Origin of the sequence: Modestobacter caceresii (assembly GCF_000761485.1) — a bacterium.
GTDB classification, from domain to species: Bacteria; Actinomycetota; Actinomycetes; order Mycobacteriales; family Geodermatophilaceae; genus Modestobacter; species Modestobacter caceresii.
On the sequence record NZ_JPMX01000021.1, the window covers coordinates 1 to 56,687 of the forward strand.

55 protein-coding genes (1 of these 55 running past the window's edge) are annotated in these 56,687 nt (G+C 74.3%); 28 read left to right on the forward strand and 27 right to left on the reverse strand.

The genetic code is table 11. The features are described from left to right. From IN07_RS06210 to IN07_RS06235, 6 genes are all read right to left on the reverse strand, one after another. A partial coding sequence (locus IN07_RS06210; protein WP_052090927.1) for a SigE family RNA polymerase sigma factor occupies window positions 1–454 on the reverse strand: 454 nt, incomplete at its 3' end. A gap of 101 nt (window positions 455–555) precedes the next feature. Further along, the gene (locus IN07_RS06215) at window positions 556–1,113 is read right to left on the reverse strand and encodes a hypothetical protein (RefSeq protein WP_052090929.1); all 558 of its coding nucleotides are present in this window, start codon (window positions 1,111–1,113) and stop codon (window positions 556–558) included. Between the two features lie 17 nt (window positions 1,114–1,130). Next, on the reverse strand, window positions 1,131–2,099 hold the full coding sequence (locus IN07_RS06220; protein ID WP_036334425.1) for an NAD-dependent epimerase/dehydratase family protein: 969 nt from the start codon (window positions 2,097–2,099) through the stop codon (window positions 1,131–1,133). Beyond that, window positions 2,096–4,666: an alpha/beta fold hydrolase gene (locus IN07_RS06225; protein ID WP_036334426.1), complete on the reverse strand. Its 2,571-nt coding sequence runs from the start codon at window positions 4,664–4,666 to the stop codon at window positions 2,096–2,098. The genes IN07_RS06220 and IN07_RS06225 overlap by 4 nt, the downstream gene beginning before the upstream one ends. Beyond that, window positions 4,663–5,688, reverse strand: a complete 1,026-nt coding sequence (locus tag IN07_RS06230) for a 3-oxoacyl-ACP synthase III (protein ID WP_036334427.1) — start codon at window positions 5,686–5,688, stop codon at window positions 4,663–4,665. Before IN07_RS06230 ends, IN07_RS06225 begins: the two co-directional genes overlap by 4 nt. A gap of 140 nt (window positions 5,689–5,828) precedes the next feature. Continuing rightward, window positions 5,829–7,274: a cytochrome P450 gene (locus IN07_RS06235; protein WP_231558024.1), complete on the reverse strand. Its 1,446-nt coding sequence runs from the start codon at window positions 7,272–7,274 to the stop codon at window positions 5,829–5,831. 95 nt (window positions 7,275–7,369) lie between these two features. On the opposite strand from IN07_RS06235, the gene IN07_RS06240 reads away from it, so the two are divergent. From IN07_RS06240 to IN07_RS26215, 5 genes are all read left to right on the forward strand, one after another. Then, entirely contained in the window at window positions 7,370–7,879 is a 510-nt protein-coding gene (locus tag IN07_RS06240; protein WP_036334428.1) for a 2Fe-2S iron-sulfur cluster-binding protein, read from the forward strand. Beyond that, entirely contained in the window at window positions 7,876–8,895 is a 1,020-nt protein-coding gene (locus tag IN07_RS06245) for an FAD binding domain-containing protein (RefSeq protein ID WP_036334429.1), read from the forward strand. Before IN07_RS06240 ends, IN07_RS06245 begins: the two co-directional genes overlap by 4 nt. After that, complete coding sequence (locus IN07_RS06250) at window positions 8,892–10,979, forward strand: xanthine dehydrogenase family protein molybdopterin-binding subunit (protein WP_036334431.1); 2,088 nt, start codon at window positions 8,892–8,894, stop codon at window positions 10,977–10,979. Before IN07_RS06245 ends, IN07_RS06250 begins: the two co-directional genes overlap by 4 nt. A 188-nt stretch (window positions 10,980–11,167) precedes the next feature. Further along, a complete protein-coding gene (locus IN07_RS23830) occupies window positions 11,168–11,536 on the forward strand; it encodes a hypothetical protein (RefSeq protein WP_052090931.1) in 369 nt (122 codons plus the stop codon). Window positions 11,537–11,851: 315 nt separating this feature from the next. Further along, on the forward strand, window positions 11,852–12,691 hold the full coding sequence (locus IN07_RS26215; RefSeq protein ID WP_156119057.1) for a LysM peptidoglycan-binding domain-containing protein: 840 nt from the start codon (window positions 11,852–11,854) through the stop codon (window positions 12,689–12,691). 13 nt (window positions 12,692–12,704) lie between these two features. On the opposite strand, the gene IN07_RS06265 is transcribed toward IN07_RS26215, so the two are convergent. From IN07_RS06265 to IN07_RS06300, 8 genes are read right to left on the reverse strand one after another with little or no spacing between them, the layout of a single operon-like run. Then, on the reverse strand, window positions 12,705–14,141 hold the full coding sequence (locus IN07_RS06265; RefSeq protein ID WP_052090932.1) for an NADH-quinone oxidoreductase subunit N: 1,437 nt from the start codon (window positions 14,139–14,141) through the stop codon (window positions 12,705–12,707). Further along, a complete protein-coding gene (locus IN07_RS06270) occupies window positions 14,141–15,628 on the reverse strand; it encodes a complex I subunit 4 family protein (RefSeq protein WP_036334434.1) in 1,488 nt (495 codons plus the stop codon). The genes IN07_RS06265 and IN07_RS06270 overlap by 1 nt, the downstream gene beginning before the upstream one ends. A 4-nt stretch (window positions 15,629–15,632) precedes the next feature. Further along, complete coding sequence (locus tag IN07_RS06275) at window positions 15,633–17,555, reverse strand: proton-conducting transporter transmembrane domain-containing protein (RefSeq protein WP_036334436.1); 1,923 nt, start codon at window positions 17,553–17,555, stop codon at window positions 15,633–15,635. Then, window positions 17,552–17,854, reverse strand: coding sequence for an NADH-quinone oxidoreductase subunit NuoK (gene nuoK, locus IN07_RS06280; RefSeq protein ID WP_036334437.1), 303 nt, complete (start codon window positions 17,852–17,854; stop codon window positions 17,552–17,554). Before nuoK ends, IN07_RS06275 begins: the two co-directional genes overlap by 4 nt. Next, entirely contained in the window at window positions 17,851–18,390 is a 540-nt protein-coding gene (locus IN07_RS06285; RefSeq protein ID WP_036334539.1) for an NADH-quinone oxidoreductase subunit J, read from the reverse strand. The genes nuoK and IN07_RS06285 overlap by 4 nt, the downstream gene beginning before the upstream one ends. 11 nt (window positions 18,391–18,401) lie before the next feature. Further along, the gene (locus tag IN07_RS06290) at window positions 18,402–19,334 is read right to left on the reverse strand and encodes an NADH-quinone oxidoreductase subunit H (RefSeq protein ID WP_036334438.1); all 933 of its coding nucleotides are present in this window, start codon (window positions 19,332–19,334) and stop codon (window positions 18,402–18,404) included. Continuing rightward, the gene (locus IN07_RS06295; protein ID WP_052090934.1) at window positions 19,331–20,446 is read right to left on the reverse strand and encodes a hypothetical protein; all 1,116 of its coding nucleotides are present in this window, start codon (window positions 20,444–20,446) and stop codon (window positions 19,331–19,333) included. Before IN07_RS06295 ends, IN07_RS06290 begins: the two co-directional genes overlap by 4 nt. Then, the gene (locus tag IN07_RS06300; protein ID WP_231558025.1) at window positions 20,437–20,787 is read right to left on the reverse strand and encodes an NADH-quinone oxidoreductase subunit A; all 351 of its coding nucleotides are present in this window, start codon (window positions 20,785–20,787) and stop codon (window positions 20,437–20,439) included. The genes IN07_RS06295 and IN07_RS06300 overlap by 10 nt, the downstream gene beginning before the upstream one ends. Before the next feature lie 181 nt (window positions 20,788–20,968). On the opposite strand from IN07_RS06300, the gene IN07_RS06305 reads away from it, so the two are divergent. Next, a complete protein-coding gene (locus tag IN07_RS06305) occupies window positions 20,969–21,250 on the forward strand; it encodes an ArsR/SmtB family transcription factor (RefSeq protein ID WP_156119058.1) in 282 nt (93 codons plus the stop codon). Between the two features lie 6 nt (window positions 21,251–21,256). Here the strand turns inward: IN07_RS06305 and IN07_RS06310 are convergent, their stop codons facing one another. Further along, window positions 21,257–22,006 (reverse strand): SDR family oxidoreductase, encoded by a 750-nt coding sequence (locus tag IN07_RS06310; RefSeq protein WP_036334440.1) that lies wholly within the window; start codon window positions 22,004–22,006, stop codon window positions 21,257–21,259. Between the two features lie 27 nt (window positions 22,007–22,033). After that, a complete protein-coding gene (locus IN07_RS06315) occupies window positions 22,034–23,233 on the reverse strand; it encodes a PucR family transcriptional regulator (RefSeq protein ID WP_036334442.1) in 1,200 nt (399 codons plus the stop codon). A gap of 89 nt (window positions 23,234–23,322) precedes the next feature. On the opposite strand from IN07_RS06315, the gene IN07_RS06320 reads away from it, so the two are divergent. Then, complete coding sequence (locus IN07_RS06320) at window positions 23,323–24,429, forward strand: ferredoxin reductase (RefSeq protein ID WP_036334443.1); 1,107 nt, start codon at window positions 23,323–23,325, stop codon at window positions 24,427–24,429. Between the two features lie 36 nt (window positions 24,430–24,465). Next, entirely contained in the window at window positions 24,466–25,659 is a 1,194-nt protein-coding gene (locus IN07_RS06325; protein ID WP_036334444.1) for a fatty acid desaturase family protein, read from the forward strand. A 72-nt stretch (window positions 25,660–25,731) separates the two neighbouring features. On the opposite strand, the gene IN07_RS06330 is transcribed toward IN07_RS06325, so the two are convergent. From IN07_RS06330 to IN07_RS06345, 4 genes are all read right to left on the reverse strand, one after another. Then, window positions 25,732–26,136, reverse strand: a complete 405-nt coding sequence (locus IN07_RS06330) for a universal stress protein (RefSeq protein ID WP_036334445.1) — start codon at window positions 26,134–26,136, stop codon at window positions 25,732–25,734. Then, a complete protein-coding gene (locus IN07_RS06335; RefSeq protein WP_036334446.1) occupies window positions 26,133–27,662 on the reverse strand; it encodes a tripartite tricarboxylate transporter permease in 1,530 nt (509 codons plus the stop codon). The genes IN07_RS06330 and IN07_RS06335 overlap by 4 nt, the downstream gene beginning before the upstream one ends. Window positions 27,663–27,672: 10 nt before the next feature. Beyond that, complete coding sequence (locus IN07_RS26220; protein ID WP_036334448.1) at window positions 27,673–28,224, reverse strand: tripartite tricarboxylate transporter TctB family protein; 552 nt, start codon at window positions 28,222–28,224, stop codon at window positions 27,673–27,675. Between the two features lie 150 nt (window positions 28,225–28,374). Then, on the reverse strand, window positions 28,375–29,385 hold the full coding sequence (locus IN07_RS06345) for a Bug family tripartite tricarboxylate transporter substrate binding protein (RefSeq protein ID WP_036334449.1): 1,011 nt from the start codon (window positions 29,383–29,385) through the stop codon (window positions 28,375–28,377). Window positions 29,386–29,527: 142 nt separating this feature from the next. Between IN07_RS06345 and IN07_RS06350 the strand changes: the two genes are divergently transcribed. From IN07_RS06350 to IN07_RS06395, 10 genes are all read left to right on the forward strand, one after another. Then, on the forward strand, window positions 29,528–30,421 hold the full coding sequence (locus IN07_RS06350; RefSeq protein WP_036334451.1) for a LysR family transcriptional regulator: 894 nt from the start codon (window positions 29,528–29,530) through the stop codon (window positions 30,419–30,421). A 134-nt stretch (window positions 30,422–30,555) separates the two neighbouring features. Beyond that, on the forward strand, window positions 30,556–31,470 hold the full coding sequence (kdgD, locus tag IN07_RS06355; RefSeq protein ID WP_036334452.1) for a 5-dehydro-4-deoxyglucarate dehydratase: 915 nt from the start codon (window positions 30,556–30,558) through the stop codon (window positions 31,468–31,470). A 47-nt stretch (window positions 31,471–31,517) separates the two neighbouring features. Beyond that, window positions 31,518–32,849, forward strand: coding sequence for an enolase C-terminal domain-like protein (locus IN07_RS06360; protein ID WP_036334453.1), 1,332 nt, complete (start codon window positions 31,518–31,520; stop codon window positions 32,847–32,849). A 20-nt stretch (window positions 32,850–32,869) separates the two neighbouring features. Next, entirely contained in the window at window positions 32,870–34,042 is a 1,173-nt protein-coding gene (locus IN07_RS06365) for an L-talarate/galactarate dehydratase (RefSeq protein WP_036334455.1), read from the forward strand. Window positions 34,043–34,071: 29 nt separating this feature from the next. Beyond that, window positions 34,072–35,586, forward strand: coding sequence for an aldehyde dehydrogenase (NADP(+)) (locus IN07_RS06370; protein ID WP_036334457.1), 1,515 nt, complete (start codon window positions 34,072–34,074; stop codon window positions 35,584–35,586). After that, entirely contained in the window at window positions 35,583–36,446 is an 864-nt protein-coding gene (locus tag IN07_RS06375) for an ATP-grasp domain-containing protein (RefSeq protein ID WP_036334458.1), read from the forward strand. The genes IN07_RS06370 and IN07_RS06375 overlap by 4 nt, the downstream gene beginning before the upstream one ends. Before the next feature lie 25 nt (window positions 36,447–36,471). Continuing rightward, entirely contained in the window at window positions 36,472–37,401 is a 930-nt protein-coding gene (locus IN07_RS06380) for an AEC family transporter (protein WP_036334459.1), read from the forward strand. Window positions 37,402–37,412: 11 nt separating this feature from the next. Continuing rightward, on the forward strand, window positions 37,413–38,918 hold the full coding sequence (mqo, locus tag IN07_RS06385) for a malate dehydrogenase (quinone) (RefSeq protein ID WP_036334461.1): 1,506 nt from the start codon (window positions 37,413–37,415) through the stop codon (window positions 38,916–38,918). Then, window positions 38,915–40,348, forward strand: coding sequence for an FAD-binding oxidoreductase (locus IN07_RS06390; protein ID WP_036334462.1), 1,434 nt, complete (start codon window positions 38,915–38,917; stop codon window positions 40,346–40,348). Before mqo ends, IN07_RS06390 begins: the two co-directional genes overlap by 4 nt. Before the next feature lie 12 nt (window positions 40,349–40,360). Further along, window positions 40,361–40,999: a hypothetical protein gene (locus IN07_RS06395; protein WP_036334464.1), complete on the forward strand. Its 639-nt coding sequence runs from the start codon at window positions 40,361–40,363 to the stop codon at window positions 40,997–40,999. Here IN07_RS06395 and IN07_RS06400 read toward each other — a convergent pair. Beyond that, entirely contained in the window at window positions 40,989–41,258 is a 270-nt protein-coding gene (locus tag IN07_RS06400; protein ID WP_036334544.1) for a YciI-like protein, read from the reverse strand. The two genes, IN07_RS06395 and IN07_RS06400, sit on opposite strands and share 11 nt — an antisense overlap. A 93-nt stretch (window positions 41,259–41,351) precedes the next feature. On the opposite strand from IN07_RS06400, the gene IN07_RS06405 reads away from it, so the two are divergent. The 5 genes from IN07_RS06405 (at window position 41,352) to IN07_RS06425 (ending at window position 47,174) form a co-directional block, all read left to right on the forward strand. Continuing rightward, complete coding sequence (locus IN07_RS06405) at window positions 41,352–42,491, forward strand: zinc-dependent alcohol dehydrogenase (protein ID WP_231558026.1); 1,140 nt, start codon at window positions 41,352–41,354, stop codon at window positions 42,489–42,491. Window positions 42,492–42,504: 13 nt separating this feature from the next. Further along, window positions 42,505–43,086, forward strand: a complete 582-nt coding sequence (locus tag IN07_RS06410; RefSeq protein ID WP_036334467.1) for a hypothetical protein — start codon at window positions 42,505–42,507, stop codon at window positions 43,084–43,086. A 478-nt stretch (window positions 43,087–43,564) separates the two neighbouring features. Then, entirely contained in the window at window positions 43,565–46,027 is a 2,463-nt protein-coding gene (locus IN07_RS26225; RefSeq protein WP_036334469.1) for a molybdopterin oxidoreductase family protein, read from the forward strand. Next, window positions 46,024–46,506 carry a hypothetical protein gene (locus IN07_RS06420; RefSeq protein WP_036334471.1) on the forward strand — a complete coding sequence of 161 codons (483 nt, stop codon included), beginning with the start codon at window positions 46,024–46,026 and terminating at the stop codon, window positions 46,504–46,506. Before IN07_RS26225 ends, IN07_RS06420 begins: the two co-directional genes overlap by 4 nt. Next, complete coding sequence (locus IN07_RS06425; RefSeq protein ID WP_036334473.1) at window positions 46,506–47,174, forward strand: GPR1/FUN34/YaaH family transporter; 669 nt, start codon at window positions 46,506–46,508, stop codon at window positions 47,172–47,174. Before IN07_RS06420 ends, IN07_RS06425 begins: the two co-directional genes overlap by 1 nt. A gap of 28 nt (window positions 47,175–47,202) precedes the next feature. Here the strand turns inward: IN07_RS06425 and IN07_RS06430 are convergent, their stop codons facing one another. From IN07_RS06430 to IN07_RS06440, 3 genes are read right to left on the reverse strand one after another with little or no spacing between them, the layout of a single operon-like run. Further along, window positions 47,203–47,835, reverse strand: a complete 633-nt coding sequence (locus IN07_RS06430; RefSeq protein ID WP_052090936.1) for a GerMN domain-containing protein — start codon at window positions 47,833–47,835, stop codon at window positions 47,203–47,205. Further along, window positions 47,832–49,205 carry a sensor histidine kinase gene (locus IN07_RS06435; protein WP_036334474.1) on the reverse strand — a complete coding sequence of 458 codons (1,374 nt, stop codon included), beginning with the start codon at window positions 49,203–49,205 and terminating at the stop codon, window positions 47,832–47,834. The genes IN07_RS06430 and IN07_RS06435 overlap by 4 nt, the downstream gene beginning before the upstream one ends. After that, window positions 49,202–49,918, reverse strand: coding sequence for a response regulator transcription factor (locus tag IN07_RS06440; RefSeq protein ID WP_036334476.1), 717 nt, complete (start codon window positions 49,916–49,918; stop codon window positions 49,202–49,204). Before IN07_RS06440 ends, IN07_RS06435 begins: the two co-directional genes overlap by 4 nt. A 142-nt stretch (window positions 49,919–50,060) precedes the next feature. Between IN07_RS06440 and IN07_RS06445 the strand changes: the two genes are divergently transcribed. Both IN07_RS06445 and IN07_RS06450 read left to right on the forward strand, forming a co-directional pair. Then, a complete protein-coding gene (locus IN07_RS06445) occupies window positions 50,061–50,429 on the forward strand; it encodes an STAS domain-containing protein (RefSeq protein ID WP_081975230.1) in 369 nt (122 codons plus the stop codon). A gap of 49 nt (window positions 50,430–50,478) precedes the next feature. Beyond that, entirely contained in the window at window positions 50,479–51,837 is a 1,359-nt protein-coding gene (locus IN07_RS06450; RefSeq protein ID WP_081975231.1) for a DUF2254 domain-containing protein, read from the forward strand. A 12-nt stretch (window positions 51,838–51,849) separates the two neighbouring features. Here the strand turns inward: IN07_RS06450 and IN07_RS06455 are convergent, their stop codons facing one another. Then, a complete protein-coding gene (locus IN07_RS06455; protein WP_036334480.1) occupies window positions 51,850–52,149 on the reverse strand; it encodes an STAS domain-containing protein in 300 nt (99 codons plus the stop codon). A 340-nt stretch (window positions 52,150–52,489) separates the two neighbouring features. Between IN07_RS06455 and IN07_RS06460 the strand changes: the two genes are divergently transcribed. Continuing rightward, window positions 52,490–53,029 carry a DUF421 domain-containing protein gene (locus IN07_RS06460; RefSeq protein WP_036334483.1) on the forward strand — a complete coding sequence of 180 codons (540 nt, stop codon included), beginning with the start codon at window positions 52,490–52,492 and terminating at the stop codon, window positions 53,027–53,029. Window positions 53,030–53,153: 124 nt separating this feature from the next. Beyond that, a complete protein-coding gene (locus tag IN07_RS06465) occupies window positions 53,154–53,447 on the forward strand; it encodes a hypothetical protein (RefSeq protein WP_156119060.1) in 294 nt (97 codons plus the stop codon). A 250-nt stretch (window positions 53,448–53,697) separates the two neighbouring features. Here IN07_RS06465 and IN07_RS06475 read toward each other — a convergent pair whose 3' ends face one another. Further along, window positions 53,698–54,105, reverse strand: coding sequence for a four-helix bundle copper-binding protein (locus IN07_RS06475; protein WP_036334489.1), 408 nt, complete (start codon window positions 54,103–54,105; stop codon window positions 53,698–53,700). Between the two features lie 202 nt (window positions 54,106–54,307). Between IN07_RS06475 and IN07_RS06480 the strand changes: the two genes are divergently transcribed. Next, window positions 54,308–54,985: a response regulator gene (locus IN07_RS06480; RefSeq protein WP_052090940.1), complete on the forward strand. Its 678-nt coding sequence runs from the start codon at window positions 54,308–54,310 to the stop codon at window positions 54,983–54,985. A 13-nt stretch (window positions 54,986–54,998) separates the two neighbouring features. Here the strand turns inward: IN07_RS06480 and IN07_RS06485 are convergent, their stop codons facing one another. Continuing rightward, window positions 54,999–56,687: the 3' portion of a sensor histidine kinase gene (locus tag IN07_RS06485; RefSeq protein ID WP_064972371.1), read on the reverse strand. The gene runs 60 nt beyond the window's last position; the window shows 1,689 of its 1,749 coding nt (coding positions 61–1,749); its start codon lies beyond the right edge, outside the window; its stop codon occupies window positions 54,999–55,001.

The following is a 56,687-nucleotide window of genomic DNA, read 5'->3' on the forward strand; positions in this document are numbered from 1 at the left end:
GTCGCAGCCGTCCGGCGCCCGCCGCCGCAGCCGCCTCGGCCTCCGCCACCGGGCGGCCGAGCACGGCGGCGAGGGCGGCCGCGTCCAGCTCGTCGGCGTGGTGCAGCACCGTGGCGGCCCGGACGCGCGGGGGGAGGGCGCGCAGCGCGCGGGACAGCTCGTCGTCCACCGCAGGGGCGAGCGGATCGGGCAGCTCCTCGAGGACCTGCTCGCCGCGCAGCCCCCGGCGGTCAGCGCCGGCCACCAGCGCCCGGCGGGCCGTCGCCAGCGGATCGGGCGTGGGCCAGGCTCGCCGGGTGCGGGTGAGCGCCCGCTGCACCAGCTCCTCGGCGGTGGCCCGGTCGCCGGTCAGCAGCAGCGCGGTGCGCAGCAGTCCGGGACGCCGGTCGGCGACGAACCGCGCGAAGTCCGCGTCGTGCTGCGCCCCGTCGTCCTGCTTCCCGCCGTCTCGCACCGTGCCCCCTCCGGTCGGCCGTCCGGTGTTCGGCGCACGCCAGCCGCCGGGTCCACCTGCCACGGTCGCCGACGACCCGCCGATCCGCAGCGCGACCCGGCTCAGCGGACCCAGGGCACGGTGCCGTCGAGCGGCGGCACCGGTGCCAGGAGCCGGCCGACCCGGTCGTGCACGGCCAGCGCCGGGGGACGGCCACCGGCCCAGACCACCACCAGGTGCCCGTGCCGCGGCACCGTCAGCGTGCGGGAGCCGCCGACCACGACGGCGTGCACCTCGGCACTGACCCGCAGTTGGACGTCGTGCACGTAGCGGGCACCCCAGGGCATCCGGCGGTCGGCGTTGCGCAGCACCGAGCCGCCGCCGCGCACCACGACCAGGCCACCGAGCTCCACCGCCCCTGGCCGGTCGGCGAACCCGTCGTCGTCCCAGCTGCCGCCACCGCCACCGAGCAGGCGCCAGGTGTCACCACGCCGCTCCAGCAGGTGGGTGTCGCCCTCAGGGCAGCTGACGCCTCGCCGTACGAAGGCGGTGCAGGCCACGTCGCCGTCAACGTCCACGGCGAGGGCGGCGAACCGTCGGCGTCGGCTGAGCCGTGCCGGGTCGCTGCGCAGTCCGTGCTGGATCAGCGCGACGCTCTCCGCCAGCCGGTCGTAGGTCACGACCGCACCGTAGGGGCTCAGGCCGCCGTGTACGCCTGCGCCAGCCGGGCGAAGCCCTCGTCCAGCGACACCTGCGGGGTCCAGTGCAGCGCCTCGCGGGTGCGGCGCTGGTCGAACCAGTGCGCGGTCGCCAGCTGCTCGGCGAGGAACCGGGTCAGCGGAGGAGTGTCCCGGCGCTGGGTCACCGCCCAGACCCCCTCGACGAGGCCCCCGGCGGCCCAGGCCGCCCGGAACGGCACCTGGCGGCGCGGCCCGGGGACGCCGGCGGCCCGGCACAACCGGTCGATGACCTCGGCGACCGGACGGGGCTCGCCGTTGGAGACCACCAGCGCCTCCCCGTGCACCGGCCCGCAGGCGTCGACGGCGGCGACCAGGGCAGCGGCGGCGTTGTCCACGTAGGTGGTGTCGATCAGCGCGGCACCGGAGCCGATCACCGGCAGCCGCCCGCTCCGGGCCCGCTCGACGATCCGCGCGACCAGCTGGGTGTCCCCGGGGCCCCAGACCAGGTGCGGCCGCACGACCAGGACGGCGAGCGCGGCGTCGTCCGCCGCCAGTGCGACCTGCTCGGCGACGGCCTTGGAGCGTGAGTAGTGCCCGCGGGCGCGCGCCGGGTCGGCCGACTGCGCGCCGACCCCGACCAGCGCCGAGCCGCCGTGCGCCACCGACGGGGAGGAGACGTGCACCAGCCGGCCCACCCCGGCCTGCCGGCAGGCGTCGACCACGGCGCGGGTGCCCTCGATGTTGGCCCGGGCGTACTCCGCCCACCGGCCGGTGACGTCGACCTTCGCGGCCAGGTGCACCACGGCGTCATGCCCGGTGACCGCGCGGGCCACCACGGCCGGGTCGGCGACGTCCCCGCGCACCTCCCGGCAGGGCAGCCCGGCCGGGCGGCGCTGCAGCACGGTCACCTCGTCGCCCCGGTCGAGCAGGCCCTGCACCGTGGCCCGGCCGAGCATGCCGCTGGCCCCGGTGACCAGCACCCTCATCGGGTGCGTGCCCGTGCTCCGGCGAGCGTGCGGGTCGCGCGCCGGGCCACCTCCCGCCGGTCGACCTTCGACTGGTGCCGGATGTCGACCGGCAGCCGGCCGGTGACCAGGACGGCGGCGACCTCGGTGCCGGCGGCCCCACGGACGGCGTCGGACAGGGCGGGGTCGGCGAGCTCGAAGCCGGCGCGGCGGCGTGCACCGTCGGCGGGGACGACCACGACCACCACGACCTGGGCGCCGACCGGCCCGACACCGACGACGGCGGGGGCGCTGACGCCGTCCAGCAGCTGGACCCGCTGCTCGACGCCGACCGGGGTGACGACCCCGGCGGCGGTGGTCACGACGTGCGGCAGCCGGCCCTCGATCCAGAGCCGGCCCTCGGCGTCCAGGTGCCCGACGTCGCCGGTCCGGTGCCAGCCCGGGTCGCGGGACGACGCGCGCTCGGTGGCCCACAGGGCGTCGTAGCGGTCCTTGACGTGCGCGGCCCGCACGGCGACCTCCCCGGTGGTCCCGGGGACGTCGGTGAGGTCACCGTCGGCCGACCCGGTCGGGGACAGCGGGCTGACCCGGACCTCGACCCCGGGCAGCGGCCGGCCGACGCACACGCCGTTCCCGGGGCCGGCGGCCTCGATCTCGGTGGCGGAGACGTCGGTGACCGGCAGCGCCTCGGTCATCCCGTACGGGGTGTGCGCAGCGGCTGCGGGCAGCACCTGGCGCAGTTCCCGCAGCAACGGCAGCGGCACCGGCGCCCCGGCGGACATGAGCAGGCGCACCCGGCTCAGTGCGGTCCGCTGGGGCCCGGTCAGCTCGTCGGCGGTGGCGACGACCCGGCGCAGCGCGGCCGGCGAGGCGAACACGACCGTGCCGTCGATCGCCGCCGTGGCGTCGGCCAGGGCGGCCGCGGTCAGCGAGCCCGGCGCGGTCACGTCGACGTCGGGCACCGCGGAGCCGATGCCCAGCGCCGGGCCGAACAGGGCGAACGGCGCGAAGCCGGCGACCAGGCGGTCGTCGGGGGACAGCCCGTAGGTGGCGCCGACCAGGTCAAGCTGGGCCAGTGCCTGGCGCCGGGTGTAGACGACGCCCTTGGCCGGGCCGGTGGCGCCGGAGGTGAACAGGACGGCGCAGTCGGTGTCCAGGTCGGCCTCGGCGGGCAGCGGCGCGGTGCTGCCCGCGCGCTCCAGCTCCTCGAGCGTGTGGGCCACGCCCAGGGCGCGCGCCGCGGCTACGGGCAGCGAGGTGGCGGCGATCCGGGTGGCGGACAGGCGCATGGCCCGAGCGGCTGCGAGCCCAGGAGCACCGCCGATGACCGCGTCGACCCGGGCGCTGTGCAGCGCGCGACGCATGCCGCGCAGGCCCAGGCCCTTGTCGGCGACGACGATGACCGCGCCGGCCCGCCAGACGGCGTAGACCGCGGCGGTGAGGTCGACGGAGGGCTCGACCAGCAGGGCGACCCGCTGCCCCGGGCGGATGCCGGCGTGGGCCAGCCCGGCAGCCAGGTGCTCGACCCGGCGGTGCAGCTGCGCCCAGCTGACCGTGGTGCCACCGACCTCGACCACGGCGGGGGAGGCGTCGGCGGCCCGGTCGGCCAGCGCTGAGCCGAGGCCCCGCGGCTGGGGCTGCGCGCTGCGCGGGCGGTCGGCGGTGTCGGCGGTGTACCGGCCGGTGGACAGGTCGGTGACCCACTGGGCGACCGCGTCGGCGTACTGCGGGGCGTCCTCGGGCATCAGGTGCGAGGCGCCCTCGTAGCGGTGGAGCTGGGCCTGGGGCAGCCGCTCGCGCAGGTCGGCCAGGTAGCGCTCGCCGAAGACCGGGTCGCGCGGGCCCCACAGCAGCAGCGCCGGCACGTCGAGGGAACGGATGCCCTCGGCGATCGCCTCCTGCGCGGCCCGGGACGGGTGGCCGGGGGAGAAGGGGATGTCGGCCACGAAGTCCCCGACCGACCGCCGGCGGGCCGCCGTCCGGTAGGGCGCGGCGAAGGCGTCCCGGACGTCGGCCGGCAGCCTCGGGGAGGACAGCGCCGTCGTCGCCCGGACGAACAGCGGCGTGCCGACCGTGGCCACCGAGCGGACCCCGGGGGCGTGCGCCATCCGGATCAGCGCCGGGCCGAGGTCTCCCTCGGGCATCGAGACGGCGGTGTTGCCCAGGACGACGCCCCGCAGCTGTTCCTGGTGCGCCAGCGCCCAGCCCAGTGAGAGGACCCCGCCCCAGTCGTGCCCCACGGTGATCACCGGGCCGGTGACCCCCAGCGCGGCGGTCAGGTCGCCGAGGTCGGCGACCCGTTGCTCGAGCGGCCGGGGCCCGGGGAGCCGTTCCGAGAACCCCATGCCCAGCTGGTCGGGGGCGATCACCCGCCACCCGGGCGGAGCGGCGGCGACCAGCCGGCGCCAGAGGTAGGACCAGGTCGGGTTTCCGTGCACGCAGAGCAACGTGCCCACCGGGTCGGGGACGCCGTTGTCCAGCAGGTGCCACTCGTGCTTCGTGCCGGTGGCGTCGGCGACGCTGAGCCGGCGGGACCAGGCCGGGTCGAGCCCGGGGAGGCCGGCGGGGAGGTCGATCGGCACGCTCACCAGGCGATCTCGAGGCAGGAGGCGTTGAGGCCTGAGCCGATGCCCATCAGCAGCACCCGGTCGCCGTCGATGAGTTCGTGCTGCGCGCTGGCCAGGGTGTAGGGCACCGAGGCCGGGCCCAGGTTGCCGCGGGTCGGGAAGGTCTTCGGCACCCGTGCCTCGTCGATGCCGAACCGCTCGCACATCGCGGCGGTGTGCACCTTGGAGACCTGGTGGATGACGTAGCGGTCCATGCCGCGCTGCCAGTCGAAGTCCGCGGCGGCCTCCTCCCACATGTCCATCGACAGGTCCAGGCCGGCCTCCAGCAGGCCCTTGAGGTCGGTGCGCATCATGTCGTTGTCGCCGATGCACAGCTCGTGGTGCTCGGTGCCGGCCCGGCTGACCGAACCGACCAGCCGGTGGCCCTCCGGGTGCTGGTCGGACCGGCCGAGGACCATGGCCACGGCACCCGAGCCCAGGGTCAGCGTCGCGAACTGGGCGATCACGTCCCGGGCGGTGGTGTCCGGCTGGTTGAGCCGGTCGATGGTGCGGTCCTGCACGGTCTGGGCGTCCTCGCCGTTGACGATCACGGCGTGCTCGATCATGCCGGAGTCGATCATCGCCGCGGCCAGCTCCATGCCGTTGACGAAGCCGAGGCAGGCGTTGGTGACGTCGAAGTTCTGCGCCGAGCGGGGGAGGCCGAGCGCGTGGTGGACGGCGACGGCCGTCGAGGGCTCCAGGTGCCTGCGGCTGACCGAGGTGTTGATCATCAGGCCGATGCCGGCCGGGTCGACGCCGCTCTCGCTGATCGCCTTGGCGCCGGCCATGGCGGCGCCGTCGGTGAAGGTGACGCCGTCCTCCCACCACCGGCGCTCGTGGATGCCGGCCAGCCGTTCGAGCAGGCCGGGGCGCAGCCCGACCCGCTTGTAGGTGTCGGCGAGCCGCTGGTCGATGTCGTCGGAGGTGACGACCTGGGACGCATCGGCCGTCTGCACGGTCAGGATGCTGGTGTTGCTGAAGCGGTGCGTGGCGTTTCCACTCATGGGCGGGGTCCAGTCCTCGAGAAGGGCCGACTCTTCCATGTGTGTCGCCGGCGTTCCGTTGGGCACTACCCGACGAGGACACCGGTATGCCGCCCGGCGTCCACCCGCGGTGCAGTTCACAGCCTCCTGGTGGCCCGGCCTCAGAACCGGACGGGCATCTCGTCCAGGCCGTAGACGAAGGACAGCTCGCGGAAGGACAGCTCCCGCTGCGGCACGGCCAGCGCCAGGTCGGGGAAGCGGCGGAACAGCGCGGGCAGCACGACCCGCAGTTCCATCCGGGCGAGCTCTGCGCCGATGCACCGGTGGATGCCGTGGCCGAAGGCCAGGTGGCCGGAGGTCGGTCGCCGCAGGGGGTCGAAGACCTCCGGCTGGTCCCCGGCCGACCGGGGGTCGCGGTTCGCGCCGCTGAGCGAGGCCAGCACGACGTCCCCGGCCTCCAGGGGCACGCCGAACAGGTCCAGGTCGTGCTTGGCGAACCGCGGGAAGGCCATCTGCACGACCGACAGGTGCCGCAGCAGCTCCTCGACCACCCGGTCGACGTCCGCGCGCGAGCCGTCGCGCACCAGGGCGGCGTGCGCCGGGTCGCGCAGCAGCACCATGGTGCTCAGCGAGATCATCCCGGCGGTGGTCTCGTAGCCGCCGGTGAAGACGCCGTCGGCCAGGCCGGCGAGGTCGACGTCGGAGATCCGGTCGCCCTCGTCCCGGATGATCTGGCCGATCAGCCCGGGGCCGGGCTCCGCACGCTGCCGGGCGACGGCGTCGAAGAGGAACTCGCGCTGCGCCGAGACCGCACCGAAGGCCGCGGCGGCGCCGGCGGTCGCGTCGAAGCGCTGGACCCCGAGCCGGGCGAACGCGTCCCGGTCCTCGAGCTCCAGGCCCAGCAGCGCGCAGATGGTCTGGAACGGCACCGGGAAGGACACCAGCTTCGCCAGGTCGGCCGGGGGCCCCGCCGCGGCCAGCGCGTCGAGCCGCTGCGCCACGATCGACTCGATCATCGGCTCGAGCCGGGCCAGCCGGCGCATGGTGAACTCAGGCGTGATGATCTTGCGCAGCCGGGTGTGCAGCGGCGGGTCGGTGAAGCCGAGGCCGCCGACCTCGTCGGCGCTGCTCGGGCCGGGGCCCGGCAGCAGGTGCCGGATGTCGTTGCTCCAGCTGTCCCGGTCGGCCAGCACCGCCTTGACGTGCTCTGCGCCGGTGACCAGGTACACGGAGAAGGCGAACGGCAGCTTCAGCCGGTGCACCGGGTCGTTCTCCCGCAGTTGCGCGAGCCGGGGGACGGGGTCGATGCCGTCCCGCTGCAGCGGCACCTTCGTCCGTTCGGGGATGAAGGTCAGGCTGGAGAGGTCGATGCCGCGCTTCTGGATGCGGCGCGCCAGCAGCTTGCCGGTCCAGGCGCGCGCCCGGGCGCGCACCCCCGCACCCGCCCGCGCGCCGACGGGCGACCGTGGCGTGGGGACGGGGTACTTCGGCAGGGCTGCGATCCGGGACGCGGGGACACGGGGTGCGGGGTCGGTGACCCCTCCCGCTGGCTGGTGGTCGATGTCGTCTTCGTACTGCAGGACGGCGTTGTCGATCAAGGCCGCCACGCGCCGTCGGTGCAGCGTTCACCTGGTCGCCCACTCCGCCCGGCGCGCGGGCCGGCGGGTTTGCCGGGCCGGGACGGCCGGGCACCAGCGGCCCCATGGACGCCGAGATCACCTTGCGGGTCGACGGTGAGGCCCACCGCCTCACCGTCGACACCCGCACCTCCCTGCTGGACGCGCTGCGCGAGCGGCTGGGGAACACCAGCCCGAAGAAGGGCTGCGACCACGGCCAGTGCGGCGCCTGCACCGTGCTGCTGGACGGCGATCGCGCGCTGACCTGCCTCGCCCTGGCGGTGGCCCACGACGGGGCGGAGATCACCACGGCCGACGGCTTGGCACCGGCCGGAGAGCTGCACCCCGTGCAGCAGGCGTTCCTGGACTCCGACGCGTTCCAGTGCGGCTACTGCACCCCCGGGCAGGTCTGCTCGGCGGTCGGCGTGCTCGACGAGTTCGAGCGTGGCTGGCCCAGCCACGTCACCGAGGACCTCACCGGCCGGCCGGAGATGACGTCCGACGAGGTCGCCGAGCGGATGAGCGGCAACCTCTGCCGTTGCGCCGCCTACGTGAACATCACCCCCGCGGTGCAGCAGGCCGGCGGTGCCCGGTGAAGCCGTTCGCCTACGCCCGGCCCGGCGACGTGGCCGAGGCCGTGCGGGACGTCGTCGCCGAGCCGAACGCCGTCTTCCTGGCCGGCGGCACGAACCTGGTCGACCACCTCCGGCTCGGCGTCGCCCGGCCCGACCTGGTGGTCGACGTCCGCACCCTCACCTCCCGCGAGGTGACCGACCTCCCCGATGGCGGGCTGCGGCTGGGGGCGGCCTCGACCAACAGCCAGGTCGCCGCCGACCCGCGCGTCCGGGAGCGCTGGCCGGTGCTGGCCCAGGCGCTGCTCGCCGGGGCGACCGGGCAGCTGCGCAACATGGCGACCACCGGCGGCAACCCGCTGCAGCGCACCCGCTGCGTGTACTTCCAGGACGTGACCACCCCGTGCAACAAGCGCGAGCCGGGCAGCGGCTGCAGCGCGGTCGGGGGCTACACGCGGTACCACGCCGTCCTCGGGACGCCGGCCGTGCTGCCGGACCCGGCCGCGCCGGAGAGCTGCATCGCCACCCACCCCTCGGACATGGCGGTCGCGCTGGCCGTGCTCGACGCCCGGGTGCAGGTGCTCGGCCCGAACGGTGAACGGACGATCCCGTTCACCGAGCTGCACAGGCTGCCCGGGGACGACCCGTCCCGGGACACCGTGCTCGAGCACGGCGAGCTGATCACCGCCATCGACCTGCCCGCGCTGCCGGCCGGCACCCGGTCGGCCTACCGCAAGGTCCGCGACCGGGCCTCCTACGCCTTCGCCCTGGTCTCGGTGGCCGCCGTCGTCCCCCCGGACGGCGAGCTGCGGCTGGCCCTGGGCGGGGTCGCGCACAAGCCGTGGCGGGCCACCCGGGCCGAGGAGGTGCTCCGCGGGCAGCAGCTGACCGAGGACGCCGTCCGGGCCGCCATCGCCGCCGAGCTGGCGGACGCCCAGCCGCAGCCGGGGATCGACAGCGGCAACGGCTTCAAGATCCCGCTCGTGGCCCGCACCGTGCTCGCCACCGTGCGCGGCCTCCTCCCGGAGGAGCAGTCATGACCGACCTGCTGCAGCCGCACGCCATCGGCCAGGACCTGGTGCGCCGGGACGGCGAGCTCAAGGTCCGCGGCACCGCCACCTACGCCTACGAGACGCCGGTCGAGCACCCGGCGTACGCCCACCCCGTCCAGGCCACGATCGCCCGGGGGCGGGTCACCGCGATGGACACCGCCGCGGCCGAGGCCCTGGACGGCGTGCTGGCCGTGCTCACCCCGTTCAACGCCGAACGGCTGGCCGATGCCTCCGACGCCGAGTACGCCGTCCTGCAGGGTCAGGACGTCGGTTTCCGCGGCCAGCTGATCGGGGTGGTGGTCGCCGAGACCTCCGAGCTGGCCCGGGAGGTGGCCGACGGCATTGCGGTCCGCTACGACGAGCAGCCGCACGACGCGGAGCTGTCCGCCGACAGGCCGGACCTCTACGCGCCGGAGCAGGTGAACGCCGGGCACGAGACCGACACCGCCGAGGGCGACGTCGCCGCGGCGATGGCCGCCGCCGAGGTGACGCTCGAGCGCACCTACTCGACCGCGATGTACCACAACAACCCGCTCGAACCGCACGCCACGACGGCGCTCTGGGAGCCGGCCGGCGACGGGTTCCTGACCCTGTGGGACTCCACCCAGGGCGTACACCCCGACCGGGCCGCGGTGTGCCAGGTGTTCGGGCTGGACCAGGAACAGGTGCGCGTCGTCTGCCCCTACGTCGGCGGTGGGTTCGGTTCCAAGGGGTTGCCGCACGCGAACGTGATGCTCACCGCGCTGGCCGCCCGGGCACTGCCCGGCCGGCCGGTGAAGCTCGCGCTCACCCGCCAGCAGATGTTCGTCCTGGCCGGCTACCGCACGCCGACCATCCAGCGGATGCAGCTGGCCGCCGACTCCCGCGGGCGGCTGTCCGCGATCGCCATCGACGTGGTCGAGCAGACCTCGAAGGTCAAGGAGTTCGCCGAGCAGACCGGTGTGCCCACCCGGATGATGTACGCCTCGCCGAGCCGGCGGTCCACCCACCGGCTGGCCGCCCTGGACGTGCCGATCCCTTCCTGGATGCGGGCGCCGGGGGAGTGTCCGGGCATGTTCGGCCCCGAGGTCGCGATGGACGAGCTGGCCGAGGAGCTCGACATCGACCCGATCGAGCTGCGCGTCCGCAACGAGCCGGAGGTCGACCCGGAGACCGGGAAGCCGTGGTCCAGCCGGAACCTGGTGCGGTGCCTGCGCGAGGGCGCCGAGCGGTTCGGCTGGTCCGGTCCGCGGGCGCACCGGGACGGCGACTGGCTGGTGGGCACCGGTGTCGCGTCCTCGGTCTACCCGACCATGCGGCAGGCCACCTCGACGGCGAACCTGCGGTACGAGGACGGGCGGTACGTCGCCGAGATCGGCGCCGCGGACCTCGGCACCGGGGCCTGGACGATCCTGCCGCAGATCACCGCCGACGCCCTGGGCGTCGACGTCGCCGACGTCGACGTGCGGATCGGCGACACCCGCTACCCGGTCGCCTCGGTGGCCGGCGGCTCGTCGGGCACCAACACCTGGGGCTCGGCGCTGGTCGTGGCGGCCCGCGAGTTCCGCACCAAGTTCGGCGCCGACCCGCGGGACGGCGACGAGGCCAGCGGGGACGTCGACCAGGCCGCGCAGGACGACACCCACTCCCCGTACGCCTTCGGTGCCCAGTTCGTCGAGGCCCGGGTCAACGCCGACACCGGGGAGATCCGGGTGCCGCGGCTGCTCGGCGTCTTCGGCGTCGGCCGGGTGGTCAACCCGCGGACGGCCCGGTCGCAGCTGATCGGCGGGATGACCATGGGGCTGTCCATGGCGCTGCACGAGACCAGCGCCTGGGACCCCCGGATCGGGCAGGTGGCAAACCACGACCTGGCCGAGTACCACATCACGGTCAACGCCGACGTCGGCGAGATCGAGGCGCACTGGATCGACGAGCACGACCCCTACGTCAACGTCATGGGCAGCAAGGGGATCGGCGAGATCGGCATCGTCGGCACGGCGGCGGCGGTGGTCAACGCCGTCCACTCCGCCACCGGGGTGCGGGTGCGCGACCTGCCGGTGACCCTGGACAAGCTGCTGCCCGGGCTGCCGTAGCCGCGGGTGGCGGCCCGGTGGCCGGGACGCCCGGATGGGCGTGCGCTGCCACCGGCAGCGGTCCGGACAGTGCAGCAGGCGAGTGAGGAGAGGGACATGAGCGGGCAGTTCGTCGTCACGTGCGCGGGTGCAGGGACCGGGCAGGCCACCGTGGCCGGCCTCGGAAGCGCACCCCTGCGGGGCCGGCGGTGAGCGCTCACCGCCGGCGCCGGGCCCTGACCCGGGCGCTCGCCGCCCCGCTGGCCGTGGGGGGCGCCGTGCTGCTGGTGCGTCCCGAGCAGGTCGCCCGGGCGGTCAGCGGTGGGGGGCGCGAGCCGAGCGCCTGGGTGGTCCGGGTGCTCGGTGGCCGGGTGCTCGTCCAGCAGGCCGCCGTCCTCCTCCACCCGAGCCGGGGGCTGGTGCTGGCTGGCGTGGTCGCCGATGCGCTCCACGCGGCCAGCATGGTCCCCACCGCGCTGGCCTGGACGGCCTACCGCCGCCCCGCCTGGGTCAGCGGTGCCGCTGCGGCGGGTGCTGCGATCGCCGCAGCCCTGGCCGCCCCCCGACCCGAGGACTGACCCGCACCGGGGTGCTGCGGCGGGGTCCGTCCTCCCGGTAGCCGTGTCCCGCGCCTGCCGACCATCGATGTGCGCCAGGCCACATCGGACGCGGGCCAGCCCACGCCCACGGTCGCGCACCGTGTGCGCCGCGCCGGGCCGAGGCGGCAAGGCGGTCGGCGCCGTGGACCCGACCGACGCGCGCCCCCTGGGATGGGCCCGACGCCGTCCCCCTGCCTTGGAGTCCCGTTGCCCGGAGTCGTCGCGCCCCTCTCGTCCCGGTGGGTGCGTCGGCACCCGGTCGGCCACCGTCCGGCCACGCGCCGTCCGGCCGGCGTGCGCCGCGCGGCCGTGCTCGTCCTGGTCGGCGCCTGTGGGGCGCTCGTCCCTGCGACGGCACGGGCCTCGGGACCCGGCGACCCGGCCGCGCCCGTCGCTGCGCCGCCGGTGGTCGAGCAGCCCGCCCCCTACGTCGGCCAGACGGTCTGCGACCCCGCGGCGAAACCGGGCACCGCGGACCTGGCCGCCCTGGTGCTCGCCGCGTACGCCGCCGGGAGCAACGGCGGCATCAGCCGTGACTGCGCGGCCGGCGGCACCAGCGAGCACGAGGAGGGGCGCGCCTGGGACTGGCTGGTGCGGGCGGACGTCCCGGAGGAGCGCGCCGCCGCCGACCGCTTCCTCGGCTGGCTGACCGCCGACGGCCCCGGTGGGGAGTCGGCCTACCAGGCCCGGCGACTCGGGGTCATGTACGTCATCTGGGACGGCCGGACCTGGTCGGCCGACCGCGCCTCCGCCGGCTGGCTGCCCTACACCGGAGCCGACCCGCACACCGGGCACGTGCACCTCTCGCAGTCCTGGAGTGGCGCCCTGGGCCAGACCTCGTGGTGGACCGGGGTGGCCTCCCGGGTGGACCACCGGACCTGCGCCGAGGTGGTCGAGGGGCTGGCCGACCCCGGGGCGCTGGCGACCGTCTGCTCGCCGACCCCCATGCCGGAGCCGGCCCCGTCACCTGCCCCGGAGCCCGTCCCGGGAGCGACGTACACGGTGGCCGCGGGGGACACGCTGGGGCAGATCGCACTGGACCACGGGACGACGGTGGCCGAGCTGATGGCCGCCAACGGGCTGACCAGCACCGTGATCATGGTCGGGCAGGTGCTCCTCCTCCCGCCGGCCTGAGACCGGCCTGCGCTCAGCCGAGGGTGCCCTCGCCGACCAGCGCGGTCACCAGGCCGGCACCCAGCCCGACCGCCAGCACGCCCAGCGCCCCGGCCACGGCCGCCGCGCGTGCCCAGCCGGCCGTCGGTGCGGGCTCGCCGGGCCGGAACGCCTCGACCAGCCACCGCAGGTAGTAGAAGAGGCTGACCAGGGTGTTCACCGCGGCGACCACCACCAGCCAGGCCAGGTCGCCGTCCCACGCGGCGGTGAAGACGGTCAGCTTGCCCAGGAAGACCGCCGTCGGCGGGGTGCCGACCAGGCTCAGCAGGCTGATCACCAGCGCGGCGGCCAGGCCCGGCCGCTGCCGGGCCAGGCCGCGGAAGTCGGTCAGCGACCGGGCCCCGGGGACGGCGGCGAGCACGGCGAAGGCGGTGAGGTTGGTGACCGCGTAGCCGGCCAGGTAGACCAGCAGCGCCGGCACCGCGGCGGAGGTGTCGGCCACCACGGCCACCGGCATGAGCAGATAGCCGACCTGGCTGACCGTCGACCAGCCGAGCAGCCGGCGGGCGTCGGTCTGGGCGAGTGCGGCCAGGTTGGCCAGCGTCATGGTGGCGGCGGCGAGCAGCCCGACCAGCAGCGGCCAGGGCAGTGAGCCCGGCAGCACGTCGACCAGCCGCGCGGCGGCGACCAGCGCGCCGATCTTCGGCACGGTGGTGAGGAACGCCGCTGCGGCGGTGCCGGCGCCCTGGGTCGCGTCCGGCACCCACTGGTGCAGCGGCACCCCGCCGGCCTCGAACAGGAGGCCGGCGAGCACCGCCAGCGCACCGACCGCCACCGCGGCGGCCGGCGCCAGCGCCAGCCCGGCGGCCAGGTCGACGTACGCGGTGCCACCGGCGATGCCGGACAGCACCGTGGCCCCGAGCAGCAGCAGGATCCCCGACAGCGCGCCGAGCAGGTACGTCTTCAGTGCGGCCTCGGCTGCGCCAGGGGTGCGGACCATCCCGACCAGCGCGTACACCGGGATGCTGGCCAGCAGGAAGCCGACGGCGAGCACCAGCAGGTCGTCGGTGGCGGCCAGCACGATCGCGCCCAGCCCGCCGAGCAGCAGCAGCGTGTAGGTCTCGCTCTCCCGCGCCGTCCCGGCCAGCTCGTCGACGCCCAGGCCGATCACCAGCAGCACCGCGGCGACCACCACCAGCCGGGTGACCGCGGTCGCGGTGTCCAGCACGAACGCCCCGAACACCGTCTCCGCGTCCCCACCACCAAAGTGGCCATTTTGGTGGCTTGGGAAGGCGAGGGCGGCGGAGACGGCGGCGGCGAGGAGGGCGGCGACCGCGATCAGCCGGGCCACCCACTGCCGCTGCCGGGGCAGGAAGGAGCCGGCCAGCAGGGTGGCCACCGCGCCCGCGAGGAGGGAGAGCTCGGGGAGCAGCGCCAGCGGCGACTGCTCCATCATCATCGCCGGCTCCATCACCTGCCCACCAGGTCGACGAGGACGGCGGACGCCGGGGTGATCAGGTCCAGCAGCAGCCAGGGCAGGACGCCGATCGCCAGGGACAGCAGCAGCAGCCCGGTGACCGGCACCGCTTCGACCGCCCGCACGTCGGTGAAGCCGATCGACCGGCCGCCGGGCAGCCCGGTGACCAGCAGTTGCAGCGCGCGGAGGAACAGCGCGGCGGTGATCAGGATCCCGGGCAGCGCGATCGCCGCCCACGCGGTGGTGCCGATGCTCCCGGCGAACACCTGGAACTCGGCGATGAACCCGCTGAACGCCGGGATGCCGAGCGAGGCGAACGCGCCGACCGCGAACAGGCCCGACCAGACGGGTGCGCTGCGGGCCAGGCCGCCGTAGTCGCGCATGGCGTAGCTGCCGGTCCGGTCGTGCAGCACCCCGGCCAGCAGGAACAGCGCCCCGGTGATCAGGCCGTGGCTGACCATCTGGGTGACGGCGCCGGTCACGGCCAGCTCGCGGGCCGCCGTCCCCCCGCCGAGGAGGCCCGCCGCACCGACCGCGAGCACCACGTAGCCCATGTGGTTGATCGAGGTGTAGGCGATCATCCGCTTGACGTCGGTCTGGGCGAGGGCGACCAGCGCGCCGTAGAGCACCGAGGCGATCCCGACCCCGAGCACCACCCAGGCCGCCCCGCGCCAGGCGTCCGGCATCGCGGGCATGGCGATCCGGACGAAGCCGTAGGTGCCCATCTTCAGCAGCACCGCGGCCAGCACGGCCGAACCGATCGCCGAGGCGTCGGTGTGCGCCGGGGGCAGCCAGGTGTGGAACGGGATCGTCGGCGTCTTCACCGCCAGCCCCAGCAGCAGGGCGGCCAGCACGAACCCGCCGGCGACCGGGTGGTCCTGCAGTGGGGCAGCGGCGACCAGCTCGGGGATGTCGAAGGTGTGCGGGTCGGCGGCCAGGTAGAGGCCGATGAAGCCCAGCAGCAGCGCCAGGCTGCCCAGGAACGTGTAGAGGAAGAACTGCAGCGCCGAGCGGCCGGCGTCCCGGCCGTGCCCCCAGCCGGCGATCGCGGCGTACATGCCGACGATCGACAGGTCGAAGAAGACGAAGAAGACGATCAGGTCCTGGGCGGCGAACAGCCCCATGCAGGTGGCCTGCAGGGCCAGGAAGAGGGCGGCGTGCTGGCGTGGGCGCCGGTCCTCGCGCAGCCCGTAGACCGCGCAGGCGCAGAACACCACCGCGGTCAGCGCCAGCAGCGGCACCGAGAGCCCGTCGACACCGACGTGCCAGCTGCTGTTGACCGACGGGATCCAGCGAGCGCGCTCCTCGAAGGCGAGACCGCCGTCCGCGGGCGTCTCGTACCGGGCGATGAGCACGCCGACCAGCAGGACCTCGGCGGCGGTGACCGCGATCCAGGTCCAGCGGGCCACCCGGTCGGGCACCCGGGGCACGGCCAGCACGGCTGCCGCCACCAGGGGCAGGAAGATGATCGAACTGAGCACGGAGCTACCTCACTGCCAGGAGGAGGGCCAGCGCGGCGGCGAGCACCACGGCGGCCGAGACGTAGTACTGGTGCAGCTGGCCGGTCTGGGTGCGCCGGGCCCAGCCCCCCAGCCAGCGGGTGCCGGCGGCCAGCGACCGCACGGCGGCGTCCGGTCCGGCGAGGTCGGCCCGGCCCGTGGCGTCGGCCAGTCGCACACCGGCGGTGGCCGAGCCGGCCACCGCCCGGTCGAGCACCCCGTCGTCGAACCGGGCCGCGGCGCGCGCCGTCCGCAGCGCGCCCCGGCCGGCGCCGGTCACCGCTCGGGCGAGCACCCGGTCGTCGAACCGGGCCAGCGCCTCGGCCGTGCGCAGCACCGGCCGGACGACGACCACGTCGGTCGCCCGGGCCAGGCCCAGCCAGCCCTCGAGCCACCCGGGGAGCGGCTGCAGCGGCCGGATCCGCACGAGCAGGAGCACCACCACGGCGACGAGCGCGGAGACGGCCAGCTCCACCAGGCCCGGGGTGGGCGCGCTGCCCGCGCCGAGGGCCCGGCGCAGGGTGTCGGCGACCGGAGGGAGGGCCAGCAGGCCGAGGACGGCGGCACCGACGGCGAGCACGACCAGTGGCGCCTGCTGCAGGACCCGCACCCGACGGGTGCCCTCCTCCTCGGTGTCGTAGCCCGTCTCGGCGTCCGCGGGGAGCCGCTGCCAGACGAGCCACAGCACCTTGCCGGCGTAGCCCGCCGACAGCGCCGCGGCGGCCAGCCCGACCAGGTACAGCGCCAGGGACTCCTCGTGCGCCCCCGCCAGCACGGCGTCCTTGGTCGCCCACAGCGACAGCGGCGCCACCCCGGCCAGGGCCAGCGCACCGACCCCCGCGCAGATCCCGACCAGCGGCCAGCGCCGGGCGGCGCCGCGCAGTGCCGGCAGCTGCTTGGTGCCCAGCGCGGTCAGCCACGCCCCGGCGGCCAGGAACAGCAGGGCCTTGGTGGCCGCGTGGGCGACGAGGTGCGCCGTGCCGCCGGCCACCGCTGCGACCCCGGCACCCAGCACCACGAACCCCAGCTGCGCCGCTGTCGAGGCGGCGAGCAACTGCTTGAGGTCGCGCTGGGCGAGCGCCACCGCGCCGAGCAGCAGCGCGGTCAGCGCGCCCACCCAGGCCGCCGTCGGCCCGGCCCAGCTCGTCGCGCCCAGCAGCGGCGCAACCCGCAGCAGCAGGTAGCCGCCCATCGCGACCATGGCCGCGGAGTGCAGCAGGGCGCTGACCGGGCTGGGGCCCTGCATCGCCGCGGAGAGCCAGGCGGTGAACGGCAGCTGGGCGGCCTTGCCGAGCGCGGCGACCAGCAGCCCGGCCGCCGCGACGTCCCGCCACGGCGCCGGCAGCTCAGGCAGGTCGGTGAGCGCCAGGCCCGACCCCGCGGCCAGCGCCGCCCCGGCGGCCAGGTACAGCCCGAGGTCTGCGGTGCGGGTGGTGAGGAAGGCGGTCAGCCCGGCGCCGACCCGGTGCCGCTCCTGCCAGCGGAAGCCGATCAGCGCGTACGACGTCGCGCCCATCACCTCCCAGGCGAACAGCAGCGTCGGCAGCGTGGTGGCGCATACGGTGACCACCACGGCCGCGGCGAACAGCAGCACCAGGCCGGTGAAGCGGGCCCGGGCACCGGTGATGTCGGCGGCGGCGAACAGCAGCACCAGCAGCGTGACGGCGGCGACGGCGGGCAGCACGACGGCCGCCAGCGCGTCGACGGCCAGCCCGAACACCGCGCCCGGGAGGAAGGGCGCCGAGCCGGCCGGCCGGCCCAGCGCCACCGCGATCGACAGCACCAGGACGACGCCCGCCGTGACGATCCCGACCGCCGGCGCGACCCGGTCCGCGCGCCGCCCGGTGACACACAGCCCGGCGCCGACGACGGCGGGCACTGCGGCGCAGGCCCAGAGCAGCCCGGTCACCGGGACAGGTCCGTGGCCATGTCGGTCATGTCCGACTGCCGGGACCGGTGCAGCAGCGTGGCCACCGCGAAGCCCATCGCCATCTCCACCGTCATGGCGGTGATCACCACGAGCAGCAGCACCTGGCCGTCCGGGGTGGGGGAGAGGAACCACCAGAAGGCCGCCGCGGCGAGGATGACGCCGTTGAGCATCAGCTCCAGGCCCATCATCACCATGACCACCACCTGCTGGGAGATGGCGCCGTAGAGGCCCACGCTGAACAACGCGGCTGCCACCAGCAACATCGTCTGCAGCGTCATCGCCGGGCCTTCCCGGCCCGCAGGTCGTCGCCGAGCCGGTCGTACCGGCCCTTCGGCAACGCCAGCACCAGCGCAGCCACGATCGTGGCGAAGAGGACCGGCGAGACGGTCATCATCACCAGCATCTTCGACTCCATGACGGCCTCGCCCAGCGAGGTCACCAGGTCGGCGGCGGGAGCACCGCGGCGGGTGGGCCACGGGATCAGCAACGCCCCGGCGGCCAGCACGACGAACGTGCCGGTCGCGACCGCCAGCGCCGGGCGCTTGCCGTGCACCATGTCCATCGGCATCAGCGCGGGGTTCATCCCCATGAACATGATCATGTAGATGCCCATGACCGCCATCTCCATGGTCATCATCAGCACGGTGATGACGCCCAGGAACTCCAGGTCGACCAGCAGCAGCACCAGGCCGACGGCGATGAAGGACGCGGCCAGCGCGTAGGTCGCCCGGGCCATCGAGTCGACCCGGAAGACGGCGACGCCGGTGGCCACCGCGATCACGGCGAGCACCCAGAACACGATCCCGGTCAGCACGTCCACCCTCCTCAGGCCTGGACCACGACGACGACGGACACGACCAGCAGCTGCAGCAGCACCAACGGGAGGGCGACCAGCCAGGCGGGCGCCGCGAACCGCTCCGGAGCGACCACCGGGAGCCGGCGCCGCAGCGCGACGAGCACCGTGAGCAGCCCGGCGGTCTTGACGAGCAGCCACAGCCAGGCCGGCAACAGCGGACCGTGCCCACCGCCGAGGAAGGCGGTGGCCCCGAAGGCGGCCCCGGCGGTGAGCAGGGCGTACCGCCCGGCCGAGATCAGCCAGCGGTCGACACCGGCCGCCTCGACGAGCACCCCGCCGGCCGTCGTCGCCCCGATCGGTGCGCCGAGCGGCCCCCAGACGGAGAAGCCGGCGACCGCGACGCAGAAGACGGCGAACGCCACCGGCATCCAGACGACGAACCACAGCCCGGACTGCGCGGCCACCACGTCACCGAGCCGGAGGCTGTCGGCGGCGACCGCCGGCGCGGTCAGCGCGAACATCAACGGCAGCTCGTAGGACAGCGCCTGGGCCAGGAACCGGTACCCGCCGACCAGGGCGTGGGCGCTGTTGGGACCCCAGCCGGCCAGCCAGACCGCCGCCCACACCAGCACGTCCATCGCGTTGAACCAGACGATGCCCACCGTCAGGTCGGCGACGGTCCACCGGCCGAACGGGACGACGGCGACCATCAGCAGCGCCGCGGTGAGCAGCCCGGCGCCGCCGATCCGCTGCAACGGGAGGTCCGCGGCCGCGGTGGTCCGGCGCCGCTGGCCGAACAGCCGCGCCGTCTCCGCCACCGGGGTGAGCAGGCCGCCACCCAGCGGCTGCCCGGCGGACCGCGCGGCCAGCGCACCGTCCAGGCTCGCCGCGGCGGCCGCGACGACGAGCAGCAGCGCGGCCGCCACCGGCACCCAGCCGACCGAGACCTCGGTGACGGTCACGAGCCCGCCTCCACCGGCACGGTCACCCGGTCGGCGGTGTCCAGGTCGAGCGAGGCGACCACCAGCCGGGCGGTGGCGAGGTCCAGCCCGGTGACCAGCTCGGCCACCGCGGTCAGCTCGGTGGACCGGCGCTGCTCGGTGCCCTCCAGCCAGTGCCGCAGCCGGTCGTGCGCATCGCCCTCGGGGAGCCGGCCCAGACCGCGCAGCGACCAGCGGAGCAGCCGCGACCGGATGATCCGGCGGGCCAGCCGCTCGGCCTCGGGTGGCTGCCCGCCGGCGAGCAGGGCGTCGCGGACCCGGGCGGCCCGGGTGGCGGCGTCGTCCCAGCCGGCCAGGGCCAGCAGGGTGGCCACCGCGTCCCACCGGCCGGCCGGGGTGCCGTGCACCGGCGCGTCGGTGGGGGAGTCGTCGGCCGGCAGCAGCACCTCCGCCCGGGCGGCGACGACCAGGTCGCCCTGGAGGGTGGTGTGCAGCAGCAGGCCGGCCGGCCAGTGCGGCAGGACCGGGCCGAGGGGCACGTGCAGCACGTCGAGGTCGAGGGCGTCGGGGTCGGTCAGCTGGTCGTCGTCCCCGCCGCCGGCCAGGCCGATCCCGGCAGGCATCGGCATGTCCATGTCGCCGTGGTCCATGTCGCCGTGGTCCATGTCGCCGTGGTCCATGTCGCCGTGGTCCATGTCGCCCATGTCCTGGTCACCCATGTCGCCGTCGTCGGAGTCGTCGTCCATGTCCGTGTCGCCCATGTCGCCGTTGCCCGTGGCGGTGGTGCCGGGTTCGGGGTCGGCCGGCCGGTCGGCGGCGTCGCGCCGCTGGGCTGCGCCGTCGGCGAGCTCGGTCGCGGCACGGTCCAGGACGGCCGGGACGTCGACGGCGGTCGTCACCTCGGCGCGGGCGCGAGGGCCGGGCAGCTGGCTCCAGACGTGGTCGACCGCGGCGGTCAGCCGGGCCCCGGGGCGTCCGCACACCACGAGCAGGTCCGCGTCGGCGGGGGAGCCGGCCAGCCGCCAGCCCCGGTGCCGGACGTGCTCCTCGAGCGCGCAGCGGGTGCGGCTCCAGCCGGGCACCTCGACGGCGAGCACCGCGGTGCGGCGGGCGGCCAGCGGGCTCAGGTCCACCGCAGCGCACCCTCGCGCCAGGCCCAGAGCACGCCGGTCATCAGCACGCCGAGCAGCACGAACATCTCGACGATCGCCGAGGTCCCGATCGAGGCGACCACGGTCGCCCACGGGTACATGTAGAGCATCTCCACGTCGAAGGCGAGGAACAGCAGGGTCATCGGGTAGTACCGCGCCTCGAACCGGGACAGCGCGTGCTCGGCGGGCCGCCAGCCGGAGAGGAACGGCAGGGTCGCGACCGCGTCCGGCGCCACCGCGGTCCGCCGGTGCAGCAGGTACGCCAGCAGCACACCGCCGACGGCGAGGCCCAGCATCGTGGCCAGGCTCAGGTAGGCCGACACCAGTTCGTCCTCCGTCCGCGTCGTCCTCGGGCCGTGGCTGACCGACGGCGCGCATACCCGTGCGCCCGTGCGGGTAACCGCACCGATCGTGACGGACCATCCCCATCCGGTCGACCCCGTGCGTGTGGCTGCGGCCAGGGCGCGGGTGCCCAGCCGTGAGGACGCGGCGAGCCTGACGGCGATGCTGAGCCTGCTGGCCGACCCCACCCGGTCCCGGGTGCTCTACGCCCTCGACGTGGTCGAGGAGCTCTGCGTGGGCGACCTGGCGATGGCGCTGGAGGCGACCGAGGACGCGGTCGGCTATGCGCTGCGGCTGCTGCGCACCGCCGGCTTCGTCACCAGCCGCAAGGACGGGCGGGTCGTCTACTACCGCTTGGCCGACGGCTTCCCGGGGCCGCTCCGGGAACACTGCCTGCGGCAACTCGTCGAGCTCTCCCGCCAGGTGGCCGACGGGGAGGACTGACCGGCTTCAGCTCCGGTGCGCGAGCGTCTCCAGGTGCTCGGCGTAGGTCTGCCGGCCGTGGACGTGGGGCTCGGCCGGGACGAGCGCACCACCGGCCATCGCCGCACCCGCCCGGCCGGGCAGCCGCACCGGGACGACGAGCCGGCGCTGCCCGGTGGCGCGCAGCAGCCGCCGGACGAGGTCGCCCATGTCGTGGTCCTCCGGTCCGGCGATCGGCTGGGCGGTCCCCTGCGGGGCGCCGTGCGCGAGCCGCACGAGGTGGGCGGCGACCTCGCCGGCGGCGACCGGCCGGGTGGCCATCCGGGGGACGACGACGAACGGGCGGGGGGAGCGGTCGACCAGCTGGCCGGCGAACTCGTGGAACTGGGTGGCGCGCAGCAGCGTCCAGGGCACCGGACCGGCGGCCAGCAGCTCCTCCTGCCGCCGCTTGCCCAGGTAGTAGCCGAAGTCGACGGTGTCGGCGCCGACGATCGAGAGCGTGACCACGTGCCCGGCACCGGCCCGGGCGGCCGCGGCGAGCAGCTGGCTGGTGGCCGCGGTGAAGAAGGCCACCGATCGGCGCCGGCTGGTCGTGGTCACGTTCGCGACGTCGATCACCGCCTCGACGCCGGCCAGGGCGGCGGCCAGGCCGGTGCCGTCGGTCAGGTCGACCCCGCGGGAGCGGGCGAGCACGACCGGGTCGTCGCCCTGCCGCGTCAGCTCCGCGACCACCAGTGCACCCAACAGGCCGGTGCCACCGGCCACCGCGATCCGCATGCCGCCATCCTGCGGGACGGCGGACGATCAGGAAGCGGGGGGCTGCGGGCCGAGCGCGATGGTCAGCTGCAGCACCGTCTGCGGGTCCTCGAGGCGGTCGCCGTACAGGTCGCGCAGCTGCCCCATCCGGTACCGCACGGTCTGCGGGTGCACGAACAGCTCGGCGGCGACCTGGTCACGCCGGCCGTGGTGCAGCAGCCAGGAGCGGAGGGTCGCGGCCAGCTTCTCCCGGGTGGCCGGGGTCAGCCCGTCCAGCGGGGCGAGCGCCGCGGCCCGCAGATCGGCCAGGGCGTCCTCGTCTGCCCGCAGCACCAGCTCCGGCAGTCGCTGCTCGGTGTCCAGCGGCGCCGGGCCGGTGGCGCGCAGGCCGAGCCGCAGCGCACGCAGCGCGCGGGCGTAGGAGCCGGCGACCGCCGACCACGGACGGGCCGGGCCGACCACCGCCGTCCGCCCCTCGAGGGCGCGCAGCAGGGCGGCCCGGGCACCGTCGCCGGCGTCCGGCACCAGGAGGACGCTGAGCTCCAGGGCCGGGTCCAGCCCCGGCGGATCGTCGTCCAGCTGGAGCGTGCGCTGGCCGAGGAGCGCGACGGCACCGCGGGCCCGCACCTCGGGGAGCAGCACGGCGGTCAGCGTCCGGGGCGGGAGCCACCCGGCCCGCTCGGCCGCGGGGGTGAGGTCGTGCAGCGGCCGCCCGGCCAGCAGCAGTGCGCCCAGCCGCTCGCGGTGGTGCCGGCGCACCCGGCCGGTGCTCTCGAGCTCGTCGGTGTGCCCGGCGACGCTGGCGGCCGACAGCTGGTCGATGTAGGCGAACACCAGCTCGGCGAAGCGGGCCAGCGACCCCACCGAGAGGCCGGCGCCGACCGCGGTGTCGCTCATGTGCCGCCAGGACACCCGGGCGCCGACCCGGTAGGCGGCCAGCAGGGCGTCCATCGACCGCCCGCTGCGCGCCTCGCCCCGGCCGAGGGAGTACGCGCCCTCCAGCGCCGGGCCGATCGGCCGGCTCGCGTCGACGCCCCCGGCGGTGGTGGCCAGCTCCAGGAAGCCACCCAGGGCGAGCTGGACGGCGTTGGAGATCGCCCGGCCCATCTCCCCGGAGAAGGCGTCGGCGTAGCTGGGCACCTCGACGACGATGCTGGCCACGGTCTGCTGGGCCACGGCGGGGAGCTGGGCCTGCATCGCGGCGACGACGGGCGGCGGGAACGTGACCTGATCGCTCGTGGTGTTCACCCTCTCGTTGTTCGCAGGGAACAGAAGATACCGCCCGATTCACGTCAGAAGCACAGTTGTTCGCCCCCGGAGCGGGTAATGATCAGTACATGACCGCCATCGTCCCGCGTCCGTCGCCGGCCCGTCCTGTGCTGACCACGCTGCGCGACCGGGTGCTCAAGGTGGCCGAGCTGGTCACCACGCCGCTGCTGCCCGCGGACTACCTGGACCTGGTCGACCCGCTGCGTTCCGGCGCCGCGCTGCGTGGCCGGATCGAGGCGGTGCACCACGAGACCCGGGACGCCGCCAGCATCGTGATCCGGCCGGGCCGCGACTGGCTCCCGCACACCCCCGGCCAGTACGTCCGGATCGGCATCGACATCGACGGCGTGCGGCTGTGGCGCGCGTACTCGATCACCTCGGTGCTCGGCCGCGCCGACGGCTGCTTCACCATCACCGTGAAGGCGATCCCCGACGGCAAGGTCAGCAACCACCTCGTGCACCGCGCCCAGCCGGGCACCATCGTGCAGCTGGACCAGGCGACCGGCGAGTTCGTCCTCCCCGAGGCGCGGCCGGCGAAGGCGCTGTTCGTGACGGCGGGCTCGGGCATCACGCCGATCATGGGCATCCTGCGCAACCTGGGCGAGGACGCCGGGTGCGACGTCGTCCTGGTGCACTCCGCGCCGACCGTCGAGGACGTGATCTTCGGTGCCGAGCTGCGCGAGCTGGCGGCGGCCGGCCGTATCCGGCTGGTCGAGCACCACACCCAGGACGCCGGCTTCCTGGACGCCCCGGCGATCGCCGACCTGGTGCCCGACCTGACCGAGCGGGCCACCTGGGCCTGCGGCCCGGTCGGGCTGCTCGAGGCGCTGGAGGAGCACTGGGCGGACCAGGGCATCGCCGACCGGCTCTACACCGAGCGCTTCCGCCCCCGGGTGCTGGTCACCGGCGAGGGCGGCACCGTCACCTTCGCGAAGTCCGAGCGCACGCTCGAGGTCGACGGGGCGACCCCGATCCTGGACGCCGCCGAGGAGGCCGGGCTGCTGATGCCCAGCGGCTGCCGGATGGGCATCTGCTACGGCTGCGTGCTGCCGCTCCGCGAGGGCGCCGTCCGCGACCTGCGCAACGGGGAGCTGACCACCGCCGCCCCCGGTGACGGCGTCCTGATCCAGACCTGCGTCAGCGCCGCCGTTGACGCCTGCGACATCGACCACTGATCCAGAACCGCTGTCCCACCAGCTGAGGAGCTGCACATGACCGTCCTGCAGAAGAAGCCCGACAACCCGATCGCCCACCTCTCCGAGGCCGACATCGAGGCCATCGGCCGCGAGCTCGACGCCATCCGGCAGACCGTGGTGGACAGCCGGGGCGAGGACGACGCGGCCTACATCCGCCGGGTCATCGACGTGCAGCGCAAGATGGAGCTGGCCAGCCGGGCCGTGCTGCTGTTCTCCAAGTTCCCACCGGCCTGGGTCCTCGGCACCGCCGGGCTCTCGGTCGCCAAGATCCTGGAGAACATGGAGATCGGGCACAACATCCTGCACGGGCAGTGGGACTGGATGCGTGACCCGAAGATCCACTCCACGACGTGGGAGTGGGACATGGCCAGCCCGTCGGAGCAGTGGAAGCACTCGCACAACGTGCTGCACCACACGTACACGAACGTGATCGGCAAGGACAACGACCTCGGCTACGGCATCATGCGCGTCGACGAGGACCAGAAGTGGGTGCCGCTGTACCTGCTGCAGCCGGTGTGGAACTTCATCAACGCCTGCTTCTTCGAGTACGGGATCGCCGCCTACGACCTGGAGCTGGGCAAGAACCTGGCCACCAAGGAGCGGCGGGCCGACCCCGGCTTCCGTGCCCGCGGCAAGCAGGTGCTGAAGAAGATCGGCAAGCAGATGACGAAGGACTACGTGGTCCACCCGGCGCTGTCGGGCCCGTCGTTCCTGCCCACCCTGGCGGCCAACTTCACCGCCAACGTGGTGCGCAACCTGTGGTCGCACTCGGTGATCATGTGCGGGCACTTCCCGGAGGGCGTGGAGACCTTCGAGAAGAAGTCCATCGACGGGGAGACCCGCGGTGAGTGGTACCTGCGCCAGATGCTCGGCTCGGCCAACATCTCCGGCAGCAAGGCCATGCACATCATGACCGGGAACCTGTCCCACCAGGTCGAGCACCACCTGTTCCCGGACCTGCCGTCCAACCGGTACGCCGAGATCGCCCCGCAGATCCGCGACCTCTTCGCCCGCTACGGGCTGCGATACCACTCCGCGTCGCTGCCCCGTCAGGTCGGCTCGGCGTGGCACAAGGTCATCCGGCTGTCGCTGCCCAACGGCTGGCTGGCCCAGACCACCCCGGCCAACGCCCCGGCCCAGGTCGTCAAGCTCTACAAGATGACCACCGGTGGCCCGAAGGTGCGGCGGGCGCTCCAGGCCGCCGCCTGACAGACCGGCCCCGCACACAGCACGAGGCCCGCCAGGAGATCTCCTGGCGGGCCTCGTGCCGTCCCGGGTGGGTCAGCCGGCGGTGGGCTGCGGCTTGACCGCGAGGACCGGCCGGTCGGCGTCCAGCAGGATCCGCTGGGCGCTGCTGCCCATCAGCAGCTTGCCGACGGGGGAGCGGCGGCGCAGGCCGATCACGATCACCGAGGCGTTCACGGAGTCGGCCACCCGGAGCAGCTCGTCGGCCAGGTCGCCGGTGTGCGGGGTCTGCCGCAGCTCCAGGGCGATGCCGTCGGCCTCGGCGCGAGAGGTCAGCGACCGGACCAGCTCCGGTGGTGCGACGTCGGCGCTGACCGGTGCTCCGCCCCGCGGGGTGTTGAGCACCAGCAGCCCCTCCTGCCGGCGGCGGGCCTCGGCGAGACCGGCCGTGAAGGCAGCCTCGCCCTCGGGCGTGGGGACGAAACCGACGAGGACGGTCACACGAGCTCCTTGGTGTTCGGGTCGGACGTGTCCTGGGCCGGCTCCTGCCGCCGGCGGCTCCGCAGGGTCGCCACGAAGGGGTAGACCGCCACGAGCAGGAACACGACGAGCAGGGTGCCGGAGATGGGACGGGTGAAGAAGCCGGTCGCGTCGCCGTCGAAGATCAGCAGCGAACGGCGCAACCCGTCCTCCAGCAGAGCACCCAGCACGAAGGCCAGCAACAGCGGGCCGGGGTCGAAGCCGGCCTTCTTCATCAGGTAGCCGAGCACGCCGAAGACGATGACCAGCACGATGTCGAAGACGCTGTTGTTGACCGTGTAGACGCCGATCAACGTGATGAGCACGGTGATCGGCGCCAGGATGGCCGGCCGCACCCGGAGGATCTTCACGAACAGCCCGACCAGCGGGATGCTCATGATCAGCAACAGGATGTTGCCGATGTACATCGAGTTGACGACGCCCCAGAACAGCTCCGGCTCCTCGGTGACCAGCTGCGGGCCGGGGGTGACCCCCACCACCAGCAGGGCGCCGAAGATCACCGCCATGGTCGCGTTGGCGGGGATGCCCAGCGTGAGCAGCGGGATGAAGGACGACGTCGCGGCGGCGTTGTTCGCCGTCTCGGGCCCGGCCACGCCCTCGACCGCCCCCTTGCCGAAGCGCTCCGGCGTCTTGGAGCGCCGCTTCTCCACCGCGTAGGCGGCGAGCGAGGAGAGGGTCGCACCACCCCCGGGGAGGATGCCGAGGAGGAAGCCGATCACCGACCCGCGGCCGATCGCGCCGGAGGACTGGCGCAGGTCCTGGCGGGAGGGCCAGACGTTGGCGACCTTGGTCGGCGCCTGGGTGGCGTTGTGCCGCTGTTCCAGGTTGTAGAGGATCTCGCCGAGACCGAAGAGGCCCATCGCGATCGGCACGAAGTCCAGGCCGTCGGCCAGGTTCAGGTTGCCGAAGGTGAACCGCTCGGTGGCGGTGAAGCCGTCGCGGCCGACCGTGGCGAGCAGCAGGCCGACACAGGCCGCGACGACCGCCTTGAGCCGGCTGCCGCTGCTGACGGTGGCGACCAGCAGGATGCCGAGCAGCGCCAGGGCGGTGTACTCCGGCGGCCCGAAGTCCAGCGCGAAGCTGGCCACGAGGGGAGCGAGGAAGGACAGCGCGACGATCGAGATCGTGCCGCCGGCGAACGAGCCGATCGCCGCGATCCCGAGCGCGGTCCCCGCCCGGCCCTGGCGGGCCATGGCGTAGCCGTCGAAGACGGTGACCACCGACGACGCCTCGCCCGGCAGCTTGAGCAGGACGGAGGTGATCGTGCCGCCGTACTGGGCGCCGTAGAAGATGCCGGCCAGCATGATGATCGCGGTCACCGGCTCGATGCCGATGGTGATCGGCAGCAGGATCGCGATGGTGGCGGCGGGGCCGAGGCCCGGCAGCACGCCGACCAGCATGCCGACGACGACGCCGATCAGGCAGTAGAGCAGATTGGTCGGTTCCAGGACGACGGCGAAGCCGTCGAGCACCGGGGCGAGGTCCAACGGACTCTCCTCAGAAGAGGTGCGGGATGGGGACCGAGAGGGCCGCGACGAAGACGAGGTAGAAGGCGACCACCACGCCGATGCTGACGAGCGCGGACGTCCGCCAGCTCTCGCCGCCCAGGAAGCGGAGCCAGACGAAGGCCAGCAGTGCGGAAGGGATCTCGAAGCCGATGGTGCCGATGAGGGCGACGAAGACGAGCATCGTGGCCAGCCCGGCGAGGACCAGCCAGGACGATCTCGAGAACTGCTCGGTGTCGGCGGTCCGGCGGGCGGTGGCCGCCAGACCCAGGCCCAGCACGACCAGCAGCACGCCGAGGATCAAGGGCCAGATGCCCGGTCCCGGCGTGCGTGCGGTGCCGGCGCCGAGCGCCAGGGCGCCGACGGCCGCGGCTGCCCCCAGCGCGACCACGAGCGCCGCGATCACCAGGTTCGAGGCCGGGCCGGCCGGTGGCGGGCGGTGCTCGGCCTCCTCCTCGACCTCCTGCGCGAGCTCCTCGAGGTCGTGCAGCGTCGAGGGGGTGTCGGTGGTCGCCGGTGCGGTGTCGTCCGGGTGGGGGGCCACGTTCCCCTGGGGGTGGCCCCGGCGGCCGTGCGGCCGCCGGGGCTCCCCGGGGTGTGCGCCCCGTCGTGCGCAGAGCTCACGAGTTCTCCTCGCTCCTGCTCGGGGTCATCGGGACGCAGGTCGCGTCCCGGACCATCGGGGACCCGAGGATCACGCATCTCCACCGAGGTCGATGCCGTACTCCTCGACCACGGCACGGTAGTTGTCCAGGTTCTCGGTCCACCGCTCCCGGATCTCCTCACCGTCGACCTCGAGGGGGGTGAGCAGGTTGTCCTCGTTGAGCTGCTGGTAGGCCTCCGTCTCGAACGCGGCCTCGAAGCCGTCGCGCAGCGTCTGCATGACGTCGTCCGGCACGCCCTGGGGGGCGAAGACGGCGCGCGACTGCTGCACCGGCACGTCGTAGCCGGCCTCGACCGCGGTCGGGGTGTCGGGCAGGTAGCTCGGACGCTCCTCGGCGAAGGTCACGATCGGGGTGAGGCCGCCGGACTCGATCTGCTCGATGGCCTCACCGAGCTGGACGGAGCCGACGTCCACCTGCCCGCCGAGGACGGCGGTCAGCGTGGGTGAACCGCCGTCGAACGGGACGGCGGTGGCGTCGATGTCGGCCTGGGCGAACAGCAGCTCCTGGGACAGCTGGCTGCCGGTGCCCACCCCGGTGGTGCCGAAGGTGATCGGGCGACCGGCCGCGGCCAGGTCCTCGACCGTGCCGAAGCCCGAACCTGGCGCCGTCACCAGGACGTAGTCGTCCAGGGAGAGGCCCGTGACGATGTCGAAGTCGGCGATGTCGGGGGCCTCGCCCTCGCCCACCGCGAGCGGGGTGATGTAGGCCAGGCTGCCGTTGTAGACCATGAGGGTGTGGCCGTCCGGGTCCTCGCCGGCCAGCTGCTGGGCGGCCAGTGCACCGTTGGCACCGGGCCGGTTCTCCACGGTCACCGGGACGCCGAGCTCGTCGGAGAGGCCGTCGGCCGCCGCGCGGGCGATCAGGTCGGTGCTGCCGCCGGGGTCCTGCCCGACCAGCATCGTGATCGGGTCGCCGCCGGGGAACTCCTCCTCGGAGTCCGACCCGCCGCCGACGTTCCCCCCGCAGGCGGTGAGGGTGAGGGCCAGGGTGAGTCCGGCGCCGGACAGTGCCCAGCGACGGGCGCGGTGGTTCGTGGTCATGGTGGTTCTCCTCTTCGAGAAGCCGTCGGTCCGGCCTGGGGGTGCTGTGAGTGCCGTCACGAACGCGGGGACGACCGAAGAGTAGGAACGGCCGCTCATGCCTGTCCAAATCCATTGCAGCATTGATTGATACCTTCGGTGCATGGCGTTCACCTTGGAGCAACTCCGCGGTTTCGTCGCCGTCGCCGAGGAGCTCCACTTCGGTCGCGCGGCGGAGCGGCTCTCGATGACCCAGCCACCGCTCAGCCGGCAGATCCAGAAGCTGGAGCGGGTGGTCGGCGCCCAGCTCCTCGAGCGGGACAACCGGCGGGTCGGCCTCACCGCCGCCGGTGAGGTCTTCCTGGTCGAGGCCCGCCGGCTGCTCACCCTGGCCGACGGTGCGCCGGAGCTGGCGCGCCGGGTCTCCTCCGGGTCCAGTGGCGTGCTGCGGATCGGCTTCACCGCGGCGTCTGCCTACGGCGTGCTCGGCCGGCTGCTCGACGACCTGGGTGCCGCCCTGCCCGACGTGGACGTCGACCTGGCCGAGATGGTGACCAGGGAGCAGGTGGCGGGCCTGCTGGCGGAGGAGATCGACCTCGGGCTGGCCCGGCCGCCGTTCGACGCCGAGCGGTTCGGCTCCCGGCTGCTGCACCGCGAGTCCCTCCTGGTCGCCGCCCCGCTGGGGCACCGGCTGCTCGCGCTGGACCGGCCGGTCACCGCGGCCGACCTGGCCGGTGAGCCGGTGGTGATGCACTCGCCGACCCAGGCGCGGTACTTCTACGACCTGGTGGTCGGGTTCGTGCCGGCGGCCTCGGAGAACGCGGTGCACACCGTCAGCCAGGTGCTCACCATGCTGTGGCTCGTCGCCGCCGGCCGGGGGATCGCGTTCGTCCCGGAGTCGGCAGCCGGGCTGACCATCGCGGGGGTCGGGCTGGTGCGCCTGGAGACACCGGTGCGCGAGCCGGTCGAGCTGCACCTGCTCTGGGCTCGGGAGTCGAAGAACCCGGCCCTGTGGCGCGCGCTGGACGTCCTGGCGGATGGGCAAGCGCTTTCATGATGCCCTGAGCGCATTGAACGATGCGGAACTGCTCTTGGACAGGCATCGCCGGCCGTTCCTAGGGTGACCTCGACCACCGCCCGCGACCTCCGGTCGACCAGTGCGCGGACCCGTCGAACCCAAGGACACGACCTGTGACGTTGCTGCCCCCGGATGCTCTCGCTGACCGGCTGAAGTCCGGTCTGCTGTCGTTCCCGGTCACCCACTTCGACGCCGAGCTGCAGTTCGACGAACAGCGTTACCGCGAGCACCTGGCCTGGCAGTCGGGCTTCGACGTGGCCGGCCTGTTCGCCGCGGGCGGCACCGGGGAGGGCTTCTCGCTCACCCCCGCCGAGATCGACCGGGTGGTCCGGGTGGCCGTCGACGAGGTGGCCGGCCGGGTGCCCGTCATCGCCCCGGCCACCGGTGGCACCGCCGTCTCCGTCGCCCAGGCCCAGGCCGCCCAGGCCGCCGGCGCCGACGGCCTGCTGCTCTTCCCGCCCTACCTCACCGAGGCCAGCCAGGCCGGTCTGGTCGAGCACGTCAGCGCCGTCTGCCGGGCCACCGATCTGGGGGTGGTCGTCTACAGCCGGGCCAACGCCGTGCTCACCGACGGTGCCGTCGCCGAGCTCGCCGACCGGAACCCCAACCTCATCGGGCTCAAGGACGGCATCGGCGACATCGAGCAGATGACCCGCACCTACGCCAAGGTCGGCGACCGGCTCATCTACGTCGGTGGCCTCCCCACCGCCGAGACGTTCGCGCTCCCGCTGCTGCAGCTGGGGGTGAGCACGTACTCCTCGGCGCTGTACAACTTCGTGCCCGAGTTCGCGCTCCGGTTCTACGCCGCCGTCCGCGCCCAGGACCGCGTGGCGGTGTACGGGATGCTCAACGACTTCGTCCTCCCGTACCTCGACATCCGCGACCGGGCCCGCGGCTACGCGGTCTCGATCGTGAAGGCCGGTCTCACCGCGGTGGGCCGGGACGGCGGCCGGGTGCGCCCGCCGCTCACCGACCTGACCGAGGCCGAGCTCGGCGAGCTGACCACGCTGGTCTCCAAGGTCTCCTGAACCAGGTCTGCCGGACCCGCTGCCCGCCGTCTGCTGAGAGGAACCCGATGACCGGCACCACGCCGACCGTCGCCCGCGTCGAGGTGGTGCCCGTCGCCGGGCACGACAGCATGCTGCTGAACCTCAGCGGCGCGCACGGCCCGTTCTTCACCCGCAACATCGTGATCGTCACCGACAGCGAGGGCCGCGAGGGCGTGGGGGAGGTGCCCGGCGGCGAGGAGATCCGGCGGACGGTGGCCGACGCGGGCCCGCTGCTCGTCGGGCAGCCGGTGGCCGCCTTCGGCCGGCTGCTGCGCTCGGTCGCGGACGCCTTCGCCGACCGGGACGCCGGCGGCCGGGGTCTGCAGACCTTCGACCTCCGGACCACCGTCCACGCGGTGACCGGGCTGGAGTCCGCGCTGCTGGACCTGCTCGGGCAGCACCTGGGGGTCCCGGTCGCCGAGCTGCTGGGCGACGGGCAGCAGCGCGACGCCGTGCCGATGCTGGGCTACCTCTTCTACATCGGGGACCGGACGGCGACCGACCTGCCCTACGTCGCCGAGCCCTCGCAGGCCGACGACTGGGAGCGGCTCCGGCGTGAGCCCGCGCTCACGCCCGAGGCGGTCGTGGCCCTGGCCGAGGCGGCCCAGGCCCGCTACGGCTTCACCGACTTCAAGCTCAAGGGCGGCGTGCTCGCCGGCGAGCAGGAGGTCGCCGCCGTCCGGGCACTGGCGCAGCGGTTCCCCGACGCCCGGATCACGCTGGACCCCAACGGGGGCTGGCTGCTCTCCGACGCCGTCCGGCTGCTCGGCGACCTGCACGGGGTGCTCGCCTACGCCGAGGACCCGGTCGGGGCCGAGGGCGGCTTCTCCGGGCGGGAGGTCATGGCGGAGTTCCGGCAGGTCACCGGGCTGCCGACGGCCACCAACATGATCGCCACCGACTGGCGGCAGATGGCACACGCCGTCCGGTCGCACGCCGTGGACATCCCGCTGGCCGACCCGCACTTCTGGACCATGCGCGGTTCGGTGCGGGTGGCCCAGCTGTGCGCCGACTTCGGCCTGACCTGGGGGTCGCACTCCAACAACCACTTCGACATCTCGCTGGCGATGTTCACCCAGGTGGGGGCTGCCGCACCGGGGGAGATCACCGCGCTGGACACCCACTGGATCTGGCAGGACGGCCAGGCGCTCACCCGGTCGCCGTTGCAGATCCGGGACGGGGCGATCGCCGTCCCCACCGCCCCGGGGCTCGGTGTCGAGCTGGACCGGGACGCCCTGGCCGCGGCGCACGAGCTCTACCGCGAGCACGGGCTCGGCGCCCGGGACGACGCGGTCGCCATGCAGTACCTCGTGCCCGACTGGGGCTTCGACCCCAAGCGTCCCTGCCTGGTGCGCTGACCCCGATGCCTGGAGCTGCCATGACGACGACCTCCGCCCCGACCCCGACCACCACAGCGCCCGCTGTCCTGGACCGGATCGAGTCGATCTCGCTCTCCTCGGTCACGCTGCCGCTGCCCAACCCGATCAGCGACGCGAAGGTGTTCACCGGCCGGCAGCGGCCGATGACCGAGGTGGCGTTCCTGTTCGCCGAGATCCGTACCGAGGCGGGCCACGAGGGCGTGGGCTTCAGCTACTCGAAGCGGGCCGGCGGGCCGGCGCAGTTCGCCCATGCCCGGGAGGTCGCCCCCGGCCTGATCGGCGAGGACCCCAACGACATCGCCCGGCTGTGGACCAAGCTGGTCTGGGCAGGGGCATCGGTCGGCCGTAGCGGGGCCTCGACGCAGGCGATCGCCGCGATCGACGTGGCGCTGTGGGACCTCAAGGCCAAGCGCGCCGGGCTGCCGTTGGCCAAGCTGCTGGGCGCGCACCGCGACTCGGTGCGTTGCTACAACACCTCCGGCGGCTTCCTGCACGAGACGATCGAGCAGGTCAAGGACAACGCCACGCGCACGCTGGAGAGCGGCGTCGGCGGCATCAAGATCAAGGTCGGGCTGCCGGACTCGGCGGAGGACCTGCGTCGGGTGCGCGCCGTCCGCGAGCACCTGGGTGACGGCGTGCCGTTCATGGTGGACGCCAACCAGCAGTGGGACCGGCCCACGGCCATGCGGGTCAGCCGCCGGCTGGAGGAGTTCGACCTGGTGTGGATCGAGGAGCCGCTGGACGCCTACGACGCCGAGGGGCACGCCCAGCTCGCCCGCTCGCTGGACACCGCGATCGCCACCGGGGAGATGCTCACCAGCGTCGCCGAGCACCGCGAGCTCATCCGGGCCGGCTCGGTCGACATCCTGCAGCCCGACGCCCCGCGGATCGGCGGCATCACGCAGTTCCTGAAGCTGGCCGCGCTCGCCGACGACGCGAACCTGCAGATCGCGCCGCACTTCGCGATGGAGATCCACGTGCACCTGGCCGCGGCCTACCCGCACGAGCCGTGGGTCGAGCACTTCGACTGGCTGCACCCGCTGTTCAACGAGCGACTGGAGACCCGCGACGGCCGGATGCACCTGTCCGACCGCCCCGGTCTCGGTGTCACCCTGACCGAGCAGGCGCGCGCCTGGACCGTGGACCGCGTCCACGTCGACGCGCCCCACTGACCCGCCACCCCGAACCGACAGGAGCACCCATGACCGACGTCGTGAGCATCGACCCGCGCACCGGACAGGCGGCCGAGGTGGTCGCACAGGAGACCACCCCCGAGGAGGTGGCCCGGCTGTGCGAGGCGGCCCTGGCCGCTGCCCCGGCTCTGGAGGAGATGGGCCGGGCCGGCCGGGCCGGCCTGCTGCGGGCCCTCGCGGACGCGCTGGAGGCCCGGCGGGAGGACGTCGTCGCCGTCGCCGACCGGGAGACCGCCCTGGGCACCGGCCGGCTGAACGGCGAGCTGACCCGTACCGCCTACCAGCTGCGGCTCTTCGCCGAGGTGCTCGGAGAGGGCAGCTACCTCGAGGCCACCATCGACCACGCCGGTGACACCCCCATGGGCCCGCGCCCGGACCTGCGCCGGATGCTCCTCCCGATCGGCCCGGTCGCCGTCTTCGGCGCCAGCAACTTCCCGCTCGCCTTCTCCGTGCCCGGCGGCGACACCGCCTCGGCTCTGGCGGCCGGCTGCCCGGTGGTGGTGAAGGCGCACGGCTCGCACCCGGCCACCTCCCAGCTGGTCTTCGAGGTGTTCGTGGCCGCGGCCCGCGAGGCCGGCGCCCCCGAGGGGACGCTCGGCCTGGTGCACGGCCTGCAGGCCGGCGCGACCCTGGTCGCCCACCCGGCCATCCGCGCGGTCGGCTTCACCGGCTCGGTGAACGGCGGCCGTGCGCTGCTGCAGATCATCGAGCAGCGCCCGGACCCGATCCCGTTCTTCGGGGAGCTGAGCAGCCTGAACCCGGTCGTGGTCACCCCGCAGGCCGCCGCCGAGCGCGGCAGCCAGCTCGGGGCGGAGCTCGTCGGGTCCTTCACCCTCGGTGCCGGTCAGTTCTGCACCAAGCCCGGCCTGGTGCTCGTGCCCACCGGTGCCGAGGGCGACCAGGTCGTCGACGCGATGGCCGAGGCGGTGCGCGGCAGCAGCCCGCAGGTGCTGCTCAACGAGGGCATCGCGGCGTCGTTCGGGAAGCTGTCCGCCGCCATCGCCGAGGCGCCGGGGGTCACCGCTGTCGCCCGCGGCACCGAGGGCGACGGCACCGGTTTCGCCGCGACGCCTCTGCTGCTGAGCACCTCGGCCGCCGGGCTGCCCGAGCAGGTCACCGAGGAGGTCTTCGGCCCGGTCACGGTCGTGGCCCGGTACGACGGCGAGCCGGAGCTCTTCTCCGCGCTGGCGAAGATGCCCTCCTCGCTCACCGCCACGGTGCTGCGGGGCGCAGGGGAGACCCAGCTGCCGCTGGCGGTCTCCCAGGAGCTCCGCACCCGGGCTGGCCGCATCGTCTACGACGCCTACCCGACCGGTGTCGCGGTGTCCTGGGCGCAGCACCACGGCGGGCCGTGGCCGTCGACCAACTCCCAGCACACCTCGGTCGGCACCTCGGCGATCCGCCGGTTCCTCCGCCCGGTCACCTGGCAGGGCGCCCCGGCCGACGTGCTCCCGGCCGAGCTCACCGACGACCACACCGGCATCCCGCGGCGGATCGACGGCGTCCTCCAGCTGCCGGCGTGAGCGCGCGGGTCGCGCTGGTCAGCAGCGAGCGGGGACTGCGGGTCGACCCGGACCTGCCGATCGCGGCGCCCGCGTTGCGCGCGGCCGGGCTGGCGGTCGACCTGGTGCGCTGGGACGACCCGGACGTCGACTGGGCGGACTACGACCTGGCCGTCGTCCGGTCCTGCTGGGACTACGCCTGGCGGCGGGCGGAGTTCCTGGCCTGGGCCGCCGCCGTCCCGCGGCTGCGCAACCCGGTCGAGGTGCTGGCCTGGAACACCGACAAGGCCCACCTGCGCGACCTCGTCGCCGCCGGGCTGCCCGTCGTCCCGACCGTCTGGGACCCCACCGACGTCGCCGCGCTGCCGGAGGCGGGGGAGTGGGTGGTGAAGCCGTCGATCTCGGCCGGCTCCCGGGACACCGCCCGGTGGACCCAGCCGGCGGCGGTGCTCGGGCACGTCGCCGAGCTGACCGCGGCCGGCCGGACGGCGATGGTCCAGCCCTACCTGGCCAGCGTGGACGACGCCGGGGAGACCGCGATGCTCTTCCTCGGCGGCCGGTTCTCCCACGCCGTGCGCAAGGGCCCGCTGCTGCAGCGCGGCGAAGGGGTGCGCCAGGACCGCGACAGCCGCGGCGACCTGCGCGCGGTCGAGCCGACCCCGGAGCAGCGCGCGATCGCCCAGGCGGTGTTCGACGCGGTGCCGTCGCTCGTGCCCGGTGCCGCCCCGGTGCTGTATGCCCGGATCGACCTGGTCGCCGATGCGGGCGGCTCCCCGGTGGTGCTCGAGCTCGAGCTGGCCGAGCCGAGCCTCTTCCTCCCGCAGGCCCCAGACGGCGCCCTCGCCCAGCTGGTGGCCGCGGTGGAGGACGCGATCCGGTGACCGCCACGGTGCGGCCTGCGGCCACGTGACCGCGGTCCTGAGCGGGTTCGCCGCCCTGGCCGCGGTCATCGCCGTCGGCTGGCTCACCGGCCGCACCGGAGCACTGGGCCCCGACGCCGCCGGGGTGCTTTCCCGCCTGTCCTACTTCGTCGCGACGCCGGCGTTGCTGCTGCTGACGTTGGCCGAGGCGGACCCGGCCGGGCTGTTCACCGCCGCTCTGGTGGCCACCGGCGGCAGTGCCCTGGTCGCTGCCGCGCTGTACGCCGGGCTCGCCCGCTGGTGGTGGCGGTTGCGCCCGGCCTCGCTGACCACCGGCGCGCTCGCGTCCTCCTACGTCAACGCCGGGAACCTCGGCCTCCCGATCGCGGTCTACGTGCTCGGCGACGCCACCTACGTGGCGCCGGTGCTGCTCTTCCAGGTGCTGGTCATGGCCCCGGTGGGGCTCGCGGTGCTGGCCGGCTCGCGCGGGCCGGATGCGGGCGCGCCGTCCCGCTGGCACGTGCTCACCCAGCCGGTGCGCACGCCGGTGGTGCTCGGCTGCCTGGTCGGCCTGCTGCTGGCCGAGACCGGGTGGCGGCTGCCCGCGGTCGTGCTCCAGCCGGTCGAGCTGCTCGCCGCCCTCGCCGTCCCCGCGGCGCTGCTCGCCTTCGGGTCGAGTCTGCACGGGGCGCCGCGGCCGGCGTCCGGGGACGGCGGTGGCCAGGTCTGGCTGGCCGTTGCGCTCAAGACGGCGGTGCAGCCGGCACTGGCCTACGCGCTGGGCCGCTGGGGGGTCGGCCTGGCGGGGGTGCCGTTGCTGGCGGTCACGCTCACCTCCGCCCTGCCCACCGCACAGAACGTGTTCGTCTACGCCACGACCTACGACCGGGGCAGTGCGGTGGCTCGCGACGTGGTGCTGCTGACCACCGTGCTGTCGGTGCCGGTGCTGCTCGGTGTGGCGCTGTTGCTGCGATGAGAGGGAGAGCGATGACCGACGTCGGACCAGAGGACCGGGACGTCGTCCTGGTCGGTGGCGGAGTGATGAGCGCGACGCTGGGCGTGCTGCTCAGCGAGCTGGAGCCGGGCTGGACGATCACCGTGGTCGAGCGGCTGGACGCCGCGGGGCTGGAGAGTTCGAGCGCCTGGAACAACGCCGGCACCGGGCACGCCGGGCTGTGCGAGTTCAACTACACGCCCCGCCGTCCCGACGGGACCGTCGACGTGTCGGCCGCGGTGCAGATCGGTGCACAGTTCCTCACCTCGCTGACCCTGTGGGCCCACCTGGTCGAGCGCGGTCTCCTCGGCCCACCGGAGGACTTCATCCGCTCGGTGCCGCACCTGGGGCTGGGGCGGGGCGACGAGGGGGTGGCCTACCTGCGGGCCCGCTGGGAGGCCCTGCGCGACCACCCGCTGTTCGCCGGCCAGGAGTTCTCGGACGACCCGGCGGTGCTCGCCGGGTGGCTGCCGCTGGTGTTCGACCAGCGACCCCCGGGTCAGCCGATCGCGGCGACCCGCTCGGCCCAGGGCACCGACGTCGACTTCGGCGTGCTCACCCGCCGACTGCTGTCCGCGCTGGCCGCACGGGGCGCGGACGTCCGGTTCGGCCAGGAGACGCGGGGGCTGCGGCGGAGCGGGGACCGGTGGCACCTGGACGTGCGCGACCGGCGCACCGGGGCACGGCGGCAGCTGCGCACCCCGTACGTCTTCGTGGGTGCCGGCGGCGGGACCCTCCCGCTGTTGCAGGCGGCTCGGGTGCCCGAGGTGCGCCGGTACGGCGTCTTCCCGATCAGCGGCCAGTTCCTGCGCACCGACCGGCCCGAGCTGGTCGCCGCCCACCGGGCCAAGCTGTACGGCCACGCAGCGCCGGGTGCGCCGCCGATCTCGGTGCCCCACCTGGACCGGCGGGTCGTGGAGGGCCGCGACCACCTGCTGTTCGGCCCGTTCGCCGCCTTCTCCCCGCGGTTCCTCACCCAGGGGCGGCTCACCGACCTGGTGCGCTCCGTGCGGCGGGGCAACCTGCCGACCCTGTTGGCCGCCGCCCGGGACAACCGCAGCCTGATGGCCTACCTGGTGCGACAGCTGCGCCAGACCACGCAGGACCGGATCGCGGCGCTCGCGGAGTTCGTCCCGTCGGTCCGCGCCCAGGACTGGGAGCTGATCACCGCCGGGCAGCGGGTGCAGGTGCTCAAGACCACGGAGGGCCGCGGCAGCATGGTCGGCTTCGGGACCGAGCTGGTGACCTCGGCGGGCGGCTCCCTGGCGGCGCTGCTCGGCGCCTCGCCCGGGGCCTCGACCGCCGCGGCGACCATGGTGGACGTGCTGGCGGCGAGCTTCCCGGGGCGGACGGCGGCGTGGGGGCCCCGGCTCAGCGAGCTGGCCCCGTCGGCGGACACCGTGCACAGCTGGGACGCCGCCCAGCTCGCGGCGAACGTGGACCACGCCCGCGCCGTCCTGCAGCTGACCCCGGTCCGGCCCGGAGAGGACACCGCATGACCACGCCGGATGCCCTCCCGGCCCTGCTCGCGGCGCTGCACGACGCCGTCGGCCCGGCCGGCCTGGTCACCGACCCCGACCAGGTGCGCAGCCACCTGACCGACTGGCGCGGCGCGTACTCCGGCGAAGCCGCAGCGGTGGTCCGTCCTGCCAGCACCGACGAGGTCGCCGCGGTGGTCCGGCTGTGCCGGGGCGCCGGGGTCGGCGTGGTCCCGCAGGGCGGCAACACCGGCCTGTGCGGCGGCGCGGTGCCGGACGCCTCGGGTCGCCAGGTGGTGCTGTCGCTGACCCGGATGCGCCGGATCCGGGAGCTCGACCCGGCCAACCAGACGATCACCGTGGAGGCCGGCGTGGTGCTGCAGTCGGTGCAGGAGGCCGCTGCGGCCGCCGACCGGCTGTTCCCGCTGTCGCTGGGCGCGGAGGGCAGCTGCACGATCGGTGGCAACCTGGCCACCAACGCCGGCGGCACGGCGGTGCTCCGCTACGGCACCATGCGCGACCTGGTGCTGGGTCTGGAGGTGGTCCTCGCCGACGGGCGGACGTGGCACGGCCTCCGAGGTCTGCGCAAGGACAACACCGGCTACGACCTCAAGCACCTGTTCGTCGGAGCCGAGGGCACGCTCGGCATCATCACCGCCGCGGTGCTCAAGCTGTTCCCAGCCGTCCGCAGCCGGGCCACCGCCTGGGTGGCGCTGCCCGGGCCGGCGGCCGCGGTGGAGCTGATCGAGGTGGTGCGCGCGTTGGCCGGGGACCGGCTGACCGGCTTCGAGGTGATGAGCCGGCAGAGCGTGGAGTTCGTGCTCGCGCACGCGGCCGGTGCCCGCGACCCGTTCGCCGAGGCGCACCCCTGGTACGCGCTGGTCGAGCTCAGCGACACCCTGCCCGACGCCGGGCTGGGCGAGGTGGTGGAGACCGCGCTGGGCGAGGCGTTCGAGCGGGACCTCGCGCTGGACGCCGTCATCGCCTCGGGGTCGGCGCAGGTGGCCGCGCTGTGGGCGCTGCGCGAGGGGATCTCCGAGGCGCAGAACCGGGAGGGCCCCAGCCTCAAGCACGACGTCACCGTGCCGGTCAGCCGCATCCCGGCGTTCGTCGAGCAGACCGACCGCGCGCTGGCCGCCGCCGTCCCCGGCATCCGGGTGGTCGCCTACGGGCACGTCGGCGACGGCAACCTGCACTACAACCTGAGCAAGCCGGCGGACAGCGACGACGCGGCGTTCCGCGCCCGGGCCGACGAGCTGGCCCGCGTCGTCTACGACTCCACCGTCTCCTTCGCCGGCAGCATCAGCGCCGAGCACGGCGTCGGGGTGGCCAAGCGGGACCTGCTCACCGACTACGAGGACCCGCTGGAACTGGAGTTGATGCGCGGGGTCAAGGCGCTGCTCGACCCGGCGGGGCTGATGAACCCAGGGAAGGTGCTGCCGGCGGGTTGAGCGGACGCGGTCATGGACACCGCAGCAGGGGTGACGACACCCCTGCGGTTCGACGGCTGGATCCTCGGGACCGGCACCACCTCGGGCACCCGGATCGTGCTCGGGCACTGGCCGTCCTCGCCGCTGGGGGCGTTCTCCGACGTCATGGTGCAGCGGCCGGACGGGCACCGGGTGCTGCTCGCGCCGAGCGGGCAGGTGGCCGACTTCGTCGGGTCGACCTACTCCTTCGACGAGGTGCGGCTGGTGGACGTGGCGGTGACCCGGAACGGCGCGACGTGGACGGTGCGCGCCGGCCCGCTGGCGATGTCGGTCCGCGTGGGCCGCCGTCCCGTGCTGGGCCGGCTGCTGCGTGCGGTGCCCGCGCCGCTGGCCCGGCGGCCCGGCTGGGTCGGGCTGCTCGACCGGCCGGCCCGGCTGCTGACCGGGCTGCGCACCACCGGTTCGGCCGGCAACGGGCGCACCGAGTGGTACGGCGTGCAGGACCTGCACACCGTGGCCTCGGTCGACGCGACGTGGGACGGCGAGCCGCTGGGCGCGGTGTCGCCGGTGCGGCCGCCGGTCACCTTCGGGTTCGGCTCGGTGCCGCCGCGACCGTCGGTGGTGCGGGTGACGACGACGGTGCAGCTGCCCGGACCGCAGGTCAGCCGATGACCACGTTCCAGGGCCGGATGGTCCACCCGGTCACCAGCCCGTGCACGACGTAGGGGTCGGCCTCGACGAACCGCTCGACGACCTCCCGGGACGCGGTCCACACCAGCAGCGCCCGGTCGTAGGGGTCCGGCAGCGCGCCGGCGAGCAGCAGCTCACCCCGCTCGTGGGCAGCCCGGGCCAGGCCGAGGTGGTCCTCCCGCAGGGCCGTTCGGCGCTCCAGGTAGTCCTCGGCCAGCGTGTACTCCAGCAGCAGGTGCATGCCCGCCACCCTCACACACCCGGCGGCGGTTGCCGGAGCCGTGCACGGGGAACCCCGGGCGGACGAGCCGTTCCAGGAGGCACCATGCGCGCGATGACCTACCGAGGCCCCTACAAGCTGCGGGTCGAGGAGAAGGACCGGCCGCGGATCGAGCACCCGAACGACGCGATCGTCCGGGTGACACTGGCCGCGATCTGCGGTTCCGACCTGCACCTCTACCACGGGTTGATGCCGGACACCCGGGTCGGCCACACCTTCGGCCACGAGTTCATCGGCATCGTCGACGAGGTGGGCCCGTCGGTGCAGCACCTGCAGGTCGGCGACCGGGTGATGGTGCCGTTCAACGTCTTCTGCGGCTCGTGCTGGTTCTGCGCCCGCGGCCTCTACTCCAACTGCCACAACGTGAACCCGAACGCGACCGCGGTCGGCGGCATCTACGGCTACTCGCACACCACCGGCGGCTACGACGGCGGCCAGGCGGAGTACGTGCGGGTGCCCTTCGCCGACGTCGGGCCGGTGCAGATCCCCGACTGGATGCACGACGAGGACGCCGTCCTGCTCACCGACGCCGCCGCCACCGGCTACTTCGGCGCCCAGCTCGGCGAGATCGTCGAGGGCGACACCGTGGTGGTCCTGGGCGCCGGGCCGGTGGGCTTGATCGCCGCCCAGTCCTCGTGGCTGATGGGCGCCGGCCGGGTCATCGTCGTCGACCACCTCACCGAGCGGCTGGCGAAGGCCCGGGAGATGGCCCACGCCGAGACGCTGGACTACGACGAGCTGGACGACGTCGTGGTCGAGCTGAAGCAGCAGACCGACTTCCTCGGCGCCGACGTCGTCATCGACGCGGTGGGCGCGGAGGCCGACGGCAACGCCCTCCAGCAGTTCACCGGGCCGAAGCTCAAGCTCCAGGGCGGGTCGGCCACCGCGCTGAACTGGGCGATCGACGCCGCACGCAAGGGCGGCACCATCGCGGTGGTGGGCGCCTACGGCCCGATCCCGAACGCGGTCAAGTTCGGCGACGCGATGAACAAGGGCCTCACCCTGCGGATGAACCAGACCCCGGTGAAGCGGCAGTGGCCACGGATGTTCGAGCACGTGCTCAACGGACACCTGACCCCGCGGCAGATGGTCACCCACCGGTTCCCGCTGGAGGACATCGCCGAGGCGTACCACGTCTTCTCCGCCAAGCTCGACGGCTGCATCAAGCCGCTCGTCGTGCCGAACGCGACCTGAGGGAGCGACCACGATGACCGAGCCCGACATCCCCAGCGCCTACGTCCGCGACAAGCGCACCGCGCCCCCCAGCCGGGAGGAGCTGCGGGCCCGCATCCCCGGCTGGGGCGTCGACCTCGACCCCGCCGACCGGCCGTCGTCCCCGAAGCTGCAGTACCCCGCCCAGACCGGCGCCCACTGGGACTTCCCGGACCGGCAGCCGGGGTCGGCAGGGCGGGAGCGCTCCATCGAGCACGCGTTCGTGACCCCGGTGTTCGGCACCGCCCAGCCGCTGCACGGCCCGTCCGGGGCGATCCGGCGGCTGGCCTACCAGCGGTTCAGCGAGGCACGGCTGGCGCACTGGCTGCTGCTGGTCGCCGGTGACCGGGTCGACGCCTGGGGCAGCCACCTGCAGTCCTTCGGCTCCACCCGACCCGACGTGCCGGCGACCGGGGTGCGCACCGAGGCGTCGCACGGCGGCCTCCGCTCCCGTGCCGGCCGCTCCGACCGGCGCCACCACGTGGTGGACCCGCTGCTGGTGGCCGGCCCGTGGGTGGCCGCGGCCGGCGTCGGTGCGGTGGCCGTCCGACGGCTGGCCCGGGCGTTGCGCCGCTGACCCGCCCGACGGGCGCGGACGCTGAGGCCGCGCCGCTCACGTGGTCGACGGTTCAGATCGACCGGGTGGTCCCGGCGCGATCGCGATGGGCGCCGTCGACCGTGGGCCAGAACCAGAGCGACGCTCGGACCTGCTGACCGGTGGGAGTCCGGACGGCTCTCATGGACGCTCCGTCGTGTCGACGCTCAGCCGCCGCTGCCTCGACGTCTGACCGGGAGCATGTCAGCGCGCCCACCGTGCCGGGCCAGGGGCCTCGGCGCGCCAACGGTTGCAGGCGTGCAACCACGCTGTGAGGGTGGGCGGAGTTGCCCGGCCCCAGAGAGCACACGGTGGGCAGGAAGCGCGCTGAGCAGCGGCGCGCGCGGGGACGTCGTCCCGGATCGGCTTCGACGATGAGGCGGTGGCTGAGGCCGGGCACGGCTCGGTGGGCCGGGCGACGAGCACCGCAGACAGCCGGATTTCCATCAGGAGGCATGGCATGCAGACCGACCGCATCGCAGAACCGTGGGGCACCCGGACGCCGTACGGGCCGGGGGAGGCGTGGCCCACCCGGGTCGACACCCACCTGGCCGACGGGGTCGCCCCCGAGGACGTCGACCGCTGGGTCCAGTCGGCGACGATCCTGCACTCCAACGGCGACGGCCTGGACATCGCGGTCAAGGACGGCGAGATCGTCGGGGTCCGTGGTCGGGAGGTCGACCGGGTCAACCACGGCCGGCTCGGGCCCAAGGACCTCTTCGGCTGGCAGGCCAACAAGTCACCGGACCGGTTGACCAAGCCGCTGATCCGGCGCAACGGGAAGCTGGTGGAGACGGACTGGGACACCGCGATGGACGCGGTGGTCAACCGGACCAAGGAGCTGCTGGACGAGCAGGGCCCCAGCGCGATCAGCTTCTACACCACCGGGCAGCTGTTCCTGGAGGAGTACTACACCATGGGGCTCATCGCCCACGGTGGCATCGGCACCAACCACGTCGACGGCAACACCCGGCTGTGCACCGCGACGGCGGCCGCGGCGCTCAAGGAGTCCTTCGGCTGCGACGGGCAGCCCGGTTCCTACACCGACATCGACCACGCCGACGTCATCGCGCTCTACGGCCACAACATGGCCGAGACCCAGACGGTGCTGTGGACCCGGGTCCTGGACCGGCTGGCCGGGCCGAACCCGCCGAAGGTCATCTGCGTCGACCCGCGGATGACGCCGGTCGCGCGCGAGGCCACCATCCACCTGGCGCCCCGGCCGGGCACCAACGTGATGCTGATGAACGCCCTGCTGCACGAGATCATCGCCAACGGCTGGGTGGATTCCGACTACGTCCAGGCGCACGCGGTGGGCTTCGCGGAGCTGGAGAAGCGCGTGGCGGACTACCCGCCGGAGGTCGCCGCGGAGGTCTGCGACGTGCCGGCCGAGCAGATCCGGGAGGCCGCCCGGGTCCTCGGCCAGGCGGAGCGGCTGCTCTCGACCGTGCTGCAGGGCTTCTACCAGTCGCACCAGGCCTCGGCCGCTGCCGTGCAGGTCAACAACGTCAACATCATCCGCGGCATGCTGGGCAAGCCCGGCTGCGGGGTGCTGCAGATGAACGGCCAGCCGACGGCGGAGAACACCCGCGAGTGCGGTGCCGACGGCGACCTGCCGGCCTTCCGTAACTGGTCGAACGACGAGCACGTGAAGGACCTCGCGAAGGTCTGGAACCTCGACCCGATGCAGATCCCGCACTGGTCGCCGCCCACCCACGCCATGCAGATGTTCCGCTACGCCGAGGAGGGCTCCATCCGGTTCATGTGGGTGCAGGCCACCAACCCGGCGGTCTCCCTGCCCGAGCTGGGTCGGATCCGGGAGATCCTGGCCCAGGAGCGCCTCTTCCTCGTGGTGCAGGACATCTTCCTGTCCGAGACCGCGCAGCTGGCCGACGTGGTGCTGCCGGCGGCCACCTGGGGGGAGAAGACCGGCACCTTCACCAACGTCGACCGCACCGTGCACCTGTCGGAGAAGGCGGTCGAGCCGCCCGGCGAGGCGCGGCCGGACCTGGACATCTTCATCGACTTCTCCCGGCGGATGGGCCTGCAGGACAAGGACGGCCAGCCGCTGGTGAAGTGGGACGACCCGGAGGGCGCGTTCGAGGGCTGGAAGGACTGCACCCGCGGGCGGCCGTGCGACTACACCGGCCTGAGCTACGAGAAGCTCCGCGGCGGCAGTGGCATCCAGTGGCCGTGCAACGCGGAGAACCCCGACGGCACCGAGCGCATCTACGTCGACGGCCAGTTCTGGGCAGCACCCGACTACTGCGAGAGCTACGGCCGGGACCTGGTCACCGGCGCGCCGCTGTCACCGGTCGAGTACAAGGCGCTGAACCCCACCGGCAAGGCGGTCCTGAAGGCGGTCGAGTACCTGCCGCCGCACGAGATCGTCAGCCAGGAGTTCCCCTTCCAGCTGATCACCGGGCGCACCCTCTACCACTTCCACACCCGGACCAAGACCGCCCGGGCGCCGCAGCTGCAGAAGGCGGCGCCGGAGGTGTGGGTCGAGCTGTCGGCCAGTGACGCCGCCGACCGTGGCTTCACCGAGGGCGACCTGCTGGAGATCAGCACCCCCCGCGGCCGGGTGGAGGCCCGGCTGCGGATCAGCGGAATCCGGCCCGGCGTGGCGTTCCTGCCGTTCCACTACGGCTACTGGGACTCACCGTCGGGCCACGAGCCGGGCGGCAAGCGGGGTCGGGCGGCCAACGAGTTGACGCTCACCGACTGGGATCCCGTGTCCAAACAGCCGATCTTCAAGACCGCTGCGGCGGCGGTCCGCCGGTTGTCGAAGGGCAAGGGGAGCCCGTCCCTGGCACCCACGACCACGGGATCGCGGCCGGTGACGGCCGACGTGCCGCCCACCACCGGCGGGCCCGCCGCCGCCGTCACCGAGCAGATGGCCGCGACCGGAGGTGTGAAGTGAAGCTGGGACTCGCGATCGGGGAGCTGCACCGCTCGGAGAACCACCTCGCCGGCGCGCTGCTGGCGATGTCGGACCGGCACAAGGCCGACCACGAGATCTTCTACGTGGCGCGGGACATCGCCCGCTGGTCCCAGGACCACGTCCAGGCGCTGGCCGCGATCGGTCGGGACTACGACGTCGAGCTGGACGCGCAGCCGGAGGGCGACCCGAGCCTGCTGGCCAGCCTGCGGCAGAAGGCGTCGGACGCCGTGGGCCGCCGGCCCGAGCCGGGGCTGCTGCTCCTGGCCGACCTGCGGCACGTCTACCGGGAGGCATCCGGGGTGTCGCTGGACTGGGAGCTGCTGGCCCAGGCCGCCCAGGGAGCCAAGCAGGAGGAGCTCCTGGCACTCGCCCAGCGCTGTCACCCGGAGACGTTGCGCCAGGTGGGGTGGGCCAACGCGATGCTCAAGGTGGAGGCGACCCAGGTGCTGGTCAGCTGATGGCGCAGGAGGCACCGGCGGCCCGGGTCGTGCTCCGTCCCCTGGCAACGCCCCTGCCGCTGGGCTTCCTCGCACTGGCGTTGGCCACGACGGTCTTCAGCGCCGTGCAGCTGGGCTGGGTGGAGCCGGACCAGGGGCGGATCGCGGCGATCACCGCCCTGGCGGCCACCGTCCCGCTGCAGCTGCTCGCCTCGGTCATGGGCTTCCTCACCCGTGACCCGGTGGCCGCCACCGGCATGGGCGTGCTCAGCGGCACCTGGGCGGTGGCCGGGTTCACCACGTACAGCCTCGCGCCGGGCACCACCAGCTCCGGGCTCGGTGTGCTGCTGGTGGTCGCCGGGATCGCGATGCTGGTGCCGGCGGCAGCGGCGGTCGGCAGCAAGGTGATGCCGGCCCTGGTGATGACCGTCGCCGCGACCCGGTTCGCCACCACGGGGGTCTACGAGATGACCGGCTCTGCCGACTGGGAGGCCGTGGCCGGTTGGGTCGGCATCCTGCTGGCCGCGGTGGCGTTCTACACCGCGCTGGCCCTCGAGCTGGAGGGGGCGCAGGAGAGCACGGTGCTCCCGGTGGGCCGGCGCGGTCCGGGCCGGTCCGCGATGGACGGCGAGGGACCGCTGGAGCCGGCCGACCTGGCCGAGGAGGCCGGCGTCCGGCCGCAGCTGTGACGCCGCCGGCCGGCGTGCCGCGGGCCGGTCAGGACGGAGGCGAGGCCGTGGGGGTGAGCAACGGCTCGTAGTCCGCAGCCGACAGGGGCTGCGAGGTCAGCGCACCGGAGGGCAGGGGCGCGTCGACCGGTTCCCCGTCCCGGGTGAGCAGCACCTCCTCGACCTCCGGCAGGCTGGTCGCCGTCAGCACGATCTGGGCCACCGCCCGGCGGCTCTCCTGCCCGGCCGGCGCCTCGGCGTCCCCGCCCAGGTCGATCGTCACCGTCCCGTCGGACAGCTCGTCCACCGACAGCGACGTCTCCGGCCGTAGCGCGGTGGACAGCCGATCGGTCAGCTCACCGGTCGTCGGACCGGTCGCCAGGTCGTCGAGCAGCTGGTCGAGCCGTGACGACAGCGCACCGGAGCGGAGCGACCGGCCGCGCGGGACGAGGGCGCCGTCCTCGGCCACCAGGTAGATGCGCGGCTCGTCGATCCGCGCGGAGGCCGAGGGGGCGCCGGTGACGGTCGGGCTGGGGGACGCGAGGTCGTAGGGCACCTGCGAGGTGGGGATCGGCTCGGGTGCGCCGCCGGTCGGGACGCCGCAGCCGGCCAGCGCCCCGGCCAGCAGCAGCGCGCCGGACCGGCGCCCCCCTCCGGAGGAGCGCGTGCGGAGGCGGCTCACTGCGCTGCGCCGGGGAGGGAGAGGGTGAAGCGCGCGCCGCCGAACGGGCTCTCGGAACACCAGGCGCCGCCGCCGTGCCCGGTCGCGGTCTCCTCCACGATCGCCAGCCCCAGACCGGCGCCGGGCAGCGACCCGCGGGCCGCCCGCGGGCCTCGGGCGAACCGCTCGAACACCCGCTCCCGCTCGACGAGGGGCACGCCGGGGCCGGCGTCGTCGACCATCACGACCACCGAGCCCTCCCGGCGTTCCACCAGCACCGCCGCCGCCCCGCCGGCGTGCCGGTCGGCATTGTCCAGCAGGTTGGTCACCGCCCGCTCCAGCCGGTTCTTGTCACCCTGCACGACCGTCTCCTCGTCCGGGTCCGCGGACAGCACCACCTCCGGCCCGCCGCGGTGCGCCAGGACCTCGCGGACGAGGGCGGCCAGCGAGACGGGCTCGTCCGACGCCGTCACCGGGTCACCGTCCACCCGGGCCAGCTCCAGCAGGTCGTCCAGCATCCGGCGGAACCGGCCGAGCTCCCCCTGGATGAGGGTCAGCGCCTGCTGGCCGCGTGGGGAGAGCTCCTCACGGCGGGCACCCAGCACCTCGACGCTGGTGACCAGGCTGGTCAGCGGGCTGCGCAGCTCGTGGCTGACGTCGCCGACGAACCGGGTGTCCCGGTCGATCCGGGAGGCCAGCGCATCGACCATGCTGTTGAAGCTGGCGACGATGGCCAGCAGGTCGGGGTCCTCCGTGGGCGGCAGCCGGATGTCCAGCTCACCCCCGGCGATCCGGGTCGCCGCCCCGGCCACCTGCTCCAGTGGCTGGACGACGCGCCGACTGGCCCAGGCTCCGAACAGCGCCCCGGCCAGGGTGGCGGTCGCCGCGCCGGCGCCCAACACCGCGGCCAGCGTGCGCAGCGCGGTCTGCAGCTCGACCAGCGGGGCGACCTCGTAGAACTCGACGCCCGCCGCGGCGATCGGGATGCCGATCACCAGCTGCGGACCGGTCGGGCTGTCGACCCGGGCGGTGCTGGCCGTCCCCGAGGCCACCAGCTCCTGCAGGGGCCCCGGGACGTCACGGGCGCCGACGTCCAGCCGCGAGGAGTACCAGGCGCCGCCGCTGCGCACCACGACGTCAGCGCCACCGGAGGGGACGAGGTCGTCGAGCTCGTCACCGACCTCGCTGCCCGCCGTGGACAGCCGGCTGGCCAGCACGTTGGCGTCGGTGAACGCCTGCCGGGTGGCGGCGCTCTCGCGCTGGTCCAGCAGGTAGCTGCGGGCGAGCGCGAAGGTGGTGGTCACCAGGACGGCGGAGACCAGCAGCGCGCCGACGGCGAAGGCGAGCACGATCCGCGCCCGCAGCCGTCTCGGCGCGAGCGCCAGCCTCACTGCGGGTCCAGCCGGTAGCCCAGGCCCCGCACGGTCACCACGAGCGTCGGCGCGCCCGGGTCCCGCTCCACCTTGGTCCGCAGCCGGCGCACGTGCACGTCCACCAGCCGCTCGTCGCCGAAGAACCCGTGCTCCCACACCCGCTCCAGCAGCGCCTGCCGGCTGAGCACCCGGCCGGGGGAGGCGGCCAGCTCGCAGAGCAGCCGGAACTCGGTCAGCGTCAGGTGCAGCTGCTCGGTGCCGCGGTGCACCGTGCCCCGGTCCGGCCGGAGCACCAGCGGTGCCGCCGGGTCGCCGTCGAGGACCAGTTCCTGGGGGCGCTCGTCCGCACCCGAGCTCGCGCTGATCCGGCGGCGCAGGGCGCGCAGCCGGGCGGTGATCTCCTTGACCTGGAACGGCTTGGTCACGTAGTCGTCGGCGCCGGCCTCGAGTGCGGCCACGATGTCGTGCGTGTCGGCCCGGGCGCTGACCACCACGATCGGCAGGTCGTTGGCGCGGCGGACCTCGCGGATGACGGCGTAGCCGTCCATGGCGCCGAGCATCAGGTCGACGATCATCAGGTCCGGCGCGGCGATCGCCACCTGCCGGCAGGCGTCCTCTCCGCTGGCCGCCTCGGCGACCTCGTAGCCCTCGTCCTCGAGGGCCCAGCGCAGGGGCATGCGGATGTGGTCGTCGTCCTCGACCAGCAGCAGACGCGGCGACACGCGGCCCATGCTGCCATCGCCGCGGTGCGCGCCCCGCGCCGGTCGGGGAGCCGTCACACGATCGCAAACCAACCAGCGGGGGATCGCAAGGTGCGGCACCCATCCTCGGAGGGGTCCACCCGACCACGCAGAGCCGCGGGGAGCACTGCCGATGACCGCCACCGCCGTCCACCGTCCACCGACGGGCGCGGACGCCGAACCCGCGCGTCCCGGCCGGGACGGTCAGGTGGTCCTACGGCTGTCCGACGACCTGCTGGCCGACGGGCTCGCGGACCTGCGCTGGCTGCTGCACGACGCCCTCCTGTCCGGCGCGCGCCGGCTGGTCGTGGACCTCACCGACGTCCGGCAGCTGTCCAGCACCGCGGTGGCCAGCTTCCTGTGGGCGCACCGGACCTGCCGGGCCCGCGGCGGCGCCGTCGTCCTGCGCGGGGTGAACCGGCGCACCGAGGACCTGCTGCACCGCACCGGCCTGTGGCGGGTCATGCAGCTGGAGGACCCGGCTCACCCGACAGAGGGCTGATCGGCCCGCCGCACCGGCGCTGCACAGGCCGGTGGGCGAGACTCCCGGCATGTCGAATCCCGCCTCTCACCGCGGTGGGCCGCTGAGCCGCCTGGTCGGCTCGGTGCGGAGCAGCCTCTGGCCCATCCCGGCGCTGGGCGTGCTGCTGGCCATCGCCCTCGGCGTGCTGCTGCCGGAACTGGACCAGCACTGGGCGACCCGGGAGCACCCGCTGACCTTCGCCTTCGGCGGCGGGGCGTCCGCGGCGCGCAACCTGCTGGCCGCGATCGCCGGCTCGCTGATCTCGGTGACGGGCGTGACCTTCTCGCTCACCGTCGTCGCGCTGCAGCTGAGCAGCAGCCAGTTCACGCCCCGGTTGCTCCAGACCTTCTCCACCGACCGCACGGTGCAGCTGACGCTGGCCCAGCTCGTGCTCACCTTCGTCTACGCCCTCACCGTGCTGCGGACGGTGCGCACCGAGAGCGCCACCGAGGACGAGAGCGCCTTCGTGCCACGGCTGTCGATCACGGTGGCCTACCTGCTGGCGCTGGGCAGCGTGCTGGCGCTGGTCCTCTTCCTGGGCCACCTCTCCCGGCTGCTGCGGGTGGAGACGATGTTGCGCGACGTGCACGACGAGGCCACCCAGACCGTCGCGCGGGAGCTCGACGAGCCGGACGACGGGGCTCACGACACGGTGGGGGACCACGGTGCCGGACCGCCGGTGCCGCTGGTGGCCCGGTCCAGCGGCTTCCTCGTCGGGGTGGACGAGAGGGCGGCCGTCGCCGCGGCACGCGAGGCCGGGGTGGCGGTCACCCTGGCCGTGCGGATCGGTGACTCCGTCGTCGAGGGGACGCCGGTGGCCCACGCCCGGTCGCTCGCGCCGGGCGGCAGCCCGGACACCGGGACGCTGGAGGAGGCGTTGGACTCGAGCTTCCAGCTGCACTACGAGCGGACGCCCGACCGGGACCTCGCCTACGGGCTGCGCAAGGTCGTCGACATCTGCGTCCGCGCCCTGTCCCCGGGCACCAACGACCCGACGACGGCGGTGCACGCCCTCTCGCACGCCTCCGCCTTGCTCGGGCGTTTCGCGGAGTGCCCCGTGCCGCCCCGCACCTGCCGGGACGAGGAGCAGCGGGTCCGGCTCGTGGTACCGCCGTGGCATCTGCCGGAGCTCCTGCAACTGGCCGTCGAGGAGCCGCTGCAGTTCGCCGAAGGACAGCCCACCGTGCTGCGCCGGCTGGCGGGGCTGTTGCGGGAGTTCGCCTGGCGCGCCCAGGGCCGCGGCGTCGACGAGCTGGTCTGCCGGTACGTCGACGCGGTCGCCGAGCGGGCGCTGGAGTCCACCGCCGTCCTCGAGTCCGAGACCAGCGCCTGGCGGCAGGGGGTCCGCCAGGCGCTGGCCGGGAGCTGGCCGGCCGAGGTCGGCTGACCGTCCCGGGCGTCAGCCGACGACGGTCTCCCGCGGTGCGTTCCGGAGGAGCAGTTCGTCACCGGAGGCCCGCATCGTGGAGCGCAGGTCGGAGAGGACGTGCAGACCGACGGCGTCGGCGGCCTGCACGTCGGCCAGGTCCAGGACCACGGTCGAGTGCCCGAGCCGGCGGAGCCCCTCGACGGTGCCCCGGAGCAGGTCGGCGCCCTGGGGGGTGAGGTGTCCGCTGACCCGGACCCGGCCGGTGTGGCCGTCGACCACCTCGGTGAGCGAGGGGCCGGGGAGCGGGTGCGGTGAGCGCTGAGCGGTCACGTCGTCCTCCGGGGTGTCGGCATCGGGCTGGTCTGTGACGGGTCGCTGGGGCGGATGGCAGGCGACGAGGGGCGGCGGTGGCTCCCGACCCGGTTCGCCGGGACCTGAGAGTGGCACCCGACCGGCGCGGCCGACAGGCCTGCGGGCGGACCGTCACGTACCTGTCACATCGCCGCCGTGGACCCCGGCGCCGCCATCGACCGGCGCCGGCCGGTGTGTTTCCGGCCGGGGCGGGCTGGCTACGGGGGTCGGGATCAGCCGGGCGCAGCTGCTGCGTCCCTGCGAACCCCACGGCAGGAGGGGAGCGGGCCGAGCGGGCGAACAGGACGAGGAGAGCGGCATGTGGTGGGACTCGTGGGCGGACCTGGGCCGGATCCTGGCGGTGGGGGCGGCGGCCTACGTCACCCTGGTCGTGGTGCTGCGCTTCTCCGGCAAGCGCACGCTGGCGAAGCTGAACGCCTACGACCTGGTCGTCACCGTCGCGCTCGGCTCGGTGCTGGCCACGATCCTGCTGAGTTCCGACGTCTCCTGGGCCGAGGGCCTCACCGCACTGGCCCTGCTGGCTGCGCTGCAGATGCTGGTCGCCTGGGCCTCGGCCCGTTGGGGCGGGGTGCGCAGCGTCCTGACGGCGCGGCCGACGCTGCTGTTCCGTGAGGGCCGGCCGCTGCCGGGGCACATGGAGGAGCAGCGGGTGACGCTCGACGAGATCCGGCAGGCCGTCCGGGCCAGCGGATCCGGCGACCTGGCCGACGTCGCCGCCGTGGTACTGGAGACCGACGGCTCCTTCAGCGTCGTCCCGAGCAGCAAGATCGGGAACTGGTCGGCCTTCGAGGGGGTCGCCGGCGCGGAGGTCGGTGCCACCGGAGACCAGGCGGCCTGACCGCGGGGGCCTGGGCGGGCTGCCCCCCGGGACCGGGGACGGTCGCTTTGCGATCCTGTGACGGTTGCCCGGACACGCAGGCGCCGACCTACCGCGGGCGGCGCTCGTCACTCAGGGTGTGCGCATGGTCTCCGTCTGGATCCTCTCCCTGCACAACCTCCACTGCCCGGAGTGCGACACCCTGCTCATCGAGCGCGCCGGCCGGTTCGAGGTGCCCGGCCGCCCGCGCCCGGTCCTCGTGGGGGAGGTCGGCACGCTGTGCTGCCGGGGGGGCCACCCGCTGCCCAGCCGACACGAGCTGTACGCGCACCGGGAAGAGCGTGGCCACGCCCGGACGGCGACCGTCCGGGAGGTCGCGCCCCCCACCTCCACCGACGTCCAGCTGGTCGCGGCCGGTGCGCCGCTGGCCGACGCGTGAGCCGGCGATGACCCTCTCCATCGCACCGGCGGACACGACCACCACCGACGGTGGGCGACGGAGCGGGGGACGGCTGGGCGGCGCGCTCGCCGCCCTGCTGCGGTGTCCCGACTGCGCGTCCCGCGACCTGGTGGACGCCACGCAGCCGACCGAGGGCCACAGTTGGTGGGCGACCATGCTGTGTCGTGCCTGCGGGTGCGAGTGGATCGCCCGCTCCTGACCGTCCCCGGTCGGCCGCGTGCCCGGCCGGTCAGCCCAGCGAGCTGATCAGCTCGCGGCAGGCCTGCTCGCAGCGGCGGCAGGACTCCGCACAGACCCGGCAGTGCTCGTGCATCTCGGCGTGGCCGCTGCACTCGTCCCCACACGCCTTGCAGGCGGCCGCGCAGGCCTCGAGGACGGCCCGGGTCAGGTTGGCGTCGTACCCGGTGTGCCGGGACAGCACCCGCCCGGTGGCCTCGCAGACGTCGGCGCAGTCCAGGTTGGTCCGGATGCACGTGCGCAGGTCGGCGACCATGTCCTCGGCCAGGCAGGCGTCGGCGCACGCGGTGCACGCCTGCGCACACTCCAGGCACGCCTCGATGCAGGCGACGAGCTTCTCCCGGTCGATGCCCCCGAGGTCCTGCGGGTACGTCTCCAGCATCTGGGCTGCTGCGCTCATGTCGAGTCCTCCCGTCGTCCGGGCGGCCGGTTGCCGCCACGCGTCCCCGCCGCCTACCCACCGCGGACGACGTGGTCACGTGCGTCATGGAGTCGTCATGCGGCACCGCCTAGATTCGCTGCCGGAGGCGTGCGTCGGAGCGCGCCGGCAACCGACGACCCAGCCGCGTCGCCATGGCCCGGCGGAGAGCACGAGGTACCGCGTGACCACGGACGCTGCGTCCGGCCCCATCCGGGTGTTCCTGCTCGACGACCACGAGATCGTCCGGCGCGGTGTCGCCGACGTGCTGGAGACCGACCCGGGCATCACCGTGGTGGGCGAGGCGAAGAACGCCGCCGAGGCGCTGGCCCGGGTGCCTGCGCTGCGCCCGGACGTCGCCGTCCTGGACGTGCGGCTGCCCGACGGTGACGGCGTCTCGGTGTGCCGGGAGCTGCGGTCCCGGCTGCCCGACCTCAAGGCGGTGATGCTCACCAGCTACAGCGACGACGAGGCGCTGTTCGAGGCGATCATGGCCGGGGCCTCGGGCTACCTGCTGAAGCAGATCCTGGGGCAGGACCTGGTGAGCGCGGTGCGCACGGTGGCCGGTGGCGGGTCGCTGCTGGACCCGGCCGCGGCGGCCGCGGTCATGCAGCGGATGCGCCGGGCGGCCGAGCCCAGCGGCCCGCTGGCCAAGCTCAGCGACCAGGAGCGGACGGTGCTCGAGCTGATCGGGGAGGGGCTGACCAACCGGCAGATCGGCGAGCGGATGTTCCTGGCCGAGAAGACGGTGAAGAACTACGTCTCGCACCTGCTCGCCAAGCTGGGGCTGGAGCGGCGGACCCAGGCCGCGATCCTGGCGACCGAGCTCCGGGGCTCGGGCCCCGCCTCGTCCCGGGGCTGACCCCGGTCGCCGGTCAGCCGGAGCCGCGCACCGGGAGGGGGGCGTGCCAGCGCACCAGCGTGCCGCCCTCGGGGAGCGGCTGGGCGACGGACTCCCCGCCCCGCCGCCGCGCCCGCTCGGCCAGGTTGCGCAGACCGCTGCAGGCCACGGTGGGGTCGATGCCGCGGCCGTCGTCCCGGACCTCGACGACGACGGCGTCGGCGACGTCCAGGGTGACCGTCACGTGCCGGGCGCCGGCGTGCCGGGCGGCGTTGCTGACCCCCTCGCGGACCACCGCGGCCACGTCGACGGCCAGGTCGCCGGTCACCAGGCTGTCGACCGCCCCGGACATCCGCACGGTCGACTGCAGGTGCTCCCCGGCGGTCTGGGTCACGATGTCGAGGACCTGCCGCCGCAGGCTCTCGGCGTGCTCGGTCCCCTCGGTGGTGTGCAGGTCGAAGATCGTCGTGCGGATGTCGCGGACCGTCTCGTCGAGCTGGTCGACCACCTGGTGCAGCCGCTGCCCGACGACGTCGTCGGAGACCCGGGTGGCCGCGGCCTGCAGGCTGAGGCCGGCGGCGAACAACCGCTGGATGACGTGGTCGTGCAGGTCGCGGGCGATCCGGTCCCGGTCGGCGTAGACGTCCAGCCGCCGGGCGACCTGCTGACGGGCTGCCATGTCCAGCGCCAGCGCCACCTGGTCGGCGAACTCGCTGATCAGCGGCCCGATGGTGGGGTCGAAGCCGGGGCTGCCGCCGCGGCGGGCGGCGATCACCACGGCGGCCTGCGCATCGGTGCTGGGCAGTGGCACGCCGATCGCGGGACCCCAGGGCGCGGCGTCGGGGCCCGCGAGCGGGAAGCCGGTCAGGTCCACGGGGGTCAGCGCGCGCCGGCCGACGACGGTCTGTGCGGTGGGTGCGTCCGCGAGGTGCAGGTGGTGCCCGGTGACGTCGGCGAGTTCGGCGCCGGACTGCGCCTGGACCTCGTAGCTGCCGTCGACCGGGTCCGGGCCGGACAGCAACCAGGCGCCGTCGGCCGCGGTCAGGGTGGCGACCCGGTCGACGACCAGTTGCAGCGCCTGCTCCGCGGGCAGGCCCCCCAGCAGGGTGGAACGGACGTCGGCGACCGCGGTCAGCCAGCGTCGGCGGACCTCGCCCTCCGCGTAGAGCCGGGCGTTGTCGACCGCGATGCCGGTGGCTCCGGCCAGGGCGACCAGCACCGCCTTGTCCTCGTTGGTGAACTGGCCGCCGCCGTGCTTCTCGGTCATGTAGAGGTTGCCGAACACCGTGCCGCGGACCAGCACCGGCACGCCGAGGAAGGTGCGCATCGGAGGGTGCCCGGGCGGGAGTCCGACCGAGGACGGGTGCTCACCCAGGTCGGCGATGCGCAGCGGGTGCGGGTCGGTGATCAGCTGGCCGAGCACGCCCTTGCCCTCGGGCAGGTGCCCCATCCGGGCACGCTGCTCCTGGTCTATGCCGACGGTGATGAACTGGCCGAGGCCGCCCTCCAGGCGCAGCACGCCGAGGGCGCCGTACTCGGCGTCGACCAGCCGGGCGGCGGCCTCGACGATCCGACGGAGCGTCGTGTCCAGGTCCAGTCCGGCCGAGACGCTGAGGAAGGCGTCCAGCAGGTCCTGCACCCGGGCGTGGGTGCTGGCCACCGTGGAGAGCCGGTCCTGCACCTCCTCCAGCAGCTCGGTGAGCCGCATCGCCGCCAGGGGGGA

Bases quoted from the DNA above. Each gene is read 5' to 3' on its own strand.
- IN07_RS06220 (WP_036334425.1), bottom strand. From the start codon at position 2,099: ATGAGGGTGCTGGTCACCGGGGCCAGCGGCATGCTCGGCCGGGCCACG.
- IN07_RS06230 (WP_036334427.1), bottom strand. From the start codon at position 5,688: ATGAGTGGAAACGCCACGCACCGCTTCAGCAACACCAGCATCCTGACC.
- IN07_RS06240 (WP_036334428.1), top strand. From the start codon at position 7,370: ATGGACGCCGAGATCACCTTGCGGGTCGACGGTGAGGCCCACCGCCTC.
- IN07_RS06250 (WP_036334431.1), top strand. From the start codon at position 8,892: ATGACCGACCTGCTGCAGCCGCACGCCATCGGCCAGGACCTGGTGCGC.
- IN07_RS06265 (WP_052090932.1), bottom strand. From the start codon at position 14,141: ATGGAGCCGGCGATGATGATGGAGCAGTCGCCGCTGGCGCTGCTCCCC.
- nuoK (WP_036334437.1), bottom strand. From the start codon at position 17,854: ATGACGCTGCAGACGATGTTGCTGGTGGCAGCCGCGTTGTTCAGCGTG.
- IN07_RS06305 (WP_156119058.1), top strand. From the start codon at position 20,969: ATGCTGAGCCTGCTGGCCGACCCCACCCGGTCCCGGGTGCTCTACGCC.
- IN07_RS06310 (WP_036334440.1), bottom strand. From the start codon at position 22,006: ATGCGGATCGCGGTGGCCGGTGGCACCGGCCTGTTGGGTGCACTGGTG.
- IN07_RS06320 (WP_036334443.1), top strand. From the start codon at position 23,323: ATGACCGCCATCGTCCCGCGTCCGTCGCCGGCCCGTCCTGTGCTGACC.
- IN07_RS06325 (WP_036334444.1), top strand. From the start codon at position 24,466: ATGACCGTCCTGCAGAAGAAGCCCGACAACCCGATCGCCCACCTCTCC.
- IN07_RS06345 (WP_036334449.1), bottom strand. From the start codon at position 29,385: ATGACCACGAACCACCGCGCCCGTCGCTGGGCACTGTCCGGCGCCGGA.
- IN07_RS06350 (WP_036334451.1), top strand. From the start codon at position 29,528: ATGGCGTTCACCTTGGAGCAACTCCGCGGTTTCGTCGCCGTCGCCGAG.
- IN07_RS06360 (WP_036334453.1), top strand. From the start codon at position 31,518: ATGACCGGCACCACGCCGACCGTCGCCCGCGTCGAGGTGGTGCCCGTC.
- IN07_RS06365 (WP_036334455.1), top strand. From the start codon at position 32,870: ATGACGACGACCTCCGCCCCGACCCCGACCACCACAGCGCCCGCTGTC.
- IN07_RS06370 (WP_036334457.1), top strand. From the start codon at position 34,072: ATGACCGACGTCGTGAGCATCGACCCGCGCACCGGACAGGCGGCCGAG.
- mqo (WP_036334461.1), top strand. From the start codon at position 37,413: ATGACCGACGTCGGACCAGAGGACCGGGACGTCGTCCTGGTCGGTGGC.
- IN07_RS06390 (WP_036334462.1), top strand. From the start codon at position 38,915: ATGACCACGCCGGATGCCCTCCCGGCCCTGCTCGCGGCGCTGCACGAC.
- IN07_RS06395 (WP_036334464.1), top strand. From the start codon at position 40,361: ATGGACACCGCAGCAGGGGTGACGACACCCCTGCGGTTCGACGGCTGG.
- IN07_RS06400 (WP_036334544.1), bottom strand. From the start codon at position 41,258: ATGCACCTGCTGCTGGAGTACACGCTGGCCGAGGACTACCTGGAGCGC.
- IN07_RS06405 (WP_231558026.1), top strand. From the start codon at position 41,352: ATGACCTACCGAGGCCCCTACAAGCTGCGGGTCGAGGAGAAGGACCGG.
- IN07_RS06410 (WP_036334467.1), top strand. From the start codon at position 42,505: ATGACCGAGCCCGACATCCCCAGCGCCTACGTCCGCGACAAGCGCACC.
- IN07_RS26225 (WP_036334469.1), top strand. From the start codon at position 43,565: ATGCAGACCGACCGCATCGCAGAACCGTGGGGCACCCGGACGCCGTAC.
- IN07_RS06425 (WP_036334473.1), top strand. From the start codon at position 46,506: ATGGCGCAGGAGGCACCGGCGGCCCGGGTCGTGCTCCGTCCCCTGGCA.
- IN07_RS06440 (WP_036334476.1), bottom strand. From the start codon at position 49,918: ATGGGCCGCGTGTCGCCGCGTCTGCTGCTGGTCGAGGACGACGACCAC.
- IN07_RS06445 (WP_081975230.1), top strand. From the start codon at position 50,061: ATGACCGCCACCGCCGTCCACCGTCCACCGACGGGCGCGGACGCCGAA.
- IN07_RS06450 (WP_081975231.1), top strand. From the start codon at position 50,479: ATGTCGAATCCCGCCTCTCACCGCGGTGGGCCGCTGAGCCGCCTGGTC.
- IN07_RS06460 (WP_036334483.1), top strand. From the start codon at position 52,490: ATGTGGTGGGACTCGTGGGCGGACCTGGGCCGGATCCTGGCGGTGGGG.
- IN07_RS06465 (WP_156119060.1), top strand. From the start codon at position 53,154: ATGGTCTCCGTCTGGATCCTCTCCCTGCACAACCTCCACTGCCCGGAG.
- IN07_RS06475 (WP_036334489.1), bottom strand. From the start codon at position 54,105: ATGAGCGCAGCAGCCCAGATGCTGGAGACGTACCCGCAGGACCTCGGG.